General features: G+C 68.2%; 50 protein-coding genes and 1 tRNA gene (1 of these 51 running past the window's edge). 18 read left to right on the top strand and 33 right to left on the bottom strand.

The window, feature by feature from the left end; translation table 11 throughout:
• Positions 1-76: 76 nt before the first annotated feature.
• The 5 genes from BLP83_RS11845 to BLP83_RS11865 all read left to right on the top strand — a co-directional run bounded on the left by BLP83_RS11845 (position 77) and on the right by BLP83_RS11865 (position 5,556).
• Complete coding sequence (locus BLP83_RS11845; protein WP_091242987.1) at positions 77-610, top strand: hypothetical protein; 534 nt, start codon at positions 77-79, stop codon at positions 608-610.
• Entirely contained in the window at positions 603-1,013 is a 411-nt protein-coding gene (locus BLP83_RS11850) for a hypothetical protein (RefSeq protein ID WP_091242990.1), read from the top strand. The genes BLP83_RS11845 and BLP83_RS11850 overlap by 8 nt, the downstream gene beginning before the upstream one ends.
• Before the next feature lie 10 nt (positions 1,014-1,023).
• Positions 1,024-3,018, top strand: coding sequence for a head maturation protease, ClpP-related (locus BLP83_RS11855; protein WP_091242992.1), 1,995 nt, complete (start codon positions 1,024-1,026; stop codon positions 3,016-3,018).
• A gap of 263 nt (positions 3,019-3,281) precedes the next feature.
• On the top strand, positions 3,282-3,551 hold the full coding sequence (locus BLP83_RS11860) for a hypothetical protein (protein WP_091242994.1): 270 nt from the start codon (positions 3,282-3,284) through the stop codon (positions 3,549-3,551).
• 829 nt (positions 3,552-4,380) lie between these two features.
• On the top strand, positions 4,381-5,556 hold the full coding sequence (locus BLP83_RS11865; RefSeq protein WP_091242997.1) for a S8 family peptidase: 1,176 nt from the start codon (positions 4,381-4,383) through the stop codon (positions 5,554-5,556).
• Between the two features lie 162 nt (positions 5,557-5,718).
• On the opposite strand, the gene BLP83_RS11870 is transcribed toward BLP83_RS11865, so the two are convergent.
• The 6 genes from BLP83_RS11870 to ccoN form a co-directional block, all read right to left on the bottom strand.
• Positions 5,719-7,272 carry a 4Fe-4S dicluster domain-containing protein gene (locus BLP83_RS11870; protein WP_091243000.1) on the bottom strand — a complete coding sequence of 518 codons (1,554 nt, stop codon included), beginning with the start codon at positions 7,270-7,272 and terminating at the stop codon, positions 5,719-5,721.
• A gap of 7 nt (positions 7,273-7,279) precedes the next feature.
• Entirely contained in the window at positions 7,280-7,573 is a 294-nt protein-coding gene (locus BLP83_RS11875) for a hypothetical protein (RefSeq protein ID WP_091243003.1), read from the bottom strand.
• 149 nt (positions 7,574-7,722) lie between these two features.
• Complete coding sequence (gene ccoP, locus BLP83_RS11880; protein ID WP_091243006.1) at positions 7,723-8,637, bottom strand: cytochrome-c oxidase, cbb3-type subunit III; 915 nt, start codon at positions 8,635-8,637, stop codon at positions 7,723-7,725.
• The gene (locus tag BLP83_RS11885; protein WP_091243008.1) at positions 8,634-8,816 is read right to left on the bottom strand and encodes a cbb3-type cytochrome oxidase subunit 3; all 183 of its coding nucleotides are present in this window, start codon (positions 8,814-8,816) and stop codon (positions 8,634-8,636) included. Before BLP83_RS11885 ends, ccoP begins: the two co-directional genes overlap by 4 nt.
• A complete protein-coding gene (gene ccoO, locus BLP83_RS11890) occupies positions 8,813-9,460 on the bottom strand; it encodes a cytochrome-c oxidase, cbb3-type subunit II (RefSeq protein WP_091243011.1) in 648 nt (215 codons plus the stop codon). Before ccoO ends, BLP83_RS11885 begins: the two co-directional genes overlap by 4 nt.
• Positions 9,461-9,472: 12 nt before the next feature.
• Positions 9,473-10,921: a cytochrome-c oxidase, cbb3-type subunit I gene (ccoN, locus tag BLP83_RS11895; protein ID WP_342670447.1), complete on the bottom strand. Its 1,449-nt coding sequence runs from the start codon at positions 10,919-10,921 to the stop codon at positions 9,473-9,475.
• A gap of 159 nt (positions 10,922-11,080) precedes the next feature.
• On the opposite strand from ccoN, the gene queG reads away from it, so the two are divergent.
• Positions 11,081-12,175: a tRNA epoxyqueuosine(34) reductase QueG gene (gene queG, locus BLP83_RS11900; protein ID WP_091243014.1), complete on the top strand. Its 1,095-nt coding sequence runs from the start codon at positions 11,081-11,083 to the stop codon at positions 12,173-12,175.
• A 59-nt stretch (positions 12,176-12,234) separates the two neighbouring features.
• Here queG and pgi read toward each other — a convergent pair whose 3' ends face one another.
• The 5 genes from pgi to pcnB form a co-directional block, all read right to left on the bottom strand.
• Positions 12,235-13,740: a glucose-6-phosphate isomerase gene (gene pgi, locus BLP83_RS11905; RefSeq protein WP_091243017.1), complete on the bottom strand. Its 1,506-nt coding sequence runs from the start codon at positions 13,738-13,740 to the stop codon at positions 12,235-12,237.
• A gap of 466 nt (positions 13,741-14,206) precedes the next feature.
• Positions 14,207-15,064, bottom strand: a complete 858-nt coding sequence (gene panC / locus BLP83_RS11910; RefSeq protein WP_091243020.1) for a pantoate--beta-alanine ligase — start codon at positions 15,062-15,064, stop codon at positions 14,207-14,209.
• Positions 15,061-15,888, bottom strand: coding sequence for a 3-methyl-2-oxobutanoate hydroxymethyltransferase (panB, locus tag BLP83_RS11915; RefSeq protein WP_091243021.1), 828 nt, complete (start codon positions 15,886-15,888; stop codon positions 15,061-15,063). The genes panC and panB overlap by 4 nt, the downstream gene beginning before the upstream one ends.
• An 82-nt stretch (positions 15,889-15,970) precedes the next feature.
• The gene (gene folK, locus BLP83_RS11920; protein ID WP_091243298.1) at positions 15,971-16,465 is read right to left on the bottom strand and encodes a 2-amino-4-hydroxy-6-hydroxymethyldihydropteridine diphosphokinase; all 495 of its coding nucleotides are present in this window, start codon (positions 16,463-16,465) and stop codon (positions 15,971-15,973) included.
• Positions 16,466-16,483: 18 nt separating this feature from the next.
• Complete coding sequence (gene pcnB, locus BLP83_RS11925) at positions 16,484-17,782, bottom strand: polynucleotide adenylyltransferase PcnB (RefSeq protein WP_091243024.1); 1,299 nt, start codon at positions 17,780-17,782, stop codon at positions 16,484-16,486.
• Positions 17,783-17,937: 155 nt separating this feature from the next.
• Here pcnB and BLP83_RS11930 point away from each other — a divergent pair.
• Positions 17,938-18,013 (top strand) — tRNA-Glu (locus tag BLP83_RS11930).
• Positions 18,014-18,083: 70 nt separating this feature from the next.
• Positions 18,084-18,407, top strand: a complete 324-nt coding sequence (gene fdxA / locus BLP83_RS11935) for a ferredoxin FdxA (protein ID WP_091243025.1) — start codon at positions 18,084-18,086, stop codon at positions 18,405-18,407.
• A 105-nt stretch (positions 18,408-18,512) separates the two neighbouring features.
• Here fdxA and BLP83_RS11940 read toward each other — a convergent pair whose 3' ends face one another.
• Positions 18,513-18,977: a hypothetical protein gene (locus BLP83_RS11940; RefSeq protein WP_143006662.1), complete on the bottom strand. Its 465-nt coding sequence runs from the start codon at positions 18,975-18,977 to the stop codon at positions 18,513-18,515.
• Positions 18,977-19,924 carry a 4-hydroxy-tetrahydrodipicolinate synthase gene (gene dapA, locus BLP83_RS11945; RefSeq protein ID WP_091243031.1) on the bottom strand — a complete coding sequence of 316 codons (948 nt, stop codon included), beginning with the start codon at positions 19,922-19,924 and terminating at the stop codon, positions 18,977-18,979. The genes BLP83_RS11940 and dapA overlap by 1 nt, the downstream gene beginning before the upstream one ends.
• Before the next feature lie 190 nt (positions 19,925-20,114).
• On the opposite strand from dapA, the gene BLP83_RS11950 reads away from it, so the two are divergent.
• The 3 genes from BLP83_RS11950 (at position 20,115) to BLP83_RS11960 (ending at position 22,678) form a co-directional block, all read left to right on the top strand.
• Complete coding sequence (locus BLP83_RS11950; RefSeq protein WP_091243033.1) at positions 20,115-20,699, top strand: glycine cleavage system transcriptional repressor; 585 nt, start codon at positions 20,115-20,117, stop codon at positions 20,697-20,699.
• 2 nt (positions 20,700-20,701) lie between these two features.
• On the top strand, positions 20,702-21,169 hold the full coding sequence (locus tag BLP83_RS11955) for a peroxiredoxin (protein WP_091243036.1): 468 nt from the start codon (positions 20,702-20,704) through the stop codon (positions 21,167-21,169).
• A gap of 111 nt (positions 21,170-21,280) precedes the next feature.
• A complete protein-coding gene (locus BLP83_RS11960) occupies positions 21,281-22,678 on the top strand; it encodes a PhoH family protein (protein WP_091243301.1) in 1,398 nt (465 codons plus the stop codon).
• 365 nt (positions 22,679-23,043) lie between these two features.
• On the opposite strand, the gene murD is transcribed toward BLP83_RS11960, so the two are convergent.
• Genes murD through BLP83_RS11975 form a run of 3 tightly spaced genes read right to left on the bottom strand, consistent with a single transcriptional unit; the run spans position 23,044 to position 28,463 of the window.
• A complete protein-coding gene (gene murD, locus BLP83_RS11965) occupies positions 23,044-24,498 on the bottom strand; it encodes a UDP-N-acetylmuramoyl-L-alanine--D-glutamate ligase (protein WP_091243038.1) in 1,455 nt (484 codons plus the stop codon).
• On the bottom strand, positions 24,479-25,840 hold the full coding sequence (murL, locus tag BLP83_RS11970) for a UDP-N-acetyl-alpha-D-muramoyl-L-alanyl-L-glutamate epimerase (RefSeq protein WP_091243041.1): 1,362 nt from the start codon (positions 25,838-25,840) through the stop codon (positions 24,479-24,481). The genes murD and murL overlap by 20 nt, the downstream gene beginning before the upstream one ends.
• Positions 25,833-28,463, bottom strand: a complete 2,631-nt coding sequence (locus tag BLP83_RS11975) for a bifunctional aspartate kinase/diaminopimelate decarboxylase (RefSeq protein ID WP_245680032.1) — start codon at positions 28,461-28,463, stop codon at positions 25,833-25,835. Before BLP83_RS11975 ends, murL begins: the two co-directional genes overlap by 8 nt.
• 233 nt (positions 28,464-28,696) lie before the next feature.
• On the opposite strand from BLP83_RS11975, the gene BLP83_RS11980 reads away from it, so the two are divergent.
• From BLP83_RS11980 to BLP83_RS11990, 3 genes are all read left to right on the top strand, one after another.
• Positions 28,697-29,560 (top strand): PhzF family phenazine biosynthesis protein, encoded by an 864-nt coding sequence (locus BLP83_RS11980; protein ID WP_091243045.1) that lies wholly within the window; start codon positions 28,697-28,699, stop codon positions 29,558-29,560.
• A gap of 154 nt (positions 29,561-29,714) precedes the next feature.
• Entirely contained in the window at positions 29,715-30,341 is a 627-nt protein-coding gene (upp, locus tag BLP83_RS11985; RefSeq protein WP_091243048.1) for a uracil phosphoribosyltransferase, read from the top strand.
• A 69-nt stretch (positions 30,342-30,410) separates the two neighbouring features.
• Entirely contained in the window at positions 30,411-32,573 is a 2,163-nt protein-coding gene (locus tag BLP83_RS11990; protein ID WP_091243049.1) for a putative bifunctional diguanylate cyclase/phosphodiesterase, read from the top strand.
• 240 nt (positions 32,574-32,813) lie between these two features.
• Here the strand turns inward: BLP83_RS11990 and lspA are convergent, their stop codons facing one another.
• The 13 genes from lspA to murJ form a co-directional block, all read right to left on the bottom strand.
• Positions 32,814-33,320 carry a signal peptidase II gene (lspA, locus tag BLP83_RS11995; protein ID WP_091243052.1) on the bottom strand — a complete coding sequence of 169 codons (507 nt, stop codon included), beginning with the start codon at positions 33,318-33,320 and terminating at the stop codon, positions 32,814-32,816.
• Positions 33,320-36,148, bottom strand: coding sequence for an isoleucine--tRNA ligase (ileS, locus tag BLP83_RS12000; protein WP_218121249.1), 2,829 nt, complete (start codon positions 36,146-36,148; stop codon positions 33,320-33,322). Before ileS ends, lspA begins: the two co-directional genes overlap by 1 nt.
• Positions 36,149-36,204: 56 nt before the next feature.
• Positions 36,205-37,182, bottom strand: coding sequence for a bifunctional riboflavin kinase/FAD synthetase (locus tag BLP83_RS12005; RefSeq protein ID WP_091243304.1), 978 nt, complete (start codon positions 37,180-37,182; stop codon positions 36,205-36,207).
• Between the two features lie 419 nt (positions 37,183-37,601).
• A complete protein-coding gene (locus BLP83_RS18725; protein WP_176764168.1) occupies positions 37,602-37,754 on the bottom strand; it encodes a hypothetical protein in 153 nt (50 codons plus the stop codon).
• 250 nt (positions 37,755-38,004) lie between these two features.
• Complete coding sequence (locus BLP83_RS12010) at positions 38,005-38,982, bottom strand: AAA family ATPase (RefSeq protein ID WP_091243056.1); 978 nt, start codon at positions 38,980-38,982, stop codon at positions 38,005-38,007.
• Positions 38,983-38,985: 3 nt separating this feature from the next.
• The gene (locus BLP83_RS12015; protein ID WP_143006663.1) at positions 38,986-39,288 is read right to left on the bottom strand and encodes a hypothetical protein; all 303 of its coding nucleotides are present in this window, start codon (positions 39,286-39,288) and stop codon (positions 38,986-38,988) included.
• Positions 39,289-39,308: 20 nt separating this feature from the next.
• Positions 39,309-41,258, bottom strand: a complete 1,950-nt coding sequence (locus BLP83_RS12020) for a transposase domain-containing protein (RefSeq protein ID WP_143006664.1) — start codon at positions 41,256-41,258, stop codon at positions 39,309-39,311.
• A gap of 417 nt (positions 41,259-41,675) precedes the next feature.
• Positions 41,676-41,957 (bottom strand): hypothetical protein, encoded by a 282-nt coding sequence (locus BLP83_RS12030; RefSeq protein ID WP_091243065.1) that lies wholly within the window; start codon positions 41,955-41,957, stop codon positions 41,676-41,678.
• Positions 41,954-42,157, bottom strand: a complete 204-nt coding sequence (locus BLP83_RS12035; protein WP_091243067.1) for a hypothetical protein — start codon at positions 42,155-42,157, stop codon at positions 41,954-41,956. Before BLP83_RS12035 ends, BLP83_RS12030 begins: the two co-directional genes overlap by 4 nt.
• A 446-nt stretch (positions 42,158-42,603) precedes the next feature.
• Entirely contained in the window at positions 42,604-43,269 is a 666-nt protein-coding gene (locus BLP83_RS12040; protein WP_091243070.1) for a hypothetical protein, read from the bottom strand.
• Positions 43,266-43,580 (bottom strand): Mor transcription activator family protein, encoded by a 315-nt coding sequence (locus tag BLP83_RS12045; protein WP_176764169.1) that lies wholly within the window; start codon positions 43,578-43,580, stop codon positions 43,266-43,268. Before BLP83_RS12045 ends, BLP83_RS12040 begins: the two co-directional genes overlap by 4 nt.
• A gap of 189 nt (positions 43,581-43,769) precedes the next feature.
• Entirely contained in the window at positions 43,770-44,165 is a 396-nt protein-coding gene (locus tag BLP83_RS12050; protein WP_091243076.1) for a hypothetical protein, read from the bottom strand.
• Positions 44,166-44,751: 586 nt separating this feature from the next.
• Positions 44,752-46,359 carry a murein biosynthesis integral membrane protein MurJ gene (murJ, locus tag BLP83_RS12055; RefSeq protein WP_091243078.1) on the bottom strand — a complete coding sequence of 536 codons (1,608 nt, stop codon included), beginning with the start codon at positions 46,357-46,359 and terminating at the stop codon, positions 44,752-44,754.
• Between the two features lie 397 nt (positions 46,360-46,756).
• On the opposite strand from murJ, the gene rpsT reads away from it, so the two are divergent.
• On the top strand, positions 46,757-47,020 hold the full coding sequence (rpsT, locus tag BLP83_RS12060; RefSeq protein WP_091243082.1) for a 30S ribosomal protein S20: 264 nt from the start codon (positions 46,757-46,759) through the stop codon (positions 47,018-47,020).
• Positions 47,021-47,648: 628 nt separating this feature from the next.
• Here rpsT and pyrF read toward each other — a convergent pair.
• The 4 genes from pyrF to BLP83_RS12080 form a co-directional block, all read right to left on the bottom strand.
• Positions 47,649-48,359 (bottom strand): orotidine-5'-phosphate decarboxylase, encoded by a 711-nt coding sequence (gene pyrF / locus BLP83_RS12065; RefSeq protein WP_091243085.1) that lies wholly within the window; start codon positions 48,357-48,359, stop codon positions 47,649-47,651.
• Between the two features lie 253 nt (positions 48,360-48,612).
• Positions 48,613-50,595 carry a UvrD-helicase domain-containing protein gene (locus tag BLP83_RS12070; protein WP_091243087.1) on the bottom strand — a complete coding sequence of 661 codons (1,983 nt, stop codon included), beginning with the start codon at positions 50,593-50,595 and terminating at the stop codon, positions 48,613-48,615.
• A gap of 100 nt (positions 50,596-50,695) precedes the next feature.
• On the bottom strand, positions 50,696-53,176 hold the full coding sequence (locus BLP83_RS12075) for an Ig-like domain-containing protein (RefSeq protein ID WP_091243089.1): 2,481 nt from the start codon (positions 53,174-53,176) through the stop codon (positions 50,696-50,698).
• Positions 53,173-53,742, bottom strand: a complete 570-nt coding sequence (locus BLP83_RS12080; RefSeq protein ID WP_143006665.1) for a hypothetical protein — start codon at positions 53,740-53,742, stop codon at positions 53,173-53,175. Before BLP83_RS12080 ends, BLP83_RS12075 begins: the two co-directional genes overlap by 4 nt.
• A gap of 149 nt (positions 53,743-53,891) precedes the next feature.
• On the opposite strand from BLP83_RS12080, the gene BLP83_RS12085 reads away from it, so the two are divergent.
• The 3 genes from BLP83_RS12085 to BLP83_RS12095 all read left to right on the top strand — a co-directional run.
• Complete coding sequence (locus BLP83_RS12085; protein WP_091243094.1) at positions 53,892-54,512, top strand: thymidine kinase; 621 nt, start codon at positions 53,892-53,894, stop codon at positions 54,510-54,512.
• A 76-nt stretch (positions 54,513-54,588) separates the two neighbouring features.
• Positions 54,589-56,205, top strand: a complete 1,617-nt coding sequence (locus BLP83_RS12090; protein WP_143006666.1) for an ExeA family protein — start codon at positions 54,589-54,591, stop codon at positions 56,203-56,205.
• A gap of 10 nt (positions 56,206-56,215) precedes the next feature.
• On the top strand, positions 56,216-57,071 hold the 5' portion of the coding sequence (locus BLP83_RS12095; protein WP_176764170.1) for a general secretion pathway protein GspB. It continues 41 nt past the right edge of the window; only the first 856 of its 897 coding nucleotides appear in the window; it begins with the start codon at positions 56,216-56,218; the stop codon falls past the right edge of the window.

The raw sequence follows: 57,071 nt of genomic DNA on the forward strand, positions 1-57,071 counted from the left end.
TGCGGGTTGCATGGCCGCATTCCCGCGCTAGTCATGGGGTGCGGCATGGGGCTGTGTGCGGTGCGAGGGGGGTTGTATGCCCCTGAGTTCTGGCTTCCTGGCTGGCTTCGACCTGGGCAAGCCGGCGCCGAGTCAAGCCGACTTCGGCCTGCTGGTCGGCCTGTCGCAGCAGCACGTCTCGCGTCTGATCGCTGCTGGTGTGCTGGTCGAGGGCGCATCGCTGCGCGAGTGGGTCCGCGCCTACACGCAGCGTCTCCGCGACACCGCCGCAGACCGCGCGCGCCAATCCTCGCCCGAGCTGCAGCGCGAGCGCCTGGGCCTGTTGCGCGCCCGCGCCGAAGGCCTGCGCATGCGAAACGCCGAGCGCATGGCCGAGCTCGCGCCGGTTGCGGTGATGGATGCGCTACTGGTCAAGACCGGCGCGCGCATCGCCCCAATCCTTGGCGCGATCCCGCCAGCGCTACGCGCGCAGCTGCCGGTGCTGCAATCTGAATCGGCCTGCTATGCGGCCATCGAAGCGACGGTCGCCAAGGCTGTCGGCGCGGTGCGGGGCATGCGCCTGGCGGACGAAGGCGACGGCGTCGACGACGGCGAGGCGGCCGATGATTGAAGCGCCGGCCTCGCAGGTCCTGGCGCGCGCTCGGGCGCTGCAGCAAGCGGGCCGGCCGTGGCCGCCGGACCTGCAGGCATCCATTCTGTGCCTCGCCGAAGACGCCCTGCCAAGCGTCGCGGTTCGCCTGGCTCGCGATGCGCATCTGCGCTCGGCGGGTGCGGTGGTCGGCGGTGGCCTGTTCGCTCGGGTGCAGGCGATCCAATCGGAAGAGCCCCTGATTCTCCGCGCCTGGCCGCGGCTGCTGGTGACGCCGCCGCCAGCCGGCTCCCTGCAGCGGCACACGTTCGAGGCCATGCAGTGCAGCCGGCTGCGGCGCTTGCCCGGGCGCCGGCAGCTGCTGCGCATACTCGCGAGCGCTGGTGACATGGACGCGCGTGCAATGTCACCAGGCGGGGGCTGACTCTGCGGGCATGCCCAAGCCCCGCACCCTCGCTCTACTCCCCACCGCCAACGGCGCCGAACTGCGGATCATCGGCGATATCGGTGGGCCCGACTGGTCCTCGCCTACCAATGCCGATGAGGCTGCGATTCTTGATCAGCTCGCGGCAATGGCTGGTATCAGCGAGATCCACGTCACCATCAACAGCTACGGGGGCAGCGTCTCCGCGGGCCTCGCGATCTACAACGCGCTGAAGGCGCATCCTGCGCGCATCGTCGTGACCGTCACGGGTGTGGCTGCGAGCATCGCGAGTCTGGTTGCAATGGCAGCCGACGAAGTGCGCATGTACGAAGCCAGCCTGATCATGGTCCACGGCCCGTGGTTCTCCAACTCGGGCGGCAATGCCGCGCAGCTGCGTGCCGCAGCGGATGAGCTGGAGGCGCACGCGAAGGTGATGGCGGTGGCCTACGCGGAAAAGTCCGGCCGCAGCGAGGAAGAGATTCTGCCGATGCTGATGGACGGCACGGATCACTTCTTTACCGCCAAGGAGGCGGTGGCCTTTGGCTTGGCTGATCAGATCATCGGCGGCTCTGCCGAGATCCCCGAAGTGCCTGCCGGCGCTCCCCCCGAGAACCTGGCCGCGCGCGTCGCTGCGGCCTTCAACCGCATTCGAGGTGCAACCATGCCCAACCCGAACCCCGCCGCCTCGCGTGCGGCTCCCGCTGTCCCTGCTGGCGATCCGATGGCCGCTCTGATCCAGCGCAACGGCATGCTGCGCGGCGTCTTCGCCGGCTTCCGCGACATGGACGGCGTGGCTCGGCTGGAGGCCGACTTGCTGGCCGACCCGACCGTCAGCCTGGAGCATGCGCAGGCGCGTTTGCTGGCGCATGTCGGTCAAGGTGCTAGCCCCGTGCAGGGCACGGCCTACTCGGCCTCGCAGCCGCGCGCCGGTGATGACTTCAACGAAGCCGCCGCCGATGCGCTGCTGCTGCGCTCTGGCCTGTCCCTGCGCAAGCCGCATGCGGCCGCGCGTGACCTGGTGGGCATGTCGATCGGCGACATCGCAAACACCGTGCTCAGTCGCGCCGGCAAGACCGTTCACCGCTACAACATGGCCGAAGCGATCCGCGCCGCCATGACCACGAGCGACTTCACCCGCATTCTGGCCAACAGCGCCACCAAGGCCCTGCGCAACGGCTACGAGATCGAGCCGCAGTCCCACGTCGCGTGGGTGCTCCCGACCACGGTGCCCGACTTCAAGACGCAGCACCGCCCGATCATCGGCAGCGCCCCGGAGCTTCGCGCCGTGGCTGAAGGTGCCGAGTACGAGTTCGGCGCGATGGATGAGGATCAGGCCGAGTACGCGGTGAGCAAGTGGGGCCGCAGCATCCGCCTGACCTTCGAGGCTGTCCGCAATGACGACCTCGGCGCCTTCGCGCGTGCGCAGCAGGCCATGGGGCAGGCCGCCAAGCGGCGCGAGGCCGATGAAGTCTATGCGCTGTTGCTCGCGAACTCCGGCGCCGGCCAGACGATGCAGGACACGAAGACGCTATTCCACGCGGACCACGGCAACCTGACCGCCGCGGCCAGCGACCTGGACGTGAATGCGCTCGGCGCGGCCCGCACGCTGCTGCGCAAGCAGACCGCGCTCGGCGGTGGCCTGCTGAACCTGCAGCCGCGCTTCCTGCTGGTACCGGCCGAGCTGGAGTCGATCGCCGAAATGCTGCTGGCCGCCAGCTCCCGCCACATGCAGCAGAGCGGCGCGGTGGAGGCCGGCACGCCGAATTGGCTGAGCAGCCTGCAGCTGGTGGTGGAACCGCGCCTCGGCGCCGGTGCGGCCTACGTCATGGCTGCGCCGCCGCAGATCGATACTTTCGAGCTCGCCATGCTCGACGGTGACAACGGCCCTGTCGTGATTGAAGAGCCGCTGACCAACTCCGACGACCTGCAGTACCGCGTGCGCCATGTGTTCGGCGGGCGCTTCCTGGACTGGCGTGGCGTGGTCAAGATCCCGATCAGCGGGTAAGGAACCCGCCGCTGCAGTGCTACGCATGGTCCTGCAGCGGTCTACCGGCGACGGCGAGAGCCAAGGGCCGGGCGTGCGGAGGTGGTCTGGTAGCTGCTGATGTGCGTAGAGGGCCCCGCCGTGAGGTGGGGCCTTCGCCTTTCTGGCGATACGGCGCGCGGCGTGGCAGGCTCGGCGCGTGGATCGGTGGGCGTCACGAAATCCCGTGAGGCCCTGTCTGCCCCCCTCTGCAGATTCGCAGAGGCCCCCACCTGGAGCCGCCCATGCGTCGCGCCCTGATTCTCTCCCTCGCGTTGCTGCTGCCTGCGCTGGCCAGCGCCAGCCCGTCGCACTCCGAGCGCTGCGGCCAGTCCGTCATCACCGTGGGTGCGCCCATGACGAAGCTGCGCGCGTGCGGCACGCCCTGGCGCATCGTGACCCTGGTCAATGAGCACGGCGCGGCCGTCGCCGAGCGCTGGGAGTTCGAGCGCGATACCGGCCTGGCGCTGTTCACCGTGCAGGGCGGGCGCGTGGTGCGTATCGAGCGGGTGTGAGCCGTTCACCCTCTTGGGTGAGCAAATGCCCCCCGTGCTGGGGATGTGTCAGGCTTCGGTGGTTTTCCACTTTTGAGGGGGAAACCTGGCCTTGTGGCGGTGGGTCGAGCGCATGCCGCAGCGCCGTCGATTGGGGGCATTCTTGGGGGCATCGCCTCGGGGAATCATCGCGACAAGCCAAGCAAAGAAACGCTTTCCGAGATCCTTGTGGTAGCGTCCTTGGCCACCATGATTCACAAAGAACCCCGCCGAAAGCGGGGTTTTTTCTTGCGCGGTCCTCCACCGCCGACCGGCTTCGCGCCGTATCGCGGATGCCCCCGGGAAGTCAGCGCGCTCAACCGCTGGTGCCGACAGGCGGAACCCGAAGCGCGCGTTGCTTTCCTTGGCTCTGCCCAGGCCGCCCGAACCACGAGCGCGATGGCCCGTCTGGCCGCGCTCGACACTGCGGGATGCCGGTGCCCCAGAGGCCGAGGATCGCGTAGCTCGGCAGGCGTCTCGTGAAACCCGAGTTGCCTTGGGCGGAACATATGGGTTCATTCGGTGGCGGCATGGGAGGGTGATCGATGTGCGGTCGCCCTGCCCTACCCTGCGCGCGCCCAACTTTCCCTCTGCTGCTCAGGGCCTTGCAGCGCGCCAGCGGTTGACGCAGCGCAGTCAGACCGGCCCATTGCAGAACATTGACAGACTTCCCAACGGGTGCGAAAAACCGGCCGGGCAGGAGGGCCATCGGGGGATGGCCAGGTCAGCGCGACAGCGCGTGAAGACTCCTGCCCCACCACCGCGTCAACTCCGGGGCCGATCGGCTCCATCACTCAACGGGGAAGTTCAGATGAAGATGAAACTCGCAGTGCTCTGCTCGATGATTGCTGCCTCGCTTCCGGCCGCGGCCACCGAACTCAAGCGCGCCGAAGCGCCGATCAAGGGGCAGTACATCGTCGTGCTGAAGGATTCGGCCTTCGAAACCAGCACCACCACCCGCGGTGCGCCAAGCGCGAGCGCGCTGAGCATGGCCGCCGACATGGCGGTGTCGCACAAGCTGGAAGTGGACCGCGTCTACGAGCACGCCATCAAGGGGTTCGTGGTGAGGAATGCCAGCGAGAAGCAGGTCGAGCAGCTGCTCTGGGATGACCGCGTGGCCTTCGTCGAAGAAGACGGCATGGTCTATCTCGACGCCACCCAGACCGGCGCTACCTGGGGCCTGGACCGCATCGACCAGCGCAACCGGCCGCTGAACGGCACTTACATCTACAACACCACCGCCACCAACGTGCGCGCCTACATCATCGACAGCGGCGTACTGGCCTCGCACAGCCAGTTCGGTGGACGTGTCAGCGGTGGTGCCAGCTACATCAACGACGGCCGTGGCACCAGCGATTGCAACGGCCACGGCACCCATGTCGCCGGCACGGTGGCGGGTTCGGTGCACGGCGTCGCCAAGGGCGCGCGCATCGTCCCGGTGCGTGTCTTCGGCTGCTCGGGCGGCAGTTCCAACTCGACGATCATCGCCGGCATCGACTGGGTGCGCGCCAACCACGTCAAGCCCGCGGTGGCCAACATGAGCCTGGGCGGCGGCGCCTCCAGCGCGACCGACACCGCCACCAACAACCTGATCAATGCTGGCGTCACCGTGGTGGTCGCGGCGGGCAACAGCAACGCCAATGCCTGCAACTACTCGCCGGCGCGCGTGGCCAACGCGATCACGGTCGGCTCGACCACCAGCACGGACGCGCGCTCCTCGTTCTCGAACTTCGGCACCTGCGTCAATATCTTCGCGCCCGGAAGCAGCATCACCTCGGCCTGGTACACCAGCAACTCGGCGACCAACACCATCAGCGGCACCTCGATGGCGTCGCCGCACGTGGCTGGCGTCGCTGCGCTCTACCTGGCCGGCGCGCCCTCGGCGACTCCTGCAACGGTGCGCAACTACATCTACAACCGCGCTACCACCAACGTGCTGACCGGCATCGGCTCAGGCTCGCCGAACCGCATGCTCTACTCGCAGTGACACCCTGTCAGATCTGACAGGCGCGAAGTGCTGCGGGCTGCTGCAGAATTCGCCCCGCAGCCTTGTGGCTGTTGACGCAGCAACCGATGGGTAGTTTTTTGTGGCGGCGACCTTGTGGTCGCCGCCTTTTTTTTTGCGAGACTCGATCGGCCCCGTGCCGCCTTACTGCGCGGGGCCGAAGAAGCGCGTGGTGTGCTGCAGTCGCAAGTTCGGGTCATCGAGACTCTCGATCTCGAGCACCACATCGCGCTTGCCGCGAACGACGCCCTCGGCTGCACGCAGGGTGAAAGCCAGGTTGACCACTTCTTCCGGCCCCGTGGCGATCTCGAATGGAGCCTCCACCAGCACGATGTCCACGCCCTGCACGGTCACCCGGTAGCGCTGGGCCTGGGCCTGCTTGTTGATCAGCTTGAGCGTATACGCATTCTCGATGCTGCCGTCGCCGGCGACCCGGTATAGAGCATTGCGATCGCGCAGCACGTCGACGTTCAGCGCCTGCCGATGGGTCACGCCCCACAGCCAGCCGGCGAAGATGGCCGTCAGCAGCAGGCCATAGACGATCACGCGAGGGCGAAGCACGCGGGTGGGTTTGTTGTCGACCGCATTCTGCGTGGTGTAGCGGATCAGGCCGCGCGGGTAGCCGACCTTGTCCATCACCTCGTCGCAGGCGTCGATGCAGGCGCCGCAGGCGATGCACTCGTACTGCAGGCCATTGCGGATGTCGATGCCAGTGGGGCACACCTGCACGCAGATCGTGCAGTCGATGCAGTCGCCGAGGTCCTCGGGCGAGTTGACCGTGGGCGCAGCGCTGGTATCGAGCGCATCCACCGCCAGCGCGGTGGTGGCACGCGCCTGCACCTTGGATTCGCCGCGCATGGCGGCGTGCGCCGCGGCGATCACCGCGGCGGTCGCGGCGCGCATGTCGAGCAGGCCACGGGCACGCTCCAGCACGCTTGGCAAGCCGCGCTTGCGGGCGCCGCGGGGCTCTCCGCGCATCGGGTCGTAGCTGATGATCAGGGTGTTGCGGTCGAACATCGCGCTCTGGAAGCGCGCATAGGGGCACATGTACTTGCACACCTGCTCGCGCAGCACGCCGGCATTGCCCCAGGTCGCCAGCGAGTAGAACAGGACCCAGAAGGTCTCCCACGCCCCCCACTGCAGCGAGAACAGGCGCGCGCCGAGGTCGGTGATCGGAGTGAAGAAACCGACGAAGGTGAAACCGGTCCAGAGCGCGAAGATCAGCCAGACCGCGTGCTTGCCGCCCTTGCGCAGCGCCTTGTCGCGAGTCCAGGGCGAAGCATCGAGCTTCATCCGCTTGGCACGGTCGCCCTCGAAGAAGCGCTCGATCCAGACAAAGACTTCGGTCCATACCGTCTGCGGGCAGGCGTAGCCACACCAGAGCCGCCCCGCCAGGGCCGTGAAAAAGAACAGCGACAAACCCGCGAGGATCAGCAGCAGGGCGAGGAAAATGAAGTCCTGCGGCCAGAAATTGAGCCCGAACACGTAGAACTTGCGAGCGGGCAGGTCGAACAGCACCGCCTGGCGACCGTCCCAGCGCAGCCAGGGAAAGACGTAGTAGATGCCGAGCAGCATCCAGACCGCCGCCACTCGCAGCCGGGTATAGCGGCCGTGGGTCTCGCGCGGATAGACCTTGTCCTCGGACTTGTAGAGGGCATTGCCGCCCTCGGTGAGCACGGCGGGAATTTCTTTGGCCATGGCGTCTTCAGTCCTCCTTGGGCAGGGGACGGTTGAACCGGCTTGCGGGGCGCAGCAGGATCCAGGTGAACAGGCTGGAACTGGCGGTGCAGGCCCAGAACATGAAGAAGCCCAGGGTATAGCCCAGCTCGCGCTGGACCTCCCAGTCGGGGAAGGTCATGTCGCGCAGGGCCAGCGGATCGACGAAGGCGAAGAACACCATGGTGGCGACGCCGGCGGCGAAGAAACTCGGCCAGAGGATGGCGCCAAGGCGCTGGGCCATGGGACGCGGGGGGTGATCGAACGGGTCTGGGGGGCTCATGTGCCGGTTCCGGTGAGGGCGGAAGGAATGGCCGCGAGGATTCCACGATCGAGCGCCTGCGCGCCCCCGGTTGGATCAATTTCAGCGCAGGAAACACAAGGCCCGGGATATGCCCGGGCCTTGCGGTGAAGCCTTGATCGGCGGCGTTCTCAGCGTTCGCTGAGTTGTTGACCCTGCGCCTGGCTGAGCGAGTAGACATAAGCGGCCACCAGCCTCGCCCGGTCATTGCCGATGATCGGACCGTGCGGGGGCATCATGCCGTTGCGCCCCTTGACGATGCCCTCGCGCAGGGTGGCGAGGTCGCTGCCGTACAGCCAGGCGTCGTCGGTGAGGTTCGGCGCGCCCAGCATCTCGTTGCCCTTGCCCTCGATGCCGTGGCAGGCCGCACAGACGCCCTCGAAGCGGGCCTTGCCGGCAGCAGCCAGTGCAGGGTCAACCTTCATACCCGACAGACTCTGCACGTACACGGCGGTCTCGGTGATGGCCTGGTCGGAGCCAAGCACCGCGCCGAAGGCCGGCATCGCGGCCTGGCGCCCGTTGAGCACCGTGGTGAGGATGGCTTCAGGACTGCCGCCCCAGTTCCACGCGGTGTCGGTCAGGTTGGGGAAGCCCCGGCTGCCGCGCGCGTCCGAGCCATGGCACATGGCGCAGTTGTTGGCGAACACAGACTGTCCCAACGACAGCGCCTTCGGATCGCTGGCCAGCTGCGGGATCGGCACGTCGGCGAACTGCGCGAAAAGCGGCGCCAAGCGGGCCTCCGACTCGGCTTTATCGGCGTCGTGCTGGCCGGCGCTGCTCCAGCCGCCGACGCCGGCAAACGCACCGACTCCCGGGTAGTACACGAGGTAGCCGACGGTGAAGACGATGGTGATGTAGAAGAGGTTGATCCACCACTTCGGCATCGGCTTGTTGTACTCGGTCAGGTCACCGTCCCAGATGTGGCTGGTGTCCTCGGGCTTGGCGTCGCCGGGACGCGAACGGCCGGTGTAGTAGATCAGAAGCACGCAGCCAACCAGGTTGATGACCACCAGGGCTGCGATGTACCAGGTCCAGAAGGCGCTCATGGTGCGTTCTCGCTTGTGCGTTGTGCGTTGCCGTGCGGTGCCGGGCCGTCCTCAAGTGGCAGCCGGGCGGCGGCGTCGAATTCGGCCTTGCGCTTGCCGCTGTAGGCCCAGATCACGCCGACGATGAAAGTGACGAACAGGAAGGCCGTCAGCAGGCCCGAGAAGGTGCCCTGACTCATGGCGCACCCGCCTGCTGCGCCACGGCCGCACCCGGACGCGGGGCATGCTTGCCCAGGCCCTGCAGGTAGGCGACGACGGCATCGAGTTCGGTCTTGCCGGCCACGGCGGCCGTGGCACCCTCGATCTCTTCGTCGGTGTAGGGGTCGCCGATGGTCTGCAGCGTGCGCATGTGCTTGACCAGGGTTTCCGGGTTGACCTCGCGCTCGGCCAGCCACGGATACGCGGGCATGTTCGACTCGGGCACCACGTCACGCGGGTTGATCAGGTGCACGCGATGCCAGTCGTCGCTGTAGCGCCCGCCGACGCGGGCCAGGTCAGGCCCCGTGCGCTTGCTGCCCCACTGGAAGGGCCGGTCATAGACCGACTCGCCCGCCAGCGAGTAGTGGCCATAGCGCTCGGTTTCGAAGCGCAGGGTGCGGATCATCTGCGAGTGGCAGTTGTAGCAGCCCTCGCGGATGTAGACATCGCGGCCGGCCAACTCCAGCGCGGGATAGGGCTTGACGCCCGGCAGCGGCTCGACCGCTTCGGCCTGGAACATCAGCGGGATGATCTGCGACAGGCCTCCGAAGGAGATCGCGACCGCGATCAGGATGCCCATCAGGCCGACGTTCTTCTCGACTTTCTCGTGGAAATTGTTGCTCATGTTCGGTCGACCTCAGGCGTGGGCCGGTTCGGCGGCGGGAGGCAGCACGGGGGCGTCTTCCACCTGCTTGGCGAGCTGGTAGGTCTTCCAGACGTTGTAGGCCATGATCAGCATGCCGCTGAGCACCAGCACGCCACCCAGCAGGCGGATCAGGTAGTAGGGATAGGTGGCCGCCAGCGACTCCACGAAGGTGTAGGTCAGGGTGCCGTCCTCGTTGGTGGCGCGCCACATCAGGCCCTGCATCACGCCGGCGATCCACATCGAAGCGATGTAGAACACCACGCCGATGGTGTGCACCCAGAAGTGGGTGTCGATCAGCTTGACCGAGTACATCGAGGTCAGGCCAAGCAGGCGCGGCAGCAGCGCGTACAGCGAGCCGACCGTGATCATCGCCACCCAACCCAGCGCGCCGGAATGCACGTGGCCGATCGTCCAGTCGGTGTAGTGGCTCAGGGAGTTGACCGTCTTGATCGACATCATCGGGCCCTCGAAGGTGCTCATGCCGTAGAACGACAGGGCGACGATGAGGAACTTGATGATCGGATCGGTGCGCAGCTTATGCCAGGCGCCCGAGAGGGTCATGATGCCGTTGATCATGCCGCCCCAGGACGGCGCCAGCAGCACCAGCGAAAACACCATGCCGAGGCTCTGTGCCCAGTCGGGCAACGCCGTGTACTGCAGGTGGTGCGGGCCGGCCCACATGTAGATGGCGATCAGGGCCCAGAAGTGCACGATCGACAGCCGGTAGGAGAACACCGGGCGGCCGGCCTGCTTGGGAATGAAGTAGTACATCATTCCGAGGAAGGCGGCGGTCAGGAAGAAGCCGACGGCGTTGTGGCCGTACCACCATTGGGTCATGGCATCGACCGAGCCGGAGAGAATCCCGTAGGACTTGATCCCGGTCGACGGCAGGGCCAGGTTGTTGCCGATGTGCAGCACCGCGATGGTGATGATGTAGGCGGCGAAGAACCAGTTCGCCACGTAGATGTGCTTGACCTTGCGGGTGGCGATCGTGCCGAAGAACACGATGCCGTAGGCCACCCAGATCACCGTGATCAGCCAGTCGATCGGCCATTCGAGCTCGGCGTACTCCTTGCCCTGGGTGATGCCCAGCGGCAGGGTGATGGCGGCGAGCACGATGACCAGCTGCCAGCCCCAGAAGGTGAAGGCGGCGAGCTTCTCGGCGAACAGGCGCACGTGGCAGGTGCGCTGCACGATGTAGTAGCTGGTCGCGAACAGCGCCGAACCGCCGAAGGCGAAGATCACCGCATTGGTGTGCAGCGGGCGCAGCCGTCCGTAAGACAGCCACTCGATGCCGGCCGTGAGATCCGGCCAGTAGAGCTGGGCAGCGATGATCACGCCCACCAGCATGCCCACGATGCCCCAGAGCACGGTCACCACCGCGAACTGGCGCACCACCTTGTCGTTGTAGTACGCGGATTTGTCTATCGCCATCGCCATGGGGGCGGTCCCCTTGATTGAGTCGGGCCGAAGTGTGGCGGTGCGACATTCGGTCGCGGTTGATCAGAGTCAACTGCCGATGAAGGGCTTGGAGCAGGCGCTGCGAGGCCTTTGCAAGCGCCTGATCTGGCTGCGTTTGGCACCTCTATACTCACGCACATGAAAGCGCCCATCGACGAAGCCGAAGGCAGCGCAGCACCCGCCCTGCCCGAGCGCGAGGAGCTCGAGCGCTGGGCGCGCGCGCTGGGCTTCGCGGCGATTGGGGTGAGCGGCATCGATCTCGGCGAGGACGAGGCCCACCTGCTGGATTGGCTGGCACAAGGCTGCCATGGCGAGATGGACTACATGCAGCGCCACGGCACCGTGCGCTCGCGGCCCGAGGCGCTGGTGCCCGGCACTCTGCGGGTGATCTCGGTGCGCATGGACTACCTGCCCGAGGGCCAGGCCGAGGCCGAAGCCGTGCTGGCCGATCCGCAGCGGGCCTATGTCTCGCGCTACGCACTGGGCCGCGATTACCACAAATTGATGCGTGCGCGCCTGCAGAAGCTGGCCGACCGCGTGACCGAGGCCATCGGCCCCTTCGGCTACCGCGTGTTCACCGATTCGGCGCCGGTGCTGGAGAAAGCCTTGGCGCGCAATGCGGGCTTGGGCTGGATCGGCAAGCACAGCAATCTGATCGACTCGAAGTCAGGTTCGTGGTTCTTCCTCGGCGAGATCCTCACCGACCTGCCGCTGCCGATCGACGCGCCGGCCAGCAACCACTGCGGCACCTGCACGCGCTGTCTTGCCGCCTGCCCGACCGCGGCCATCGTTGCGCCCTACCGGGTCGATGCGCGGCGCTGCATCTCCTATCTCACCATCGAGCTGCACGGGCCGATTCCCGAGGAGTTCCGCGCGGCGATGGGCAATCGCATCTACGGCTGCGACGACTGCCAGCTGGCCTGCCCCTGGAACAAGTTCGCGAAGCTCAGCGCCGAACCCGACTTCCGCGCGCGCCATGCGCTGGACTCCAGCAGCCTGGTCGAGCTGTTCGGCTGGAGCGAAGAGGAATTCCTGCGCAAGACCGAAGGCTCGGCGATCCGCCGGATCGGCCATGAACGCTGGCTGCGCAACATCGCGGTCGCCCTGGGCAATGCCCCGCCCTCGCCGACGGTGCGCGAGGCGCTGGCGAGGCAGCAGCAGCACCCCTCGGCCCTGGTGCGCGAACACGTTGCCTGGGCACTGCAGCGGCAGGAGGCTGCGCTGCGCGGCTGAAAGCACGCGGCACGCTCGGGCGCTTGCATCAAGCCCGTGCAGACGCGTTGTGAAGCCCCTCAGCCCGCCGAGCGGATCCGCTGCAGGAGCGCCTGGGTGAGTGCATCACCCGCCGCCTGCTCACCCGTCAGCGCCGGCAGCAGCTGGTTGGCGAGCTGCTTGCCCAGCTCCACGCCCCACTGGTCGAAGGCATTGATGCCCCACAGCACCGACTGCAGGTAGACCGAGTGCTCGTAGAGCGCCAGCAGCGCGCCAAGGCTGTGGGCATCCAGGCGCTGCAGCAGGATCAAGCTGCTCGGGCGGCCGCCGGGATAGTGGCGGTGCGGATCCTCGCTGTTCTGTCCGCGCGCCAGGGCCTCGCACTGGGCCAGCAGGTTCGACAGCAGGGCGCGATGATTGTCCTCGAAGCCGTGGTCGGGCTTCAGCACGCCAATGAAATCCGATGGCACGATCTGGGTGCCCTGATGCAGGGCCTGGAAGAAGGAATGCTGGCTGTTGGTGCCCACGCCGCCCCAGACCACCGGCACGCTGTCGAGCCCCAGTTCGGAGCCATCCAGCCGCACCCGCTTGCCGAGACTCTCCATCACCAGCTGCTGCAGGAAATCCGGCAGCAGGGCGAGACGCTGGTCGTAGGGCAGCACGGCCTGCGTGGCGAGGCCGAGGCCGCTCCGGTTCCAGACCGCCAGCAGGGCATGCAGCGCCGGCAGGTTGGCTTCGAGCGGAGCCTCCAGCGCATGCGCGTCCATCGCTGCCGCACCCTCGCGGAGATCATCGAAACCGGCGCGGCCGAGCGCCAGGCGGATCGACCAGCCAACCGCCGACCACAGCGAGTAGCGGCCGCCCACCCAGTCCCACATCGGCAGCACGCGCTCGGCGGCCACCCCGAATTCGGCCGCGCGCGCGAGGTTGGCCGTCACAGCGTACAGCCGCGCGTCATCGCGCAGCCAAGCCCGCAGCAGCTGCCCGTTGAGCAGGGTTTCCTGGGTGCCGAAGCTCTTCGACACCAGCACCACCGCGGTACGCGAGGGGTCCAGCGAGGGCAGCAGGCGGGCCGCCGCATGCCCGTCGACATTGGCCAGAAAATGCACGCGGAAACGCGAGCGGGCCTCGGCCGAAAGCGCGTCGACCACCAAGCGCGGGCCCAGGTCGGAGCCACCAATGCCGACACTGATGACATCGGTGACGGAACTGCCCTCCAAGGTCGCGCTCAGCCGCTCCATGCGCTCCAGCGTGGCCTGGACCTCACCGCGAGCGGCCTTGGCGGTAGCCTCGTCGACCAGATCCGAGCGCAGCGCGGTGTGCAGCGCCGGCCGGTCCTCGGTGGGGTTGACGATCGAGCCTGCGAACAGGTGGCGAAGCCGCTCTTTCAGGTCCAGCCGGCGGGCCTCGGCCAGCAGGGCGTCCAGCCCGGCGCGGTCGAGGCGCTGGCGAGCATAGTGCAGCTCGATTCCTGCCCCCATGGCCCGCATCCGCTCAGCGCGCTCCGGCTCGCGCGCCAATGCCTCCAGTGAAGCCTCGTGGAGACGGGCGGCATGGGCAGACAGCACGTTCGGATCGATGGCCATGGACGCGGTTCAGGAAAAGATCTGAGGCGCGAAGCCTAGCAGTCGCCGAGAAACCCTGACCTCACGCGCGGCCGAGGCTCTCCTGTGCCTGCAGCGTCGATCAGCGCCGGGGCCGTCTTCACGGATCGAATCCCGCTGCGGACTCAGTGCCGTGACGCGCAAGATGTTGTCTACGCGCAACACTCGACGCGAGGAACGGGTCCAGGACTGCAGAATCCAGTCGACGCCGGCATCGGGACAAAAAAAACCCCCGCGGGATGCCCTGCGAGGGTGGAAACGGAGTGACGATTACCTAGCGATACGCCCTGCTGCTCCTTGGAGGCCAGCGCCTGTCAGTCGCGGCTGTCTTTGGAGACGGGTTCAGAGGCTACGCCTGTCGAAGAAAAAAAACAACACCCCCGATGTTTTTTTACAACTTCAACGACGGCAGCGCGCCAGGCACGGATCGCGCTGGCGCCCTCCTCGCTCAGTCGAGGCTAAACTCAAGATTGTCGATCAGCCGGGTCGAGCCAAGCCGGGCGGCGACCAGGGCCACCCAGGCGCCGCGGGCCCGTACGGCCGGCGCCGCCAGCCGATCCGGGCGGCGCAACGCAAGGTAGTCGACCTTGAAGCCTTCGGCCGCCAGCCGCTCCGCGCCCCAAGCCTCGACCGCTGCAACCGCCTCGCCCGCAAGCAGGCGCACGCGCACCTCGCACAGGGTCGCGTAGATGAGCGCCGCGCGACGCCGCTCTTCGGGCTGGAGGTACTGGTTGCGTGAACTCATGGCGAGACCATCGGGCTCGCGCACGGTCTCACCGGCCTCGATGCGGATCGGGAAGGCGAGGTCGGCCACCAGATGACGGATCACCGCGAGCTGCTGGAAGTCCTTGCGGCCGAATACTGCGAGATCCGGTTGGACCTGATTGAACAGACGGGCGACCACGGTGGCGACGCCAGCGAAATGGCCGGGGCGGAAGGCGCCACACAGCACATCCGACAGCTCGGGTACCTCGACGCGGACCGTGCGCTCGATACCCAGCGGGTACATGGCCTCCACCGAAGGCAGGAACAGCAGGTCGCAGCCGGCCGCGTCCAGCGCAGACGCATCCGCTTCTAGCGTGCGCGGATAGCGGCCATAGTCCTCGTTGGGGCCGAACTGGGTCGGGTTGACGAAGATGCTGCAGACCACGCGCTCGGCCTGCTCGCGCGCCTGCGCGATCAGGGCCAGATGGCCGCGATGCAGGTTGCCCATGGTCGGCACGAAGCCCACGCGCAGGCCTTGCCGGCGCCAGTCGGCAATGCGTTGACGCAAGGCGCCGACGTCTTCGACACGCTCAAGACTCATTGGAAACAGTGCTCCGGTGCCGGGAAGCTGCCGCTGCGCACGGCCTCCGCGTAGGCGAGGAAGGCTGCCTCGACGGTGCCGGCGCCCGCCAGAAAATCCTTGACGAAGCGCGGTCGACGCCCAGGCGTCACGCCGAGCAGATCATGCATGACCAGCACCTGGCCATCGCAGTCCGGCCCCGCGCCGATGCCGATGGTGGGGATCGCGATATCGCGGGTGATCTCGGCCGCAAGGCCAGCTGGCACGCATTCGAGCACCAGCAGCTCGGCACCGGCCTCGGTGACGCGACGTGCGTCTTCGCGCAGGCGCTGGGCGGCCTCGGCATCGCGGCCCTGGACGCGATAGCCGCCAAGCTTGAGCACCGACTGCGGCGTCAGCCCAAGATGGGCGCACACCGGAATATCGCGAGCGCTCAGGAACTCAATGCTGTCGAGCACATGCCCCGCCCCCTCCAGCTTGACGATGGCGGCCTGCCCCTCGGCCTGCAGACGGGCCGCCGAATCCAGCGCGCGCTGCGGCGTGGCATAGCTCTGGTAAGGCAGGTCGGCCATCAGCACGGCGCGGCGCAGCCCGCGGGACACGGCCGCCGAGTGGTAGACCATCTGGTCGACGGTCACCGGCAGGGTGCTGGCGTGGCCCTGCACGACCATGCCCAGCGAGTCGCCGACCAGCACCAGATCGATGCCGGCGGCATCCATGGCGGTGGCAAAGCTGCTGTCGTAGGCGGTCAGGCAAACGATGCGCTGGCCCTGCGCCTTCATGCGGCGGAAGCTCGGTACCGCCAGTGGAGCCGCGGTGAGCGCCCCGGGTTCGGAGCTGTACATGGTTCGGCCTCGCAGACAACGGGCCGCCATGCTACCGGAGCTCGCCGCGCCAGGGATCGTCCAGTTCAGGAGGCGGTCGCGACTATCCGTCCGCGGGAAGTCGCACGATACCCTCGCCCGGCAGCGCCTCGGCGATCTCTGCCGCCCTGCCCCACGCCCCCAGCACCAGATCGGGCGCGATCTCCGCCAGCGGCCACATCACGAAAGCGCGCTCATGCATGCGCGGATGGGGCAGCACCAGGCGCGGGCTATCGACCACTTTGTCGCCCCACATCAACAGATCGAGATCAATGACCCTGGGGCCGTAGCGCCGCGTACGCACCCGGCCCATCAGCAGCTCAATGCCAAGCAGGGCCTCAAGCAGGGCCGAAGGTTCGAGCCGGGTCTCGAGCCACGCGACCGCGTTGATGAACTCGGGTTGGTCGGTGTCGCCCCAGGGCGGCGTGCGGTAGAGGCTGGAGCTTCGCAGAACGCGTGTGCCCGGCAAGCCCGACAGCGCCCTCAAGGCGATGCCAATCTGCCGCTCTGGCAGATCAAGGTTGCTGCCGAGCCCAACGAAGGCGCGATCGGTGGACACCACGCGACCGCGGCCGCTTCAGCTGCGGCGACCGCCGCGACGGCGGCGGCGCGGACCGCGGCCCGCCGTTGCGACCTGTTCCAGGCGCTCGGTGAGGCCGGCGTCATCGAGATCGAGCGTGTCCTTCCACCAATCGCGCTCGGCGGACAGCTCGGGCACCACGGCCGCGCGCAGCTCGAGGAAATCGTAGGCCGCCTTGAAACGCGGATGCTGGCGCAGCCGGAATACGCGCTTGCGCTGGCGCAGCGGAAAGCGCGACTGCAGGAACCAGATCTCGTGCATGGGCACGCTGAAGCGGCGCGGGATGGCGATTCTCTCGGTCTGGCGCAGGGTGACGCGGTCGGCGGCGCGCTGCTCGGCAACGGCCAGCTCGTGGCCTTCCTCCAGCAGTCTTGCCAGTTCCTGCGCATAGGCCGGCCACAGCAGCGCGGCGAACAGGAAGGCCGGCGTGACCGGCTTGTCCTCGCGCACGCGCGCATCGGTATTGCGCAGGCCTTCCAGCATCAGCGCACGGCACTGGCCGCTGCCATCGGCAGCAAGCGCCGCCGCGGTGTCGGGGAACAGCGCCGGCAACAGGCCGGTCCGCTCCAGGCCAAGCAGGCTTTCCACGCCGTGGCCGGACATCAGCATCTTCAGCGACTCATCAAACAGGCGCGCGCTGGAGGCATCGGCCAGCAGGTGCGCCATGCGCGGGATCGGTGCCGCGGCTTCCGGCGCGATTTCGAAACCGAGCTTGGCGGCAAGCCGTACCGCCCGCAGCATGCGCACGGGGTCTTCTGTGTAGCGCGCCTCGGGGTCACCGATCAGGCGCAGGCGGCGCGCCATGACGTCCTCGTAGCCACCAACGAAATCGCGCACCGAGAAATCCTCGATGGCGTAGTACAGGGCGTTGGCGGTGAAGTCGCGGCGCACCGCATCGTCCTCGATGCTGCCGTAGACGTTGTCGCGGACCAGCACGCCGTTGTCCACCTCGCGATCACCGGAGCCGTCATCGGCGCTGGCGCGGAAGGTGGCGACCTCGATGATCTCCTGCCCGTACACCACGTGCGCCAAGCGGAAACGTCGACCGATCAGGCGACAGTTGCGGAACAGGCCACGCACTTCCTCGGGCGTGGCGTTGGTGGCCACGTCGAAATCCTTGGGGGCGCCACCGATCAGAAGATCACGCACCGCACCGCCGACAAGGTAGGCACCGAAGCCGGCTTCATGCAGGCGATAGAGCACGCGCAGCGCATTGGGGCTGATCTGCTTGCGGGAGATGCAGTGCTCGGCGCGGGGAATGATGCGGAGTTCGCTGACTTGTGGATGCACAGGGATTCGAGGCTGTGGATGCGGCTGACGCTCGCAGCGCCGGCGGATCGACGGAAGGCGCGACCGCTTCGTTCGAAGGGCGCGGGATGTCGCCGCCGCGAACCATTGTCAGCGTCGGCAAGCCTGCTATACTAGCGGTTCGACTAGAGGCTGAACACCACGCTCCCTTCGTCTAGCGGCCCAGGACGTCGCCCTCTCAAGGCGAAAACACGAGTTCGAACCTCGTAGGGAGCGCCACCTCTTCCCGTCGCGCTGGCAGCGCCAGCCCTTCTCCCCCGGCTCTCACGCCACTACGCCCCCGGTTTCCATGGCATTCGTCGTCACCGAGAATTGCATCAAGTGCAAATTCACCGATTGCGTCGAGGTCTGCCCGGTGGACTGCTTCCACGAAGGCCCGAACTTCCTGGTGATCGATCCGGACGAGTGCATCGACTGCACCCTCTGTGAGCCCGAATGCCCAGCCAATGCGATTTTCCCGGCAGAGGATGTGCCGGGCGGTCAGGAGCACTTCACTGCCCTGAATGCCGAGCTGGCCAAGGCCTGGCCAGTGATCACCGTGCGCAAGGAGCCGCCGGCCGACGCGGAAAGCTGGAACGGCAAGGCTGACAAGCTGAAGCTGCTCGAGCGCTGAGGCTTGCTTGGGCTCCGACCCAGGCTGGAGCTCTATGCAGAACTTCGGAGCGAAGAAGGGCGACCCTGGGGTCGCCCTTCTTGTTTACCCGCCCCGGGGAGGCGCTCAAAGCAGGCGCTGGCGCAGCTGCCCGAGCAGGCCGGTGGCCGCCGCGCTCGTCGCCTCGCGCCCATCGGCCGACACCGCCGACACGCGACTCTGGCCGCCTTCTTCACCCACACGCACCAGAAAGCTCTCGCCCTGGAAGCCGACGTTGTAGGCGCCCGCCACTTCGGCGCGCTCGCCGATGCTCACGCCGTCGATGCGCTCAAGGGCGACGCCGACGCGCCGCCAAACCGAGGCCTTGGAATCGGCGACCTGGAAGGCCGCGGAGCGGGCCGCCAGCTCGGGCACGCGCATGGCCTGGGTAGTGTTTGGCAGGGTGAGGTCCGGCGGCACTTCCAGCGGACGGTTCTCGGGGCTCTCGGCATACGGGCTGCTGCCGCGCAGCCACTTGCAGCCCGACGTTCCCAGCACGCAGGCGATCAGGGCCAGCGAGGCGAGCAGGCGCAGCGGGGATTGGGTCGGCATCATCGGGTCTCTCCCTGGAAATTCGGATCCTTCGCCAGCTCGGTGGAGGCGGCGAACTCGGTGGTGCTCAGCTCCGGAAGCAGGGCTTCCATGGCCGGGCGGTTGTCGGCAGCCAGCGCCGTCAGCGGCAGCCGCGGGTATTCGGAACCGAGACCCTTGCCAGCCAGCAGGGCCTTCAGCGGAATCGGGTTGGGCTCGCAGCCCAGGAAAGCGAACAGCGGGGCCAGCTTGGCCTCCAGCGCGGCAACCGCCTCGGCACGCCCGGCGCGAGCGAGGTCGCACAGCCGCCGCATGGCCGCCGGCACCACGTTCGAAGCCACTGAGATGACGCCGTCGGCGCCGGCCAGCATGGCGCGACCGCAGGTGGGATCGTCCCCGCTCAGCACGCTGAAGCCCTCGCCACGCAGCGGCAGCAGGGACTCCATGCGCTCCTGCTCGGCGCGCGCTTCCTTGATGCCAATGATGCGCGGGTGCTGGGCCAGCCGGGCGACCGTGGCCGGCAGCAGGTCGCAAGCAGTGCGCGCCGGCACGTTGTAGAGAATCACCGGCAGGTCGCCGTTCTCGGCCACCGCGAGGTAGTGGGCGTACAGGCCCTCCTGCGTGGGCCGCACATACGGCGGGGTCACCACGAGCGCAGCCCGCGCACCGGCACCGGCGGCCAGCCGGGTCTGCGCAATGGTCTTGCGCGTATTTGACTGGCCGGTGCCGGCGATGACCGTCATCGGACCCGCGAGCTTGAGCGCGCACTCGATCAGCTGCTGCAGTTCGGAGTCGTCGAGCGCACTGCCCTCGCCGGTCGAGCCGGCGACGACGATGCCCTCGGTGCCGCCGACCCGCTGGGCTTCCACCAGCCGGTTCCAGGCGTCGAGATCGATCGCCCCCTCGTGGGCCGCACTGGGCGCGGCGAAGGGCGTGGCAAGCGCGGTGAGACAACCGGTGATGCGCAAGGTGGGCCTCGTGGCGGCGCGGGCGGAGTGCGCCCGACAGTCGAAAGAAGAAACCGCGAGCGTCAAGACTCCGCGGTGCAGCCCGCGATGGTACTGGCCGCGTCGAGCCAGCGACAAGCAGCCTCGGGCAGAGGTCACCGCGTGTTCATGTCGCCCCATGGGCTGCGGCAGGCGTTAAGCTTGCGGCTGCATGCCACTTTCATCGGACACCGCCTTGAGCGACCCCGCACCCCGCCCGCAGACCAACGAGAATTACCTGCTGATCAACGCCTTCGCCGTGCATCCGGAGTCACCGCTGCTGCCCGTTTCCCGGCGTATCGCCGACAGCGGCTGCAACCTGGTGGACGCGCGGCTCTCCACGGTGGGTCGCGATGTGTCGGTGGTGGCGCTGGCGGTGGGCTCATGGGACGCCGTGGCCAAGCTCGAATCCTCGCTGGCCCGCCTGGAGCGCGAGGAGGGCTTGCGACTCGTGTGGTACCGCACCGCACCGAAACCGCTGCAGAGCAACCTGCTGCCCTACATCGTCGAGGTCGTGGCTGCCGACAAGCCCGGCATCCTGTTCCAGCTGGCGGATTTCTTCGACCGCCAGGGCATCACCATCGAGACCCTTCACAGCACGCGCTACCGCGCGATGCAGACGGGAGCCGACATGTTCTCGGCCCAGGTCACCATCGGCATTCCCGCCAACATGCACATCGCCGCCCTGCGCGACGACTTCCTCGAGTTCTGCGACCATCTGAACCTGGACGCGATCATGGACCCTATGAAGTTCTGAGCATGAGCAAAGCCCTGACCCTGCCCGCCCTGAAGGTCGCCCTCGGCTCTGGCGAGACGCTTGATCTGGCCACCCTCAAGGGCCGATTCGTCGTTGTCTACGCGTACCCGAAGGACAGCACGCCCGGCTGCACCCGCGAGGGCCAGGACTTCCGCGATCTGCACCCGCAGTTCGTAGCGCTGGGCGCCGAAGTGTTCGGGCTGTCGCGCGACTCGGTCGCCTCGCACGCGCGCTTCGCCGAGAAGCAGGGCTTTCCCTTCGCCCTGATCAGCGATCCCGACGAAATCCTGTGCCGGGCGCTCGACGTGATCCAGGAAAAGAGCCTGTACGGCCGCAAGTTCATGGGCATCGAGCGCAGCACCTTCCTGTTCGGGCCTGACGGCGCTTTGATGCAGACCTGGCGCAAGGTCAAGGTGCCCGGCCATGCGCAGGCCGTGCTCGACGCACTGAAGGCCGCCGCGCATGGCTGAAGGCCACGCACGCAGCCACGACATCCCCGATACCGAGCGGCCCGCTTCGCCCTGCGACGCGGGCCGTTTCGTTTGCCACCGCAGCACTGCCAGAGGAATGACTTCCCGATGATGAGCCAAGGCAAGCGGATCTACGTGCTGGACACCAACGTGCTGATGCACGACCCGACCGCGCTGTTCAAGTTCGCCGAACACGACATCTACCTGCCGATGGTGGTGCTGGAGGAGCTCGACCACGGCAAGAAGGGCACCACCGAAGTCGCGCGCAACGCCCGCCAAGTCAGCCGCTTCATCAACGAACTCATCGAAGCCAGCGGCAGCAGCAACATCCAGGCGGGCCTGAAGCTCGAGCGCCCGGCCTCGCTGAACCTGCGCGCGCAGCCGGCGATCGGCCGCCTGCTGTTCCAGATCGAGGCCACCGGCACGCAGAAGCGCGAAGGCGCACCCCTGCCCGACAACCAGATCCTCGCCTCGATCCTGAAGCTGCGCGAGCAGCAGGCGGGCACGGAAGTCGTGCTGGTGTCGAAGGACATCAACCTGCGGATCAAGGCCAGCATCTTCGGTATCCCCGCCGAGGACTACGAGAACGATCGCGCGCTCGACGACTTCAGCCTGCTCTACTCCGGCGTGCGCGAGCTCGACGACGGCTTCTGGGATCGCCATGAGAGCGACCTGCGCAGCTGGATCGAACGCGGCCACACCTACTACGAGATCCGCGCCGCCGAAGCCGAGGACTGGCGGCCCAACGAGTTCCTCTGCTTTGACGGCGACGAAGAGGCGGAGCTGCGCGTGGTCGGCCCGCGCGACGACCGGGTGGTGCTGCAGCTCGTCGAGAACTACCGCGCCAGCTCACGCCAGGTCTGGGGCGTCTCGGCGCGCAACCGCGAGCAGAACTTCGCCCTCAATGTGCTGATGGACCCGGAGATCGACTTCGTCACCCTGCTGGGCACGGCCGGCACCGGCAAGACCCTGCTGGCGCTGGCGGCGGGGCTGGCGCAGACGCTGGACCAGCAGCGCTACCGCGAGATCATCATGACCCGCGCCACGGTCAGCGTCGGCGAAGACATCGGCTTCCTGCCCGGCACCGAAGAGGAAAAGATGACGCCCTGGATGGGCGCACTCACCGACAACCTGGAAGTGCTGACCAGCCCGCAGGACGGCGGCGCCTGGGGCCGCGCAGCGACCAATGAGCTGCTGGCCTCACGCATCAAGATCCGCTCGATGAACTTCATGCGCGGCCGCACCTTCCTGAGCCGCTACGTGATCATCGACGAGGCGCAGAACCTCACACCCAAGCAGATGAAGACCCTGCTGACCCGCGCCGGCCCCGGCACCAAGATGGTCTGCCTCGGCAACGTCGAGCAGATCGACACGCCCTACCTCACCGAGACCACCTCGGGCCTGACCTACGCGGTCGACCGCTTCCAGCACTGGCCGCACAGCGCCCACATCACCCTGCGCCGCGGCGAGCGCTCGCGTCTGGCGGACTTCGCGTCCGAGGCGCTGTAGCACGTACCGCCTGCGGACAAGCGGACGCCTCACCCCGAGTGGGACGACGCTTGTTCGCGGCGGCGGATACCATCTCTGGAATCAGGGCACTCAGCCGCCGCTGCCCAGCAACTGCTCAAGGTGACCGCCAACGCCACGTGACCACACCAGATCACACTCGCGACAGCCGTAGAAGCGAACCCCAGAAATGAGCCGCACTTCGCGTTCGAGCTTCAACAGCGGCAGCCCTTCGGGCGCGAAGCCTGCTCCAATGCCATCGGACACAGCAACGCGCCCACTGACGATGCGAAGAGAACCGCAATCAGGACAGGTTTGAGGCGGGCATTCCATGAGAAGACCTTGCTCGGCAGTCGATCACGGAGAGCCTACCGGATACCGAGGCCCTCGATCTGTCCGAGGGCCTCGGCATCGAAACCCGTCAGCGCGGCAAAGCGGCGGCCGCGCTCGGCATAGTCGCGGAACTCGCCGAAGCTCGGTGCGCCGGGGCTGAGCAGCAGCACGCCACGGTCATCGCTGGACGCGCGCGCATCAAGCGCGGCGTCGGCCGCGGCCACTGCAGTGGGCAGATCCGATGCTTCGATCAACTCGAAACCTGAGGACCCGGAAGCGCGCAGCGCCTGCGCGATGCGCGGGCCGTTGGCGCCCATGCAGACGATCACCGCCGGCGCTTCGCTGCGCATCGCGGCAGCGAAATCCGACCAGTCGAGGCCACGGTCGTGGCCGCCGACCAGAATCGCCGCGCGACGCCCGCGGTAGTGCGCCAGCGCCGCGAGGCTGGCATGCGGCGTGGTGCTGATACTGTCGTTGACGTACAGCCGCCCTGCCCGCTCGCCCAGCGGCTGCAGGCGATGCGGCAGCGCGCGGAAGCTGCGCGCGGCCTGCGCCAGCGGCCGCGCATCGATGCCCACGGCCTCGATGGCCGCCAGCGCCGCGCACAGATTGCGGGCGTTGTGTGCGCCGGGCAGCGGGAGGTCTGCCGCATTGAACACGTGTTGATTGCCGCGACAGATCGCACCGCTGGCGGCCTCGAAGTGCCAGCCCTGCGGCGTTCCGAACCAGATCGCATCACCGCGCGCGCCGAAGCGCTGCACGAGGGTTGGATTCTCGGCGTTCAGCACGACCCGCTTCGCGCCCACGCCCTCGATCAGCGCGCACTTGTCGGCGTAGTAGCGCGCCTCGCTGCCATGCCAGTCGAGGTGCTCGGGATAGAGGTTCAACAGCATCGCCACGTCGGGTGCTGCGGCATCGCCGGTCTGGTAGCTCGACAGCTCGATCACGTAGGCCTCGACCGCGGGCGTGACCAGCGCACCGACGCCCACAGCGCTTGAGGCAGACGCCTCAGGCAGCAGCAGCTCCAGCAGCGGCAGGCCGATATTGCCGGCCAGCGCCACGCGGCGGCCGCTGGCGCGCAGGAGATGCGCGACCAGCGCCGTGGTGGTGCTCTTGCCCTTGCTGGCGGTGATGCACAGGGTCGGCGCCTGCGGGTCGCGGACCTGATGCTCGCCAAACCAGAGCGCAGTGCCCGAGGTGAAGCGCACCCCGGCCTGCAGCGCCTCGGCAGCCACGCCGCGATACGGACTGATGCCGGGCGACTTCACGATCCACTCGAAGCGCCGCAGCAACTCCAGCGAAGGCTCGCCCACATGCAGGTCGATCCTGTCGCCGAATTCCGCGCGAGCGACCTCGGCTTCATCGGCGCTGCAGATCAGGGCGAGGCGCTGCGCCTGCAATGCGCCGAGCAAAGCGCGCAACGCCGCCCTGCCCTCGCGCCCATAGCCCCAGACGGCGGTGGCGCGGCCCTCAAGCGCCGAAATGCGCATGCAGGCGATCCATCAACTCCATCGGCACGCCGTGCGGCCCGGCCGGCTGCAGCTGCGCATCCAGCGCCAGCGCCGAGACATCGAGCTGGGGCAGGATCTCCTCGCGGAAGCGCGCGACCAGGGCGTCCTCGCGCCAGGCCGGGCTCTGTGCGAGATGCGCGAAGGCCGCGCGCGACTCGATGGCCTCGCCCACGCATTCGAAGGGCTTGTGGTCACGGTATTCGATCAGCGCGTCGAAACCCGCGGCAAGCTGCGGCTCGTCCAGCAGGTTGCGGCCGAAAATCGACACCAACCGCGGCTTGGGCATGAAGGGTGCAAGCGCCAGGAAGACGAAGTGGCACTTCGGGCAGACCCCGCACCAGCGCTCGGCCGGGCGCTCGCCCAGCAGATGGAAGTTGCGGTTGCAGCTGGAGAAGTGGCGGTCATAGCCCTCGATGCGCGCGAACTGGCGCGCGATGGCGAGCTCCGACCACGGGCGCAGCAGCGAGTAGTAGCCGAGGTCGGCGGCGACCTCATCGCGCAGCAGGGCGGCGAAGTGCTGCTCGAAGTCCCAGCCCTTGCTCCACTGGTGGTTGACCTCGCCGGTGCCCGGGATCTGGCTGCCGTAGCTGGCCGAGCGCTCGTTCGAGAACACCACCTGATCGACGCCCTGCAGCAGGGCCGCCAACACCAGGATCGCCGAGTTGATCGCGGTGACCGGGATGTGGCCGTTGTACGCGCCCTGCCGGTTCAGCTCGAACAGCTCGGGCGCGATCGCACGTTCGATTTTCAGGCCCGGCAGGCCGGTGCGCTCGGCGCAGGCGGCGATCAGCTGCGAGCTGCCGATCCAGCTCACGGTCTGCTCGACGCCCAGCGAACGCAGGCTCTCGATCGAGACCAGTGAATCCTTGCCGCCACCGATCGCCACAAGCGCATGGGGACGCAGGCCCAACGCGGGCGCAGTCGAAGGCGAGGGCCCCGGCACGGGGAAGTTGAGCCGCGCTTCGAGGTCCAGCCCGTTGCGATGGGCGAATTCCCCCAAGCCCAGGCGATAGACCTCGCTCAGCAGGCCGCGGGCCTTCAGCGAGGGCTGGTCGCCTTCGAACACCAGCTGCGGCGGCACCGCCGCCTTGTAGTAGCTGACGCCGGCGATCCAGTGCAGCAGGTCCAGCGCGCGGCCCACGGCCAGCGCGCGCGCGCCGTCGAGTGCGAAGGGCGCACCCGGAATGCGCAGGCGCTCGACCAGCAGCGGGCCATCGTCGAAGCGGTACTCCAGCTCGACGGCGCCGGTCTGCGCATCGAGCCGGCTGGCGACGAAGCGGAAGCTGCGGATCGCGTCGCGATCGAAGGTCCACTCAGTCATCCAGCACATCCTCGCTCGGCAGGGGGCGCAGATTGTAGGTGTTGGCCATCACCGCGCCATAGGCGCCGGCGGTTGCAATCAGCACGACATCGTCTTCGGCGGTCGCATCCGGCAGGCGCCGCCTGCGCCCGAGCACGTCGCTGCTCTCGCAGATCGGTCCGACCACGTCGGCCGGCGCACCGGGCGCCGCATCGAGACGCGAGAGGTTGACGATCTCGTGGTAGGCACCGTACAGGGCCGGGCGCATCAGCGCATTCATGCCGGCAGCGAGGCCGACGCGGCGCACGCCGGACTTCTCGACCACCTGGGTGACGCGGGTCAGCAGCACGCCGGCCTCGGCCACCAGGAAGCGCCCTGGCTCGATCCACAGCGCGTACTGCGGATAGGCCTGTTTGAGTTCGGCCAGCGCCGCGGCATAGCCAGCGAGGTCGAAGTCGGGCGCATCGGGCTCGTAGGGCACGCCAAGGCCGCCGCCGACGTCGATGCTTTCGATGCTGCCGATGCCGTCGGCGATCGCCGCCAGCTGCGCGTAGACCGTGCGCCAGTGGCCGGCGTCAAACACGCCGCTGCCGATGTGCGCGTGCAGGCCGGTGATGCGCGCACCAGCCTCGCGCGCCGCTTCAAGCACCGGCGCCAGCCCGCTGGCCGGCAGACCGAACTTGGCACCCTTGCCGCCCGTGCGCACCTTCTCGTGGTGGCCGCTGCCAAAGCCCGGATCGATGCGCAGCACCAGCTCGGCGCCGCGGAAGATCTCGGGCCAGTGGATCAGCGGATAGGCGCTGTCCACGGTCATGCGCACGCCCAGTTCTCGGGCGCGGGCGTACTCGACGCGCGGCGCGAAGCTGGGCGTGAACAGCACGCGCGCGGGCTCCAGGCCCGGCACCGCGGCGAACACGTGCTCCAGTTCGCCGATCGACACGCATTCCAGCCCGAAGCCCTCCTCGACCAGCAGGCGCAGGATCGCCGGATGCGGATTGGCCTTGATCGCGTAGTAGCGGCGGTCGACGCAGGCGATGGCGGCGAGATCGCGCGCGCGCTGGCGCACGGTCGGCAGGTGGTAGACGTAGCGCGGCGCATCGCCCGCACGCGGTAGCAGCTCGGCCGCGCGCGCGCGCCACCAGGGCGCGCTGCGCCTGGCCTCGGTGCCGCTGAGCTCCAGCCAGCTCGGGCCGAACACCGCGGTCTCGTCGACCGGCATCGCCGTGCTGGCGATCAGCATGCCGTGCAGCTTGGGCAGCATGCCCTCGGCCACGGCCTCGTCGACCACGAAGGTCAGGTTGAGGTCGTTCGAGCTCTGCGAGATCAGGTGCACGCGCTCGCGACCAAACTCGGCAAGCACATCGGAGAGCTTGTGCAGCAGCGAGCGCATGCCGCGGCCGACCAGGGTGATCGCCGCACAAGGCGCGATCACCTTGACCCGGCAGAAGGGTTCGAGGTCGGCGCAGAGCGCATCGAGCACGTTGGAGTTGACCAGGTTCTCGGACGGGTCCAGCGAGACCGTGACGTTGGACTCGGCCGAGCCGATCAGGTCCACCGAGAGGCCGTGCGCGCGGAAGCGCTCGAACACGTCGGCGAGAAAGCCGACCTGCTGCCACATACCGATCGACTCCATCGACACCAGCACGATGCCGCGGCGTGAGGAGATCGCCTTGACGCCGGGCGGCGCGTCGGCGGCCACCGCGTCGATCAGGGTGCCGGGAAAATCCGGCCGCTCGGTGTCGCGCACCCACAGCGGCACGCGGCGCTCGCGGCAGGGCCCGATGCAGCGCGGATGCAGCACCTTGGCGCCGGTGGTGGCGATCTCCTGCGCCTCTTCGTAGTCCAGCCGCGAGAGCAGGCGCGCCTGCGGTACCTGGCGCGGATTCGCACTGAACATGCCGGGCACGTCGGTCCAGATCTCGACGCGAGCGGCCTTCAGCAAGGCGCCGAAATAGGCGGCCGAGGTGTCGGAGCCGCCGCGGCCGAGGATGGCCGTCCGCCCCGCCGAATCGCGGGCGATGAAGCCCTGGGTGATCAAGAGCTCGCCCTGCCGCGCGAAGCGCTCGGCGAAGCCGGGCTCGGGCGCGGTGTGGCAGTTGACCGACAGATGCCGCGACCACGCGCTCTGGTGCGGCAGCTCGATCGCGCGCAGGTGCTCGCGCGCATCCACCCAGGCGATCGGGTGGCCTTGGCTGCGCAGATAGGCCGCGCCCAGCGCACTCGACATCAGCTCGCCCAGGCTCAGCAGCTCGGCCTGCCAGGGGATCTCGGCCGCGGCCGCGCGCGGATCCGCAGCCAGCGCGCGCAGCTCGGCAAAGCGCGCTCCAAGCACGGCTTCAGCATCGAGGCCCAGCTCGGCGGCGAAATCGATGTGGCGCTGAACGATGATCTCGGCGCCCTCGGTCTGCTTCGCTGCATCGCCAGCGGCATCGATGATCGCCTGCAGGGCATTGGTGATGCCCGAGACCGCCGACACCACCACCAGCACCGGCCCACCCTCACTGCGGCGGGCGGCCGCGAGTGTGCCGATGTTGTCCCAGCGGCTGCGTTTCGACACGCTGGTCCCACCGAATTTCAGCACCGACCAGGACGCGGTCGGAGCGGGGGTCGGGCGGGTGGCGGGGTCGGAAACGGAGGCGGACAAGGTCGGGTTCCTCGTGATGGCGTCATGGGTCTGGACCGCGCGGCGGAGGCTCGGAGCCATCCCGCGCGGCGGCGCAGCATGACAAGCGCCGGGGCGGCTCGCCAGCGTGGACAGGGAGATATGGCGCGACCGCATGGCTGTGGCTGTGTTTCGAGCGGCGACATGGCGCCGGAAGTTTGACGCAGCCGCCGCGATCCTGCCCAATCGCAAGCCCGCCACTCAATGCGACCCACATGCGCATCCGCGAGTTCGCCCAGATCGACGTCTTCGCCTGCCGCCCCTTTGGCGGCAATCCGGTGGCTGTAGTGCTCGATGCCGAAGGACTCGACGGCGCCGGCATGCAGCGCATCGCCCACTGGACCAATCTGTCGGAAACGACCTTCGTACTGCCGCCGGAGACCGCAGGCGGGAGCTACCGCGTGCGCATCTTCACCCCGCGCCAGGAGCTGCCCTTCGCCGGCCACCCGAGCATCGGCACCGCGCATGCAGTGCTGGAGGCCGGCCTCGCCACGCCCGATGCCGAGGGCCAGCTGATCCAGGAATGCGCCGCCGGCCGCCTGCCGCTGCGCCTGCGCGGCGAGGGCGCGACGCGCGAGCTCTTCGTGCGCCTGCCCGAATCGCGGATCGCCCCACTCTCGGCGCCCGAGCAGGCACAGCTCGAGGCCGCGTTGGCCGCACCGCTGACGCCTGCGGCCGCGGTCAATGTCGGTCCGGTCTGGATCGTCGCCGGCCTCGCCTCGGGCGAGGCAGTGCGTGCGCTGCAGCCGGATCTGCCGGCGCTGACCCGGCTCAGCCTCGCCACCGGCGCGGTCGGCATCAGCGTCTACGGCCGCGACGGCAGCGGTGAGGCCGACCTGGTGGTACGCAGCTTCGTGCCGGCCGACGGGATTCCCGAAGATCCGGTCTGCGGCAGCGGCAACGGTGCCATCGGCGCCTACCTGCAGGCCCGTAACGCCCTGCCCGCACCCAGCTACACCAGCAGCCAGGGCCGGGAATGTGGCCACGACGGCCGGGTCCGCGTCGAGGTCGATGACGAAGGACGGCTGTGGATCGGCGGCCAGGCCCACACCTGCATCCGCGGACACATCGAGGCCTGAGGACATGTGAGAACCATTCGCCGGCCGCGGCCGCCGCTGCACGCCCTCGCTGCAGCTTCCGGATTTCTTCCCTCGCCCTGAGCCGCGGGCCACGCTTGCCTCGGGCGCGCGGATCGGGTGGGATGCCGCGCATTCCCTGCGCACGAGAGCCGCCATGCCCGTCATCGAAGTCCGCCACCCCCTGATCCAGCACAAGCTTGGCCTGATGCGCGAGGCGCACATCAGCACCCGCGAGTTCCGCGCGCTGGCCGGCGAGGTCGCCTCGCTGCTGACCTACGAGGCCACCAAGGACCTGGAAACAGAGGACGAAGTGATCGAGTGCTGGTCCGGGCAAGTGACGGTGCAGCGCATCAAGGGCAAGAAGATCACCATCGTGCCGATTCTGCGCGCAGGTCTGGGCATGCTGCCCGGCGTTCTGGAGCTGATCCCGGCGGCGCGGGTCAGCGTGGTCGGCATCGCCCGCGACGAGGACAGCCTGCGCCCCGTCACCTATTACGAGAAGCTGTCGGGCCACATGGATGAGCGCACCGCGCTGATCGTCGACCCCATGCTGGCCACCGGCGGCACCCTGATCGCGACCATCCAACTGCTGAAGGAGGCCGGCTGCAGGCGCATCAAGGGCCTGTTTCTGGTGGCGGCACCCGAGGGCCTGCAGCGGCTGGCCGATACGCATCCAGACGTCGAATTGTACGTCGCCTCGATCGATGACAGGCTCAATGCGCAGGGCTACATCCTGCCCGGACTGGGCGATGCCGGCGACAAGATCTTCGGCACCAAGTGAACCCGCCGCTCTTGGCAGGCCACTTGCTTGAGCCTTGGCATCGCCGCCCCTTTGACACGGCAGGAGCCCATGCGCGGCAAGCAGCAGACACAGGCGACCGGAGCCGGCCCCGCGCTCGACGCAGGGCCTGACGGGCAGGCGTTCCAGGCGCTCGTCGAGAGCCTGCCCCTCGCCCTGTACCGGCTGGATCGCAGCGGCGCGCTGACCTATGCCAACCCCTTCATGCTGGCGCTGCTCGGACGCGATCTCGAATCCGCCCGCGGTCTGCGTGCGGCCGATGTGTACCCGCCGGATCTCGCAGCCGCCTATGCGGCAGATGATCGCCGCGTGCTCGATGACGGCGAGACGGTCACTCGCATCGAGGACCACCGGGTGCCCAGCAGCGGCGACTTGCGTCAGGTCTGGGTCAGCAAGCTACCCGTGCGCGACAGCAGCGGGCAGATCGTCGGCCTGCAGGGTGTCTTCACCGATCTCACCGAGGAAATGCAGGGCCTCGAGGAATTCCGGCTCGCCGCGGCGGTGCTGGAGTCCGCCCAGCAGGCGGTGATGATCACCGACCTTGCAGGCCGCATCCTGCGGGTGAACCCGGCCTTCGAGCGGATCACCGGCTATGACGCCGACGAAGCGATCGGGCAGACACCCCGACTGCTGGCTTCGGGCCAGCAGGGCCAGCCCTTCTACGAGCGCCTGTGGGCGGCCCTGCACGAAGCCGGACACTGGCAGGGCGAACTGGTCAACCGCCGCCGCGACGGTACGCTCTACACCCAGCAGATGACCGTCTCCACGGTACGCGATCCCCAAGGTCGGCCCAGCCACTACGTGGCGATGTTCCTCGACGTCAGCGAAGCCAAGTCGGCGGCCCAGCAGATCCAGCACCTCGCCCACCACGACGCGCTGACCGGCCTGCCCAACCGCCTGTTGCTGCGCGACCGCCTGCAGCAGGCGCTGGCGCAGTCGCGCCGCCATGGTCAATGCGTGGCGGTGCTGTTCATCGACCTCGACCATTTCAAGCACGTCAATGACGCGCATGGCCATCACGTGGGCGATCAGCTGCTGCAGCAGGCGGCGCGCCGCATAGGACTGGCCCTGCGCGGCAGCGACACGGTTTCGCGCCAGGGCGGCGACGAGTTCATCGCCCTGCTGCCCGATCTGAAGGATCCGCAGGAGGCCACGCCGGTCTGCCGTGCACTGCTGCGCGCATTGTCGACCCCCTTCGAGATCGAGGGCCACAGCCTGCATCTGTCGGCCAGCATCGGCGTCGCCAGCAGCCCGACCGACAGCGAGGACATCGACACTCTGCTGCGCTGCGCCGACATGGCGATGTACGAAGCCAAGAACGCCGGCCGCAACCGTGCCCAGTTCTTCCGCAGCGAGCTGGAAGAGCGAGCGCGCCGGCAGGCCCGGCTGGAAGCCGAGCTGCGTACGGCACTGCGAGAGCGCCAGCTGTTCGTCGAGCTGCAGCCGCAGATCGATCTGGCCAGCCACAACATCACCTGCATCGAAGCGCTGGTGCGCTGGCAGCATCCTGAGCGCGGTCCGGTCGGACCGCTCGAGTTCATTCCCTTCGCCGAGGAAAGCCACCTGATCGTCGCGGTGGGGATCGAGGTGATCCGTCTGGCCTGCGAGGCCCGCGCGGCGCTGCGCGAGGACCTCGACGACAGTGTGCCGATCGCCATCAACGTCTCGGCCCTGCAGCTGGCCGACCCCGGATTTCTCGACCACTTCAACTCGGAGGTGGATCGCCACGCGCTCAGTGGCCATCAGATCGAGCTGGAAATCACCGAGCGTGCCTTGGTCGCCGACATCGACACCACCCGCGAGCTGCTGCAGCAGCTGCGCGTGCTCGGCGTCAAGGTCGCCATCGACGACTTCGGCACGGGCTATTCCAACCTCGCCCTGCTGCATCGTCTGCCGCTGTCGAGGCTGAAGATCGACCGCAGCTTCATCACCGACATCGACAGCCGGCGCAGCGCGCAGGAAATCTGTCGCGCGGTTTGCGCGCTCGCCAGCAGCCTGGAACTCAAGGTCGTGGCCGAGGGCGTCGAGTCCTCGCCACAGCTGGAGCTGATCCAGGGCCTGGGCTGCGACGCCGGCCAGGGCTATGTGTTCGCGAGACCCATGCGCCTGCCCGAGCTGCGGCGCTGGCTGAAGGCGCACCCGCATGGCGCGGGCGGCTTCGGTCGCGGCCCGGGGCAGGAATCAGGCGTCGGTGGACCAAGGCCCACCTCATGATCCGCCACCCAGCCCAGTGAGATGTAGGTTGGGCCAAGCGCAGCGCGACTAAGCGCTTTGGAGGTTGGGCCAAGCGCAGCGCGGCCCAACGGCGCATGCCCGACCCCCGATGCGAGCTTGCTGCTCGCAGTGTCGGGACGCGCCGACGGCTTGTCCCAACCTACACAGATCCGGCGCTTTCGTAGCTCGGGCCAAGCCCGGCGCGGCCGAGGGTGCTTGCTTTGATCTCGGGAGAGCTCCCTACTTCCCCGCTTCGCGCGCGCCGAAGCCCGAAATGGCGATCAGCACCGCCCCGACCACGATCGCCGAGTCGGCGATATTGAAGGCCGGCCAGTGGTGGACGTCGTAGTAGACGTCGATGAAGTCGACCACGTAGCCGAAGCGCAGGCGATCGATCAGGTTGCCGATCGCCCCGCCGATCACCAGCGCAAACGGAAGCGCCTGCTTCCAGTCCGCGCGCGGCAGACGCGACAGCCAGAAGGCCAGCAGGCTGCTGATCACCACCGCCAGCCCGCTGAACACCCACTTCTGCCAGCCGCCGGCATTGCCGAGGAAGCTGAAGGCGGCGCCGTAGTTGTAGAGCAGGGTCCAGTTGAGGACGCCGTCGATCACCGGCACCGGCCGGTTGTACTCGAGCGCGCCCAGCGCGAGCGCCTTGGTCCACTGGTCGAGTGCGATGACCACGATCGACAGCGCAAGCCAGATCAGGGCGTTGTCGCGCAGCGCCGGCTTCGTGGCTGCGCTCATCAGAAGAACCGCCTCTGCTCGCCAGCCCCGTCCACGTTCTCGACGCAGCGGCCGCACAGCTCGGGGTGTTCTGCATTCGCACCGACATCCTCGCGGTAGTGCCAGCAGCGCACGCACTTCGCCGCCGCGCTGGGCAGGGCTTCCACGTGCACGTCCATCCCCTCGACCTTGGCGATCTCGCCGCCGATCGCCGGCTCGGCCGAGGCTGGCACCAGGCTGAGCTCTGAGGTGATGAACAGGAAGCGCAGCTCGTCCTGCAGATCGCCCAGCTTGGCGCCCAGGCCCTTCGCGGTGTCGATGTGCACGGCCGCGCGCGCCTGCAGCGAGGCGCCCAGCTTGCCGGCCTTGCGCATCGGCTCCAGCAGGGCCGCCATCGCGGTGCGGATCTTCAGCAGCGCTTCGAAATCGTCCGCGTTCAAGGCCGCGTCGACCGGCAGCGGCGCCAGCCCCTCGTGCCAGGTCTCGAACAGCACCGACTCGCCGCGCGTCCCCGGCATGGCCTGCCAGATCTCCTCGGCGGTGAAGCTCAGGATCGGCGCGATCCAGCGGACCATCGCTTCGAGGATGTGGAACATCGCGGTCTGCGCCGAGCGGCGGCCGCGGCTGTCCTCCTGCATGGTGTAGAGACGGTCCTTGGTGACATCCAGATAGACCGCGCCCAGCTCGTTGATGCAGAACTGCTGCACGGCCTGGACGATGTCGAGGAACTCGTAGTCGTCGTAGGCGCGCAGGATCCGCTGCTGGAGCTTGTGCGCCGCCGCCACCGCCCAGCGGTCCAGCAGCATCAGCTGATCCAGGGGCAGCAGGTCGCGGGTCGGCTCGAAGCCGTCCAGATTTCCGAGCAGGAAGCGCGCGGTGTTGCGGATGCGGCGGTAGGCGTCGGTGGTGCGCTTCAAGATCTCGTCGCTGACCGACATCTCGTTGCGGTAGTCGGTCGACGCCACCCACAGGCGCAGCACGTCGGCGCCCAGCGTGTCCATCACCTTCTGCGGGGCGACCACGTTGCCCAGCGACTTCGACATCTTGCGACCCTGCGCATCGACGGTGAAGCCGTGCGTCAGCACATGGTGATAGGGGGCCTTCGCGTACATGCCGGCCGAGGTCAGCAGCGAGGAGTGGAACCAGCCGCGGTGCTGGTCCGAGCCCTCGAGATACATGACGCGGTAGTCATCGACGCCCTTGGCCGACAGCTCCTCGCGCGCTTCGACCACGCAGTGGTGGGTGACGCCGGAGTCGAACCAGACATCGAGGATGTCGGTGACGCGGTCGTACTGATCCGCCTCGGCGCCGATCAGCTCGGCCGCATCGAGGTCATACCAGACGTCCACGCCGCCTTCCTGCACGCGGTCGGCCACGCGCCGCAGGATCGACACGCTGTCCGGATGGATCTCGCCCGTCAGCTTGTGCACAAACAGCGCGATCGGCACGCCCCAGGTGCGCTGGCGGCTGATGCACCAGTCGGGGCGGTTCTCGATCATGCCGTGGATGCGTTCCTGGCCCCATTCCGGCACCCAGCGCACCTTCGGGATGGCATCGAGGGCGGCGCGGCGCAGGCCGTTGGCGTCCATGCTGATGAACCACTGCGGGGTGGCGCGGAAAGCCACCGGCGTCTTGTGGCGCCAGCAGTGCGGATAGCTGTGCAGCAGCTCGCCCACGGCCAGCAGCACGCCGCGCTCGCGCAGGGCCTCGATGATCGGCGCGTTCGCCTTCCAGATGAACTGGCCTTCGACCAGCGGCGTGCCCGGCAGGAACACGCCGTTGCCGCCGACCGGGTTGATCTCGGCCGCACTGTACTGCTCGGTGATGCCGTACTTGGCGCAGACCGCGAAGTCTTCCTGGCCATGGCCGGGCGCGGTGTGCACTGCACCCGTACCGGCGTCGGTGGTGACGTGCTCGCCCAGCAGCACGGGCACCTCGCGCGTGGCGATGAAGGGATGCCTGAGCTTGAACCCCTCCAGCGCCGCGCCCTTGGCGCGTCCGAGCACAAGGGGCTCAGCAAGCCCATAGCGCTTGGCGACATCGCCCAGCAGGGCTTCGGCGACGACCACCCGGACCGGCGCATGGCCCTCACCCGCGGCCTCGATGAGCACGTAGTCGAGCTCGGCACCGAGGCTCACCGCCAGGCTGGCCGGCAGGGTCCAGGGCGTGGTGGTCCAGATCGGGATCGCGATCGGCGCGCCGTCCGTTCCGACGCCGAACACCGACGCAATCGCCGCCTGGTCGACTGCGACGTAGGCCACGTCGATCATCGGCGAGGTCTTGTCGGCGTATTCGATCTCGGCCTCGGCCAGCGCCGAGCCGCAGTCGAAGCACCAGTGCACCGGCTTGGCGCCACGCGAGAGATGGCCGTTCTCGACGATCTTCGCCAGCGCGCGAAGCATGTCGGCTTCGAAGCTGAAGTCCATCGTGCGGTAGGGGTTCTCCCAGTCGCCCAGCACGCCGAGGCGCTTGAAGTCGCGGCGCTGCAGTTCGATCTGCTCGGCGGCAAACTCGCGGCACTTGGCGCGGAAGGTGCGTGCGTCGACCTTCTGACCGACCTTGCCCACCTGCTTCTCCACCGCCAGCTCGATCGGCAGGCCGTGGCAGTCCCACCCCGGCACATACGGCGCGTCATAGCCGGAGAGCAGCTTCGACTTGACCACCATGTCCTTCAGGATCTTGTTCACCGCATGCCCGATGTGGATCGAGCCATTCGCATAGGGCGGGCCGTCATGCAGCACGAAGCGCTTGCTGCGGCCGCGGGTCTTCTCGCGGATCTGCGGGTAGCGACCGGCAGCCTCCCACGCGGCAAGCATCTCGGGCTCGCGCTTGGGCAGGTCGCCGCGCATGGCGAAGGCGGTTTCCGGCAGGTGGATGGTGGGCTTGTAGTCTTTCGGTTCCGAACTCACGCCGGGCTCCAGCTTGCAGGACGGCCGATCGCGGCCGCGGGGACAGAGGACAGGATCTCGCGCGCCCGGGCCGCATCGCGGTCCATCTGCACGATCAGGGCGGGGAGATCCGGGAAATTCAGCTCGTCGCGCAGTTTGGCGACGAACTCGATCGACAGGCGGCGTCCGTAGAGGTCGCCACTGAAGTCGAATATGTGGGTTTCGAGCAGCGGCTCCCTGCCCTGCACCACCGGCCGCGTGCCGAGGCTGGCCACGCCAGCCAGCGGCGCTGCGTCGATGCCGTGCGCACGTACCGCGTAGACGCCCCACAGCGCGGGCAGGCAGCGGCCGAAGCGCTGGTTGGCGGTGGGATAGCCCAGCGTGCGCCCGAGCTGCTGGCCGCGCACCACGCGGCCGGAGATGGCATAGGGCCGACCCAGCAGGCTGGACGTCAGCTCCAGCGCGCCGGCCGACAGCGCATCGCGAATGCGCGAGCTGGACACGCGCTCGCCGTCGACGCAGGTGACGATGTCCAGCGAGCGCGCGACGAAACCGAGCTCCGCACCCATTCGCTTCAGCAGCTCGACGTCGCCGGCGCGGCCGCGGCCGAAGCGGAAATCCGGGCCGACCCAGACCTCACGCGCGTTCAGGCGCTTGACCAGCACCTCGCGCACGAAATCCTCGGCGCTCATCGACGCCAGCGCCGCATTGAAGCGCAGCAAGCCAACGGCATCGCAGCCCAGCGCGGCCAGGCCTTCGAAGCGCGAGCGCGGCAGCTGCAGACGTGCAGGCGGGTTGCCGCGGGCGAAATGCTCGCGCGGCAGCGGCTCGAAGCTGAGCGCCACCGCATCGAGGCCGGACGCGCGCGCGCGCGCCACCACCTCGCCCAACAGGGCGCGGTGGCCGAGGTGCAGTCCATCAAAGGCACCGACGCAGACGATGCTGCCGCGCGGCGCGATGCAGGGCCCGAGCGGGTCGCGGAATAGGCGGGTCATGGGGGGCGGAGTATAGCGGCGCGCCATGGGCGCGCCGCCGGGATTCGGGATTGGGGATTCGGGATTCGCTGGTGCGGCTGCGGTGGGCTTGGGCTTTCGCCCTGTGGAAACCCGCTGCGAGCGACTCGATTGCCGGGTACCCAGTCGCACCGAATCAGGCCCCTCTCCCCCTGAGGGAGAGGGGGTGGGGGAGAGGGGGAGGAAACCTTGCAGGAATGTTCACCACTCTCCCCCTGTAGGCGGACAATGAATCTGCACCCTCGGGACAATGAATCTGCACCCTTGCTTGTGGATAACTTCGGGGTGGGGCGCGGCCTGAACGGCTCTGAAACAGAGTGCTTTATCTGCGCTTGAAGCGGCCCGGAAGATACCTTCAACCGCTGCAATTGCGCAGAAAGGCGCCGCTGCCTGCGGGGGTGTCAGCGCAGAAAAGCCCTACCGAAGACCAGGGCGACGCCACCCACCAGCGCCAGCGAGCCCCCTGCCAAGATGGCCGGACCGGGCTGGCCTGCAAGCGTCAACACCAGCGCCGTCAGGGTGACGACAAGGGCTAGGGTTTTGAATGCAGCCATGACCTTCCCCATACGTCCTGAACGTTTCTGGGTATGAGCCAGACGGTGCGTGCCATGGCCCGCCGAATGGTAGCGCAAAGCCATGCAAGGGCGATGGCTGCGGCGCGTCCAACCCCCTACGTCCTCGACGGCTTCGGGGTATGAGCCCGACGGGAGAATGCCCGCGCCACGGCCAGGAGCGATAGTAGCAGCCCCAGCAAAGCACAAGCCGCCCAATGGGCGGCCTGTGCGCCTGCCTGAGGGCTGCGCCTCAGACAGCACCACCCAAGTCCTGCCAAGCCGCATGAAGGTGCGAAAAGGCCACGGGTGCGCCCTGTTGCGCAGCAACGGTTGCGGCGCCGCGCAGGCCCTTGGTGAGCGTGCGTAGCCCGCCGGGCTGGCTGGCAATCGTAGCTGCGAGTTGTCGCGCCTTGCTGTCCTCGATTCCCCAGGCTTCCGCCAGCGCGTCGGCGTCTTCCAGGGTCGGCCGTGCGAGGTGCAGCCGCTTGCCGATCCGACCGCGCAAACGGTCGAACATGGCGGCCCGGTGTCCGCTCGTCATACGGGAAAAGACAAACTCGTTACCGACCAGAGCGAGCCCAACATCTGTGGCATCGAAGATCGCGCGGATTTGGTCCAGTGCCGACGCGCCAAGATGCTGCGCCTCATCAATGATGAGAAGCCCGGCCGTGCCTCGCAGACGCTCCACAATCGAACGATGTAGCTTCGCGGCGCCACCGCTTGTGACACCGGCGCCCACGGCCTGCGCGATCTCTTCAAGGGCGGGCACCACGCCAGCGGTTGCAGGCGTCATAGTGACGGCGAACGCGCTCGCTGAACGCTCGACATAGTGGCGAATCGCAAGAGTCTTGCCCAGCCCGGAAGCCCCATAGATGACAGAGAAGTCGTTAGCGAAGTGGGCGAAGCGAAGCGCCGAGAGAATCCGCTTTGCGCTGGGTGTTTCGACAAAGGCCGGCGCCTTGGGCGCGTGCTTCGCCGCTGCTTCACGCATCGCGCGAGACTCGACCCACTTCGCCAACTGCGACTCAAGCGCCGAATTGTCACCGGGGTAAGTGCCGGCGAGCCACTGGCTAAGCCGCGTTGTGCTCACGCTCGATTCGCGCGCGATCTTGGATTGGGTGAGGCTACCGCCCTCGATCAAGCCGCGAACGATCGCGCGCAGATCGGCGGGCTCTGGAACGGTTGGCGCTGTGGCGGGTAGTTTCAGGATTCGTGCGGTGGTTTCCATCTATCATTTCTCCGGCTGCGGTGAGTGCTGCGGCTGTTTCGCCCCGCGTCGGCGGCCACCGGCGCGGGGCTTCTTCTTTGCGGTGTTGTCCACGACAAGCCGAATGCCGGCCGGCCCTTGCTTTGGCTCGGCTGCGCGCTGCGCTGGCGGGTCAAGAAACACGGCGCTACCGGATTCGATGTAGAGGCGCAGCGCGGCGGCGGCGCCGCGTCTGAACTCCGGCGTGTATTCCTTGAAGAAGTCGCCGGCTTCTATCCGGCGAACCGTCTCGCCCATGACATTCACGAACACCCGAACGGCGTCCACGTTGGGGTTATGTCGGGTTCTCATTGGTCACCTGTCGGGGTGGTGAAAAGCCATGGCGCTCGGCGCCGCGCCTCTGATTCATAGGAATCCGCTAGCAGCTCGGTAACTTCATCGGAAGTCGCGCGCGGTAGCGGCGCGGCCGCGAGCGCGGGCGTCTGGCGGGCGATGCCGGATGCGCGCGGACGAAGCCGCGTTGGTCCCTTGGACTCGGGCAGCGCGGGCGGTTGGGGCTGGCACTCGCCGTAAAGCTCGCGCCGTTCCAACTCCGACGCGACCCCGAGCGCTTCGGCCGCGCGTTTCGTCGCCTTCATATGCTGATTCTTGAACCGTGCGTGATCGCGCGCGGCTTCGGTGTCATTGAAGGCGCGCGAGGCCATGTGCAGGGCGTCGCACAGATAGCGCCCTTGCGTCGTGTAGACGCTCACGTCGGCGCGCAAGTCTTGCGGGTCATAGAACACCATCACCTGCTGCCCGATAAGTTCGGCAGTCGCGTTTGACCAGTATCGGTTCGACCCGAGGTCGCTGCGCCCTGCCTTGATGGTGATGCTGCCGTCTCGGGAAACGGTTCGCGTCTCGAACGAACGCAGAAAGAGCGACCGCGCAGCCTCGGGCAGCTGCTGCGGCGGGCAGCGAATCACGCCGGCCGCCCATTCGGCATCAAAGCTGCCGGCCGCGATGCCGCGTCCACGGCGCCCCGTGCGGGCGTTATGGCGTGCGACCTCTTCGCGAACCACTTCAGACAGCTCGCCAGCTTCTACCGCAGTCGCCATGCTGAAGCCGCGCCCATTGATTCGCGGATGGCAAGCGATAGCTTCATGCAGCCCGCCGACGCCAAACGCCCGTTCAATTGGCTTTGCGCCGGGGTTCCCGAAGACCTTGTCGGGATTTGTGAAGTGCACTTCCGCGCCGAAAACCATGGAAAGCAGGCCGGGCGCGTCGCCCTCGCGCGCCTTGAAACGATGGCGGTTCATGGCACCGCCGGTCATCAGCTTATTTGCCGCGACTCGCGTGTTATCCAGGTACACATGACGCGGCGCGCAAACGCCCGCCAGCGCGTGCGTCGCAAGCCTGAACATGTCCGTGTTTTCGCTCTCTGCCAGTTCCCAAGCGAGAATCCGGCGCGAGCGCACGTCCTGCCAAACCCACAGCGTGGCGGTGTTGATCGGCTTTCGCCCCTTGAACGAAACCCACAGGCGATCAAGCTTCAAACCATCGCCGTTGACGGCTTCGCCGACCTCGAAACAAGAAGCGTCGCGAACCAGCGACGGCAGCAGACGCGCGGCCGCTTGGTCCCCCGCACGCTTCATCACCTGAACGCTGTGGGAGACTTCGGAGTCCATTCGCCGAACGAACGTCTTTGCACTCGGCAACACCAGCCGCTTGCGCTTGGCAATCTCCGCTGTTCGCCTGTAGCTGTCCGCGTGCGTCGGCGCAGCGCGCGTGAGGTAGTGCCCCGCGTAGAAGTCCCACAGCTCATCAGGGATTTCAACACGTTCGCGCCCGGCTGCCCTGCCCGGCAGCAGCGCCGGCAGCCAGCGCGCGCGCGCGAGGCCCTCGCAGGCTTTGGCCCAGCGTTTCAACGAATCGACCGATGCGCCCGGCACGCCCTGGCGCTGCAACTCCGCTGCGACGACGCGGCGGGCGTCGGTCAAGCTCCGGCCTTCGGAAAGCAAGCGCTCAACCCACAACAACGCCGCATGGCGCTTTCCGGCTTCCTCTTTGGCCTTGGGGGTCGCCTGCTGGAACCGCGCAAGTTCCGCTGCATGGTCGGGGTCGGGGCACGTGTCGGGCACCGTTGATCGCCCCTCGCGCTCGGCCCAAAGCAGAACGCGGGCCTGCACCCAATCGGGCAAGTCTCCCAGGCGATAGCAGTGGCGCGATGCATGCTCGGGGTCCGACTGCGCGGGCCAGCCTTCCGCTTCGGACCTGCGCCGCAGGTGCCGTGCAGTCCAGCCCAGCGCCTTCGCCAAGTCGGAGACCTTATAAGTAGTGTCAGGGGCGGCCACGGGCTGACATCCTCTGCGGCCGCAGGCGCGCAGGCGCGCTCAGGCCGCACCCTGTGCCGCACCCTGTGCTGGTGATGCTGTCCATGGACGCGCGGAAGTGCGCTCCCGGCGACGCCAGGAGGCCGGTCGCCTCCGCGCGCCGCTGAGTGGCACCAGATGCGGACCCGCACCCCTGCATGCGCCTGACGGGCGCAACACTGTTCCGGAACGCGCATAGGTGCCTTACCGACGAAGCCAGTAGGACGACGGAACCAGAGCGCCGGAGAGCGCGCCGCAGGCGGCTACCCCCGCCGAGGGCACAGAAAAGCGCCACGAGGGCGTTTATAAACGCTCGCAGGGCCGCCAGCGGCGACGCCGCGCGATGCTGGGGAGTGCACAGCATCACGCACCCCCTTTCAGCCGCACGGATTCGGCTATTTCAAGCAGGCTTTCAGCCTCGCCGAGGAGTTGAGCCAGGACGGCGGCGAAAGCAGGGAGCGCATCCTCCCCTGCATCCTTGATCGAAGCACCCGCAAGTGCGGCTGAAAGCTCACGAGCGCGAAACACGCGCACGGCTGCCTCTTCGCGCAACTGCTGCGCGTCGTCAGTAGCGACGTGGAACAGGGGCACACCAGCTGCCTGCGACTGAGAGGCGAACGGAACCAGCGTCGGCGCGCGCTTCATGCGAGAACTTCCGCGCGCAGCGTCTCGGCGATAGCGCGCAGCTCCAGCGCGAGGGTCTCCGAGTCGTAAACGCATCGCCCTTCAAGCGCGGCGGCGGCGTGATCCAGCAGGCCGGGCCAGTCGGCGCGCGGGGCCTCGATGGGCAACAAGAGGTGTGCAGGCAGGGCCGCGAGCGCGGCGGCAGCGTGGTTGCAGTTCATGGCGGTATCCTCAGGGTATCGAGTGACCGCCGCCCCGCTTCCAAACGGGGTGGCGGACGGTACGCGGTTGGAAGACCGGCCTGAGGACCGGCGAGCCTTGCGGCTCCCGCGCACCGCCCGCCGTAGAACTGACAGGCATGCACGCCCGCCGGGATGCGGGCGAAGAAAAAGCGCCGGCATCGGGCGATGGGCGCTTGTGCGCCTCAGGACTCGGGCTTCCAAACCCGGCTGCCGATTTGGCGGCAGCGGGTCGAGAATGCGGCGGCATGAAGGTGCTGTCAAGTCGCGCTGAATATGTGTTGCGTCACCCAAGTTAGAGCTACCGATGAAACGCGGCATGCACAACGTGCGAGGACTCAGGCCGCAACTGCCGGGGTTGTTTGCGTCTCGCTTTGCGTCCCTCGCAAGAGCGGCGCGGGACACTCGCCGGCTTGTCCCGTGTTGGTTCATCGGATCGGCCACGGCGCGCCGCGCTCGGCCTCAATGTCGCGACGGATGCGCGCTTCCAAGCGATCCACCACAGGCGGCGCAGGCCGATCCGCCGGCGGCGTCTCTAGGACAAAGGCAGCCTTGCGTAGTGCACTCGCCAAGCGCGAGGCGGACGCACGCACCTGCGGGTGCGATCCCAAGCGCTCAACCGCGTTGGCCAACTGTCGCGCCTCCAGAGGGCTGAGGGTCAGCCGCAGCGACACATCGCCGTCTGCAAGCGCATCCCGGCCGGCCGAAAGAAAGCAGATTCCGCCCTCGCCGAAGCGATGCTCATTGCGGACTGCATCCATGGAAAGGCTGTCATTGATTTCCGCCAGCGTGAGGACGCCCGGGCCATACTGCTGGCCTACCGCTCCGCTAGCATTGCCTGGCTTCAGCACGCGCGAAAGCTGGACCTTCCAACCACAGATTTCAGTGAATCGCGCTGCTCGGCGGTCGATGTAGTCGAACACGAACCGGATAGCGTCTTCGCGATTGACCGGCGCATTCAGCAGCGCGTCGCGCTCTTCTTCGAGCTGCGAGCGCTCGGCGCGCAGCTCGCCGCGCCGGGCATGGAGGGTCGCGACATACGCGCGCACCTGTCCAGCGATGTTGCGGATTTCTTCGGGGGCGACGGTGTTCATTCGGTGTTTCCTTCGGTTTGTGGCTTGCGGAGCGCTTCGCGTCCTCGCTTGGCGCACTCGTAGACGTAAATGGCAGTGATTCCGTACTCGCGGGCGAGTGCCCTTGCGTTGTCGCGGGTTAGCCGTTGCGCGATGTCGATGTCTCGGAAGTGCCGCTTCACTGCGAGGCCGCGCGGCAGGTAGAACGCTCTCCCGCCGAACACATCGGCAAGCCCGAGCATCACCGCGCGGGCCAGTTCCTCCGCGCGCTGGTCAGGCTCTCCGCGCTTGCGCAGTGCGTGCGCCGCAACGTCGGCGGCTTCGCTCAGCACGTCCGGCCAGCCGACGCGGGACGGTGGGGCGGTGCCCGCATCCTTGCTGTCTGGCTCTTGGGGGGTCTGCATGTTGGGGCGCCACAAGCGGCAGCGGCCGCGTTGGGCAACAGAGTGCAGAGGGGCAGTTGGTGCCCGCCAACGCGACCGAAGCGTTTGGTGGCGTTTGCGCCAAGGTGGATGAATGTGCTAAGGCGCCTCGCGGCCTTTCCTGATCCAGCCTTCAAGTGTTCTGTCATCTACTCCAGGGTCGAGCCCCACACGGATGAACAGCTCCGCCAGCAGCCTGGCGGCGGCGGCGGGGGTGGCGGCTTCGCCCGCCGCTTGTCCCGCGAGAGTCGCCCAGACTCTGCACATGCGCTTGATCTCTCGGGCGTTGGCTGCTGCGCCGGGTTTCGCCTCGCGCTCTTCGCGCTGTGCCTCCAGCTCTTCGATTTGCAGCTGTGTCGCTCGCCGCCTAAGCGCCGCATCAATCTGTTCAGAGAGGCCAAGGAAGAGGGGCGCGGTCGCCTTCGCCCACGCCGGTTCATCCGCCGATGGCTCTGCCGCCTGTTCGCTTGCGGGCCGTTCGTGTTCGCTGTGCACGCGCTCTGCCTTCCGTGCCTCTCCAGGGCTGCACCCAAGCGCGGGGAGAGCTGCCGCGCTTGTCGCCCCGTCGGGCTATGGGTGCCCGGCCATCGCTACACGATGTCGCGAAAGCGCGCAAGCCCGCCCCATCGGTAGACGGCAGAGCGGGCGGAAGCGCGGGCGCGCCCTGCGTTGCGGGAGCTGCAACAAGATTGCGTGAGCCGCAATATTTGTCCGGTTCTCATGTCCGGCTTTCCGCGTTGGCGGGGAGCCTTCAAAGGGCGATGAAACCGGCGTAAGCGCTTGATTGAACCGCCTTAAACGCTGCCACCGCCGCGCACACTGTCAGGGCCGCCCCGTTGCGGGTGCGCGTTCCCCGCGCCTCTGGCCGTGCGCGCCTCTCGGGCGCCTTACTGGCCCTTCGTGTTGCCTGCAAAGCCGCGCCCCGCCTAGCTTTCCGCGCGTTTCACTTCGTTTCGGTTCGTTTCGGCAGATTTCGGCAAATCGGGTGCAATCTTTCTGTCCCAAGGGTGCAAGATCACTGTCCCCGCACATCTCCCCCGCCCCTCTCCCACAAGGGGAGAGGGGAGATCTGCCTCAAGCTTCAATCTCGCGCTTCCCTCAAGTCTCGGGGCCGGAAGCCCAAAGCCAGCATCACCAGGCCGAAGACTGCCGCACCGCCGCCGACCAGCACGGCCAGGCGCCAGCTGCGGCCCTGCCAGCCGTAGAGGCCGAACTCTGGCCACAGCTGCAGGCCGGCCCAGAGCGCTGCCGCCATCGCCGTGCAGGCGAGGCCCAGGCGAATCAGGTGGCGCGCCCAGCCGGGCTGGGCGCGATAGACGCCCTGTCGCCGCAGCACCCAGGCCAGCAGCAGCAGGTTCAGCCAGCCTGAGGCCACGCTGGCCGCGGACAGGGCGAGATGCAGGCCCGGCAGCGCGGCCAGCTTCTCGAAGACGCTCAAGCCGGGCGCGAACTCGGCGGCGCGCCACCACAGCAGCGTGCCAAGGAAGGCGAGGTTGAAGCCCATGTTGGCGATCATCGCAACGATGCCGATCTTGACCGGGGTGGCGGTGTCCTGGCGGGCATAGAAAGCGGGCGCGACGACCTTGATCAGCACGAAGGCCGGCAGGCCGAAGCTCACCGTCATCAGTGACAGCGCCACCATCTGCGTATCGAAGGCGGTGAAGGCACCGTACTGCAGCAGGGTGGCGAGAATGGGCTCGGCCAGCAGCAGCAGGCCGAGCATGGCCGGCAGCGCGATCAGCAGCGCCATGCGCAGGCCCCAGTCCAGCGCCCGCGAGAACCCGGCGGGGTCTGTATCGACATGGTGGCGCGACAGCGCCGGCAGGATCACCGTGCCCAAAGCCACGCCGAAAATGCCGAGCGGGAACTCCAGCAGGCGGTCGGTCTGCGCCAGCCAGGTCTGCGAGCCGGCGATCAGGAACGCCGCAATCACCGTATCCAGCAGCAGGTTGACCTGGGCCACCGAGCTGCCGAACAGGGTCGGCACCATCAGCTTCAGGATCCGCCGCACGCCGGCATGCGCGCCGCCCCAAGCCGGCCAGACCAGCAGATCGAGCCGGCGCAGGGCCGGAAACTGCACCAGCAGCTGGACCACGCCAGCGACCAGGATGGCGATGGCCAGCGCCATCACCGGCACCTCCAGCAGCGGTGCCAGCCACCAGGCGGCGGCGATCATGCAGAGGTTGAGAATCATCGGCGTCGCCGCCGGCAGGGCGAAGCGACCGTAGGCATTCAGCGCGCCGCCGGCCAGCGCGGTCAGCGAGACGAACAGCAGGAAGGGAAAAGTCACCCGCAGCAGGTCGGCGATCAGGTCGACCTTGCCGGCCTCGGCGCTGGTGGCCGGCGCGAACAGACGCGCGATTTCCGGCGCGAACAGCATGCCCAGCGCAGTCACCACCAGCAGCACGGCACCGAGCGTGCCGGCGGTGCGCGCGATCAGCTCACGCAGCTCGGCCTGCTCGCGGGTCTGCTTGTACTCGGTGAACACCGGCACGAAGGCCAGCGAGAACGAGCCCTCGGCGAACAGCCGGCGGAAGAAGTTGGGAATGCGAAAGGCGATCCAGAACGCATCGGTCGCCGCGTTGGCACCAAAGGTCTGGGCGATGACCATCTCGCGCACCAGCCCCAGGATCCGCGACAGAAAGGTCGGGCCGCTGAAGGAGGCAAGCGAACGGAGGAGGTTGGGCATTTTCTTCGGCTGCGCCGGCGCGGCGGCGTTGCCGCCGCCGCGCGGGATTCGGGATTCGGGATTGGGGATTCGTAGAGCGGGCAACATCGGTCGCGGCAAGAAGCGGGCGTTGAACCCTGATCCGTGCGTGCGGTGCGAAAGGCTACCCCAGCCGAGTGCTTGCGCCACATGCTCGGCCAGCGGACGCTTTATCGCGGCGGCAAGCGAAGTCCGGCGCCGCGAGCCCTCCTTGACCTGCACGACCTTCGGTCGAATCCCGAATCCCCAATCCCGAATCCCAGCTGTCCAATCCGAATCCCATCCAGCCGCAACGCGGCCCGGATTGACGCGCCCCCGCCTCCCCCGCATACTTGCGCGTCTTGTCCCGCCCTTACCGCTACGCCTCGAGGAGTTTCCCTTGGCCAATATCAAGTCCGCTAAGAAGCGCGCGAAGCAGTCCGAAGTTCGCCGCGCCCGCAATGCCAGCGCCCGCTCAATGGTGCGCACCACGATCAAGAAGGTCATCAAGGCGATCGACACCGGCGCCGCCGATGCCGCCCGCGCCGCCTTGGCCGCCGCCGAGCCGGTGCTCGACCGCTACGCCGCTCGCGGTCTGATCCACAAGAACAAAGCTGCCCGCCACAAGAGCCGCCTCACGGCGCGCATCAAGGCGATGGCGTAAGTATCGAGCCGCGCAGCGGTTCGGGACAGCAAAAGCCGGCCCTCGGGCCGGCTTTTTTGTGGCCCGCGATTCGACCGCGGAGTTTGGAAAGCTCAGAACAAGAACGGGAGCCCCCCTGGGACTCCCGTCAAGCCGGATCGAAGCCGGCATTTTCTTGTTGTCGGCAGCCCTGTTCGCGGCTGCTCGGCTAGGGCGCTCGCTGCGGCGGTGAACCGTCAGTGGCGGCGGCAAGCCTAGAGCAGGCCGAGTGCTGATGCAATACCTGAAGTAGGTCATGCATCACACTGAGTAGAAAGACTTTCCTGAGTCCACTCCGGTGCTCACCAAGGGCTCACCGCCCCTCTCCGCGTGCGCGAGAGGGGCCGGGGGAGAGGGTGCAAGCCGGCGCACGCTCACCCTGCTCCGCGGGAACTTGAGTCGTGACGAACGGGCGGGCCTTGCACCGGGCCGCCCAACCGGCGGATCACACCGACCAGGCAGCCCCTAGCCACGTGTCCAAAAACGCCCTTCCGGGGAGTGTTCCAAGTTGGCGGTCCGGCGCAGGTCCGCACCGCCTCACGACACATCAATCGCTTACGCGGTTGCTTTGTCGCTCTGGCCATCCCTGGCCGGGCTGGCAGCCCGTTTTTCAACCGCCTGCCAGCGCCGCCTCGATCTCATCGACGATCGCATCCGCTGCCAGCCGCGGATCCGCCGCCTGCCGGATCGGCCGCCCCACCACGATGTAGTCGGCGCCCTCCGCGAACGCCTGAGCCACGCCGACCGTGCGCTTCTGGTCGTCGCCGGCCGGGCCGCCAGGACGGATGCCCGGGCACACGATCAGGAAGTCCGAGCCGCGCGCGGCGCGCAGCATGCCGGCCTCCTGGCCCGAGGCGATCACCCCGTGGCAGCCGGCCGCCTGCGCCAGCGCCGAGCGCGCCAGCACCTGCTCGGCGGGGCTGCGAGTGATGCCGTCGGACGCGAGATCCGCCGCATCCATCGAGGTCAGCACGGTCACCGCGAGGATCTTCATCGCGCCAGCGGCTTCTGCCGCGGCGCGCATCATCGCCGGCTGCTGGCCGTGGATGGTGCAAAAGTCCACCGGCCAGCGCGACAGGCCGCGCACGGCATGCCCAACCGTGGCCGGCACATCGTGGAATTTCAGATCGACAAAGATGCGCTTGCCGGCGTCCGCGAGCTTCTCCAGCACCCGGAAGTAATCGCCCGAGCTCAGCAGCTCCATGCCGATCTTGTAGAAGGCCACGCTGTCACCCAGGCGCTCGATCCAGGCATCGGCCTCGGCGGCGGTGGAGACATCAAGCGCGAAGATCAGGCGCTGGCGCGCGGGGACGTGGCTCATGGCGGACTCGGACAGCGGGGGCCTGCGCATTCTAGTGCCGGGGCGTGCGCATTCCAGTTCTGTCGTCGGGCCGCAGTGCTTGGGGTGCGCTCATGCCGCCCATGAGGCAGCCACGAAATCCGCGATGCTTGGGTGCGCCTGCGGCTTACGCCAACCCAAGAGGCTCGGTAGGTTGGGCCAAGCGCAGCGCGGCCCGACGCCGCGGACTCGACGCACACGGAACGGATCGGGTGTGCCAAAAGCCAGCCGAAACTCAGTCGTTGAACAAAGCGGCCAGCTTGGCCAGACTCGCCGCCGCCACGTCCTCACGGCGCTCGGCGTCCTTTTCGGCATCGCGTCCGACCCAGTGCAGCTCGGCGGCGGGGATCTCGGTGAGGAAGCGGCTGGGCTCGTTCTTCGTCACCTCGCCGAAGCGCTTGGCGCGCTTGGGATAGGACAGGTGCAGCAGCTCCTTGGCGCGGGTGATGCCGACGTACATCAGGCGGCGCTCCTCCTCGACCTTGCCCTCGTCGAGGCTGGCGTCGTGCGGCAGCGAGCCCTCGTGCACGCCGACGATGAACACGTAGCGGAACTCCAGGCCCTTGCTGCCGTGCAGGCTCATGAGGCGCACGCTCTCGCCCGGATCATCGCGATCCGCATGACTCAGCAGGGCCAGCTGGGCGGCCAGTTCACCCGGCCCACCGCCGCCGCGCGCGGCCTCCAGCCAGCCGGCCAGCTCTTCCAGGTTGCCGCGTCGACGCTGGAACAGACTGTCGTCTCTGGAGGTCGCGCGCACTTCGGCGAGCAGGCCGGAATCCTCGATCAGCTTGCGGCACAGGTCGGCGGCCGGCAGCGCGTTGGAGAGCTGCCGAAAGCGGCGGATCAGCTGCACAAAGCCATCCAGCGCCGCCGCAGGCCGCGCCGGCAGCACCTTCAGCACATCGTTGCGCTCGGCGGCCTTGAGCAGGCTCTCGTGACGCTGCCCGGCGAGCTCGCCGAGCTTGGCCAGGGTGGTGCTGCCGATCTCGCGCTTGGGCGAGGTCACCGCACGCAGGAAGGCGGCATCGTCGTCGGGGTTCGCCACCAGGCGCAGCCAGGCCAGGGTGTCCTTGACCTCGCCGCGATCCAGGAAAGCGGTGCCACCCGCCAGGTGATACGGGATGCGCAGCAGCTGCAAGGCCTTCTCCAGCGGCCGCGACTGGTGGTTGCCGCGGAACAGCACGGCGAAATCGCTCCAGGGCGCGCGGTGCTTCTCGGCCAGATGCGAGATCTCGGCGGCCACGCGCTCGGCCTCGTGCTCGTCGTCGCGACACTCGAACACGCGGATCGGCTCACCCTCGCGGTGCTCGCTCCACAGCGCCTTCAGGTGCTCGTGCGGGTTGTTGGCGATCAGCGCATTCGCCGCGCGCAGGATGCGCTTGGCGCAGCGGTAGTTCTGCTCCAGCTTGATCAGGCGCAGGTTCGGGTAGTCGACGCTGAGCTGGTTCAGGTTCTCCGGGTTGGCGCCGCGCCAGGCGTAGATCGACTGGTCGTCGTCGCCCACGCAGGTGAACATGCCGCGCGGCCCGGCCAGCAGCTTGACCATCTGGTACTGCGCCGGGTTGCTGTCCTGGTACTCGTCGACCAGCAGGTAGCGCAGACGCTCGCGCCAGGTTCGCTGCAGGTCCTCGCTGCCGGCCAGCAGGGCCACCGGCAGGCGGATCAGATCGTCGAAGTCGAGCGCATTGAAAGCGCCCAGACGCCGCTGGTACTCGGCGTAGATCTCGGCGGCCTCGCGCTCACGCGGGCTGCGCGCGGCCGCCATCGCCTGCTCGGGGCTGAGCACGTCGTTCTTGGCGCGCGAGATCAGGCCGCGCACGCCGTCGACCACATCAGGCTTGGCGCCCTTGGGCAGCAGTTCCTTGAGCAGCGACGTGCTGTCATCGGAATCGAAGATCGAGAACCCGCGCCGCAGGCCGGCCGCCTCGTGCTCGATCTGCAGGAACTTGAGCCCCATCGAGTGGAAGGTGCAGACGGTCAGCTCCTGCGCCTGCTCGGACTTCATCAGCTTGCCGACGCGCTCGCGCATCTCGCGCGCGGCCTTGTTGGTGAAGGTGATCGCGGCGATCTTGTTGGGCGCCAGATGGTCCTCGCGCACAAGCCGCACGATCTTCTCGGTGATCACCTTGGTCTTGCCCGAGCCGGCGCCGGCCAGCACGAGCAAAGGACCACTGCGATAGGCCACCGCGGCGGCCTGCTGGGGGTTCAATCCGGACATGCGAGGGGATCTGTGGCGAACGGCCGCGCGAGCGGCCTCGGGGTCACCATTCTAGTGTCCGGGTGCGCCGACCGGGTCGCCGAGCCCCGTCGTTCGCGCCTCAGGGCGGCGGGAGCGCGGCCTCGATCGCCTCGAAGCCGCTGCGGAACAGCGCATCGACATCGACGACATGGGGCTGGCTGGCCGCGGCGGGCTCGAAGTCCGCACTGCCGGCATAGCCGAACTGCAGACTGCGCGGCCCCGCCGCGCCCAGGCTGAGCGCACAGCCGCCGCTCTCGACCGGCGCGAAGCAGGTTTCGCCTGGTCCCGCCGTCACCGTGACGGTGCCACCCGGGCTGCCCGCGGCCGGCGCCAGCACCTCCAGCGCCCAGCGCACCTGCAACAGCGAATCGACCGGCGAGACCCGCGGATAGATGTCGACAACGCGCAGCGCGGTGGCGCCGCGCTGCACGCTCTGGCTGCCGCTGGCGCTGCTCGCCTGGAAATTGCCGTTGCCGGCATAGCTGGCCTGCAGGCTGCGCGTGCCGGCACTGCCCGAAACCAGCCGGCAGCGGCCGGCGCCTCCGGCCAGCACGGCCGTGCAGCTGGCCACGCCCTCGCTGACCTGCACGCCACCGTCGGGCGCAACCTGCGGGTTCTCGACGCGCACCGCCACCTCATAGCCCTGTCCCACCCGCACCGGCGAGGGCGTGATCGATTCGATCTGCGTGCTGGTGACAGCGGCATTGACCTGATGCGGAAGGCTCGTGCTCGTCGCGTTGAAGTCCGGCGTCTGCGCATAGCTCAGGTTGAGGCTGCGGCTGCCCGCGCCGAACAGGGTGAGGGTGCAGGCGCCTGCCGCCACGCTGGCACTGCAGCTTTCGCCACCAGGCACCGCCACTACTGTCACCGTGCCGGTCGGCGTCGCTGCGCTTGGCGCCGCCGCGGCAAGGGTGAAGTTCACCGTCACCGGCTGCGCGTGCGAGGACGGCACGGGCTGCACGCTGGCTGTGGCGAAGGCCGTACTGGCCCGGCCGATGACATGGCTGGCGGTGGCGCTGCTGGCGCCGAAATCGCCGGTGGGCAGGTAGGTCGCGGTGAGCGTTCGCGTGCCTGCACTGGTCGACGGCAAGCTGCAGCTCGTGCTGCCTGCGGAGAGGGGTCCCAGGCAGCTGCTGTTGCCGTCGCTGACCTGGACGCTGCCGGTCGGCGTGCCGCTGGCAGCGGTGACGCGGACATTGACCCGGTAGTCCTGCCCGACCACGGTGGCGCTGGGTTGACGCGAAGTGATGCTGGTGCTGGTGGTGACGCGGATCGCGTGGCTGGCGCTGCCCTCGCTGTAGTCGAAGCCGCCGCGGCCGAGATAGCGCGCGGTGAGCGTCCGCGACCCGGCGCTGCTGCCCGGCAGCACGCAGCTGCCCTGCCCGTTCATCGCGCTCGTGAGTTCGACGCTGCAGCTCGCGCCCTGGCCGTCATCGACCTCCACCGTGCCGAAGGGATTGCCGCTGATGCTGATGCCGCTGGCTTCGGACACCCGCAGGTTGACCGTGTAGTTCTGGCCCACCGGGCTCGGGTTCGGCGAAGTCGAACTGATCTGGGTGACCGTATTCGGCCCCGGCGAGAAGTACCAGTTGATCGACGAGTTCATCGCGATCTGCGCCTGGGTGATCCGCCACTGGTCGGGGTTGTTGTTGATCGCCGAAGCACTGACCCCGCAGACCGCGAAGCCGGTGCTGCCGTCGATGCGAATGCGCACATTGCATTCACTGTTCGAGGGGTTGAACAGGCGGCCGACGTAGCGCAGCCGGTAGCGGTAGTCGTCGCTGTTGCCCTGCACGCGGTTCAGGCCGGAACGCGCGAAGCGGATCGTCATCAGGTCGTCGTGGTGCAGGTGGCGCTTGGCCTCGCGCGCCGGGGTGCCCTGCTGCATCACGGCTTCGGAGTTGGCGAAACCCAGCGCTGCCATCACGCTGCGGTCGGCATTGGCGGCGAAGCGATGTCCCGAGGGCAAGAAGCTCAGCTCACGGGCCATCGTCGAGCTGTCGGCAATCGCGTTGAACAGGCCGGGGTTGTTCTGGCCGCGCAGGTACCAGTGCAGATTGACGTCGTCGCCGCGCAGGTCGTCGCGCGAGCCGTGGATGCCGTCACTGCCCGCCGCCTGGTTGAGCACGCCATTCGCCCCCGGCGCCGACTTGCTGCCGTTTGCCTGCGGATCGTTGAACCCCGACTCGCTGGCGTGGTTGACGTGGTTCAGGCCCTGGCAGTGGCCCAACTCGTGCAGCAAGACCGATTCGAAGTCGTAGCCCGAACCGATGTCGGTGGCGTTGTTCAGTGCGAAGTTGTCAGCAGCCAGCGAGCGCCCGCGGTTCCAGGTCTCGATGGCCTTGATGACGGCCGGCTCGGCGCGGGTGGTGAGACTTGAGTTGACGCTGCGGTCAAGGCAGACCGTCAGGTCCTGCAGCTCACCCCCCGTGCCGCTGTAGACCTGCGGGTGGGTGACGGCGTCGGGGTAGTCTTCGGCGAAGATGAAGGCACCCGCCGAAACCGCCGGACTCATCAGCAGACCCAGCAGAGCTGGGGGCAGACCGCGCAGGCGGCTCATCGCGCCACCTCGGCGCCGAGCTCCGGCAGCGCATCGAGCGCCAGCACTTCACCGATGGTCTCCGCCAGCAAGGCCAGCCCCTCCGACTGAGGGTGCAGTTCGGCTTGCTGGAAAATCGATTCAGCCTTCAGCTCAACGGCGTTGGCGGCATCCCCAAGACGCAGCACGTAGCCGGTCGGATGCGAGATGTAGGTGCGGCGCAACTCGCCCTGCGCCTTGCCACGCGCCTGCAGCGCCGATTGGGCCTCGTGCAGCGCTTGCTGCGGATCGATGGCGCGCAGTGCGGGAGCGGACAAGCGCTGGCGCAGGGGCGCGAGATGCGCGGCATCAACGCGGGCGCTGAATTCGCCAGGCGCCCGATGAAAGGGCGGCCGGCGCACCGTGACGCAGCCGTCCGCGTAGACGCGGATCCGATGCAGGCGATCGAAGCCCTCGCCGCGGTCGCTGGTGACGCGCAGTTCGACCTCGAGGGCAGCATCCTCACCGCAGCCGAAAACGGTGTGCGATGTCGAGAGCAACAGCGCCATCACTGCGGCGCGTAGGGCAAAAGCGTGGAGTCGGAGCATGGCGGGGGAGGCGCGGACCTACAGGCCACCAGTGTGCACAATCGCCTGCCGCCCTTGCCTCAAAGGCCCGACAACCGCAGCAGCGGGCTGCCCGGCCGGCGCCGCGCTCGGGCATACTCCCGCCGCTTTCCGTCGGCACGGACCCGATCTTGGCCAAGCTCTACTACTACTACTCGGCGATGAATGCCGGGAAGACCACCACCCTGCTGCAGAGCGCGCACAACTACCACGAGCGCGGCATGCGCACGCGCATCTTCACGCCGCGCCTGGACAACCGCTACGGCGCCGGCGTCGTCGCTTCGCGGATCGGGCTGCAGGCCACCGGCGTGATCTTCGATCGCGAGGATGACCTGCTGCGCATTACCGAGCGCGACATCGCGGAGAACGGCCCGCTGCACTGCGTGCTGGTCGATGAAGCGCAGTTCATGAGCAAGGCCCAGGTCTGGCAGATCACCGAGATCGTCGACCGCCTGAACATCCCGGTGCTGGCCTACGGCCTGCGCACCGACTTCCGCGGCGAGCTGTTCGAAGGCAGCCAGTACCTGCTGGCCTGGTCCGATTCGATCACCGAGATCAAGACCATCTGCCACAGCGGCAAGAAGGCGACCATGGTGGTGCGGGTCGACGAGAACGGCCGCGCGGTGTCGGAAGGTCCCCAGGTCGAGATCGGCGGCAACGAGCGCTACGTGTCGGTCTCGCGCGCGGAGTTCAAGGCGATCATGGAAGGCCGCCACGGCATCGAGCCGCAGCAGCCGCGCCTGCCGCTGTAGCGCCGACGATTTAACGAAGACCTAACCCGCCTCGCCGGCGCACCGCCCTACAGTGCGCCTGCCCACCCAACTCCCCTTGGCCGACAGGATGTACCTGCAGTTCTACGGCCTCGCCGAGCCGCCCTTCTCGATCACGCCCGACCCGCGCTTCGTCTACCTGTCGGAGCGCCACCGGGACGCACTCGCGCACCTGCTCTACGGCATCGGCCAGGGCGGCAGCGGCGGCTTCGTGCAGTTGACAGGCGAGGTCGGCACCGGCAAGACCACGCTGTGCCGCCTGCTGCTGGAGCAGATGCCAGCCGACAGCCGCGTCGCCCTCGTGCTGAACCCGCGGCTGTCGCCGGTCGAACTGGTCGAAACGATCTGCGAGGAGCTGAAGCTCGAGGTCGAGCCCGTCCGCGGCAGCCTGAAGGGCCTGGTCGACCTGCTGAACAGTTACCTGCTGCGCGCCTACGGTGAAGGCCTGCGCGTGGTGCTGATCATCGACGAGGCGCAGAACCTGAGCTTCGAGGCGCTGGAACAGGTGCGCCTGCTGACCAACCTCGAGACCGCCACCCAGAAGCTGCTGCAGATCATCCTGCTGGGCCAGCCCGAGCTGCGCGAAACCCTCGCCCGCGCCGAGCTGCGCCAGCTCACCCAGCGCATCACGGCGCGCTTCCACCTGACTCCGCTGTCGGCGGACGAGACCGAGGACTACCTGCGCCACCGGCTCGTGGTCGCCGGCTGCCCGCGCTTCCCGTTCTCACGGCTGGCGGTGCGACGCATCCACCAGCACGCGGGCGGAGTGCCGCGGCTGATCAATGTCATCGCCGACCGAGCGCTCACCGCCGGCTACGTCGGCGAGCTCAACCAGATCGGCGAGCACGAGGTCGAGCGAGCGGCCCGTGAAGCCCTGGCTTCGCCAGCGCGGCGTGCGCGCCCCTGGCTGCTGACCGCGGGCGCGGTGATCGCGGTGGCGCTGGTGTTCGCGCTGATCTGGCGCAGCCGTGCCCCCGCACCGGCACCCGAGGCCGCAGCGCCAACGGTCGTCGCAGTGGCCCCGTCCACAGCGGCGACGAATGCCTTGATCGACGAAGCGGGCCTGCGCTCGTTGATCGAGGGCAGCGATGGCACCAGCTTCGCCGGCTGGAACCATCTGCTGGCGCTGTGGAACCTGCGGGCCCGCGAGGCCGATGTGCGCACCGCGCAGCGCTGCCCGCTGCAGCTCGGCACCGGCGTCTACTGCCTGCGCGCCGCCGGCAACCTGGCCAAGCTCGAAACCCTGCGCCGGCCGGTGCTGCTGCGCCTGACCTCGGGCGATCGCGAGGCCTGGGCGGTGCTGCTCGGCAGCGGCGAGACACGCGTGCGGCTGCTGCTCGACGGCGAGACCATCGAGGCCCCGCGCGTCCTGTTCGAACGCCTGTGGCTGGGAGAATTCCACGTGGTCTGGCGCGCGCCCGGCTTCGTCGGCGGCACACTGCGGCGCGGCGATGCCGGTGCCGCGGTCGACTGGCTGGCCCAGCGCCTGCTGGAGGCGCGCCATCTCGGCGAGCTCAGCACCGGCCCGCAGCAGTTCGATGCGACCATGGAACAGGCCGTGCGCCGCCTGCAGGCCGCGCATGGCCTGGTGCCCGACGGCATCGTCGGCCCGGAGACTCTGTTTGCTGCCACCACCCACCTGTCAGGTGGGCCGCGCCTGCGGCGCCTGCGCTGAAGGGCTGACCATGTCCCTGATCCTCGAAGCCCTGAAGAAGTCGGAAGCCGAACGCCTGCGCGGGCGCGTGCCGGGCCTGCTCGATCTGCAGCCGCGCGCGCCGCGGCGACGCACGCGAAGCTGGCCGCTGGCGCTGGCTGCCGCGCTGCTGCTGGGAGCTGCTGGTGGTGCTTATCTGTGGCTGCAGCGGACACCGTCCCCCGCCGACCCGCCGACGGCCGGCGTAGCCACATCGGCCGCATACACAAGCGCGGAGTCAGTGCAGACCGCCGCTGCGCGCACCGAATCGGAGAGCCAGACCCCCGGCGATCCCGAGCCAAGGCCGCCCGCCGTGCCGGCCGCAGTTGAACAGGCCAGCGCACCGCCGGCCTCGCGCCTTCCTTCGGACCCCAGTTTCGCCTCGATCGAGCGCGAGGCGAGGCCGCAGCTGGCCGTGGCGCTGCCGGCGCACACACCCACCGCTGCTACGCCTGCGCCTCCAGCCCTCGCGCCTGCACCGCCCGCCCCGGTGCAGCCTGCACCCGCCCCGGCGCAGCTGCCGGCCGATGCCACGGCCGACACCGCGGTGGCCTCCGCGAATCTGGCGACGCTGGCCAACACGCCGCCGGCGGGCGCCATGGACGCGCCTGCTGCGGCACCCATCGAGGTCGCCGCCACGGTGCCGCCAGCCGCCGACACCCCGCCGCTCCTGTCCAGCCTGGGCCACGAAGCACGCGGGCGGCTACCGCCGCTCAAGGTCAGCATGCACGTCTTCGCCGAGGACCCTGCCGCCCGCGTGGTGATCATCGACGGCCGCCGCCTGCGCGAGGGCGATGCCATCGACTCGACCCTGCGGCTCGCCGAAATCCGCCGCGAGGGCAGCGTGC

It is taken from the genome of Aquimonas voraii (assembly GCF_900101825.1).
Taxonomy (GTDB): Bacteria; Pseudomonadota; Gammaproteobacteria; order Xanthomonadales; family Xanthomonadaceae; genus Aquimonas; species Aquimonas voraii.

Bases quoted from the DNA above. Each gene is read 5' to 3' on its own strand.
- murJ (WP_091243078.1), bottom strand. From the start codon at position 46,359: ATGCCCAACCTCCTCCGTTCGCTTGCCTCCTTCAGCGGCCCGACCTTT.
- BLP83_RS11980 (WP_091243045.1), top strand. From the start codon at position 28,697: ATGCGCATCCGCGAGTTCGCCCAGATCGACGTCTTCGCCTGCCGCCCC.
- fdxA (WP_091243025.1), top strand. From the start codon at position 18,084: ATGGCATTCGTCGTCACCGAGAATTGCATCAAGTGCAAATTCACCGAT.
- murL (WP_091243041.1), bottom strand. From the start codon at position 25,840: ATGACTGAGTGGACCTTCGATCGCGACGCGATCCGCAGCTTCCGCTTC.
- pyrF (WP_091243085.1), bottom strand. From the start codon at position 48,359: ATGAGCCACGTCCCCGCGCGCCAGCGCCTGATCTTCGCGCTTGATGTC.
- BLP83_RS11855 (WP_091242992.1), top strand. From the start codon at position 1,024: ATGCCCAAGCCCCGCACCCTCGCTCTACTCCCCACCGCCAACGGCGCC.
- BLP83_RS12030 (WP_091243065.1), bottom strand. From the start codon at position 41,957: ATGAAGCGCGCGCCGACGCTGGTTCCGTTCGCCTCTCAGTCGCAGGCA.
- lspA (WP_091243052.1), bottom strand. From the start codon at position 33,320: ATGAGCGCAGCCACGAAGCCGGCGCTGCGCGACAACGCCCTGATCTGG.
- upp (WP_091243048.1), top strand. From the start codon at position 29,715: ATGCCCGTCATCGAAGTCCGCCACCCCCTGATCCAGCACAAGCTTGGC.
- BLP83_RS11885 (WP_091243008.1), bottom strand. From the start codon at position 8,816: ATGAGTCAGGGCACCTTCTCGGGCCTGCTGACGGCCTTCCTGTTCGTC.
- murD (WP_091243038.1), bottom strand. From the start codon at position 24,498: ATGCGCATTTCGGCGCTTGAGGGCCGCGCCACCGCCGTCTGGGGCTAT.
- ccoP (WP_091243006.1), bottom strand. From the start codon at position 8,637: ATGAGCGCCTTCTGGACCTGGTACATCGCAGCCCTGGTGGTCATCAAC.
- BLP83_RS12005 (WP_091243304.1), bottom strand. From the start codon at position 37,182: ATGACCCGCCTATTCCGCGACCCGCTCGGGCCCTGCATCGCGCCGCGC.
- BLP83_RS12080 (WP_143006665.1), bottom strand. From the start codon at position 53,742: ATGCTCCGACTCCACGCTTTTGCCCTACGCGCCGCAGTGATGGCGCTG.
- BLP83_RS12070 (WP_091243087.1), bottom strand. From the start codon at position 50,595: ATGTCCGGATTGAACCCCCAGCAGGCCGCCGCGGTGGCCTATCGCAGT.
- BLP83_RS11860 (WP_091242994.1), top strand. From the start codon at position 3,282: ATGCGTCGCGCCCTGATTCTCTCCCTCGCGTTGCTGCTGCCTGCGCTG.
- BLP83_RS11955 (WP_091243036.1), top strand. From the start codon at position 20,702: ATGAGCAAAGCCCTGACCCTGCCCGCCCTGAAGGTCGCCCTCGGCTCT.
- BLP83_RS12075 (WP_091243089.1), bottom strand. From the start codon at position 53,176: ATGAGCCGCCTGCGCGGTCTGCCCCCAGCTCTGCTGGGTCTGCTGATG.
- BLP83_RS11865 (WP_091242997.1), top strand. From the start codon at position 4,381: ATGAAGATGAAACTCGCAGTGCTCTGCTCGATGATTGCTGCCTCGCTT.
- BLP83_RS11870 (WP_091243000.1), bottom strand. From the start codon at position 7,272: ATGGCCAAAGAAATTCCCGCCGTGCTCACCGAGGGCGGCAATGCCCTC.
- queG (WP_091243014.1), top strand. From the start codon at position 11,081: ATGAAAGCGCCCATCGACGAAGCCGAAGGCAGCGCAGCACCCGCCCTG.
- ccoO (WP_091243011.1), bottom strand. From the start codon at position 9,460: ATGAGCAACAATTTCCACGAGAAAGTCGAGAAGAACGTCGGCCTGATG.
- BLP83_RS11990 (WP_091243049.1), top strand. From the start codon at position 30,411: ATGCGCGGCAAGCAGCAGACACAGGCGACCGGAGCCGGCCCCGCGCTC.
- BLP83_RS11950 (WP_091243033.1), top strand. From the start codon at position 20,115: ATGCCACTTTCATCGGACACCGCCTTGAGCGACCCCGCACCCCGCCCG.
- BLP83_RS11875 (WP_091243003.1), bottom strand. From the start codon at position 7,573: ATGAGCCCCCCAGACCCGTTCGATCACCCCCCGCGTCCCATGGCCCAG.
- BLP83_RS18725 (WP_176764168.1), bottom strand. From the start codon at position 37,754: ATGGCTGCATTCAAAACCCTAGCCCTTGTCGTCACCCTGACGGCGCTG.
- BLP83_RS12035 (WP_091243067.1), bottom strand. From the start codon at position 42,157: ATGAACTGCAACCACGCTGCCGCCGCGCTCGCGGCCCTGCCTGCACAC.
- ccoN (WP_342670447.1), bottom strand. From the start codon at position 10,921: ATGGCGATGGCGATAGACAAATCCGCGTACTACAACGACAAGGTGGTG.
- panC (WP_091243020.1), bottom strand. From the start codon at position 15,064: ATGAGTCTTGAGCGTGTCGAAGACGTCGGCGCCTTGCGTCAACGCATT.
- BLP83_RS11845 (WP_091242987.1), top strand. From the start codon at position 77: ATGCCCCTGAGTTCTGGCTTCCTGGCTGGCTTCGACCTGGGCAAGCCG.
- BLP83_RS11960 (WP_091243301.1), top strand. From the start codon at position 21,281: ATGAGCCAAGGCAAGCGGATCTACGTGCTGGACACCAACGTGCTGATG.
- BLP83_RS11850 (WP_091242990.1), top strand. From the start codon at position 603: ATGATTGAAGCGCCGGCCTCGCAGGTCCTGGCGCGCGCTCGGGCGCTG.
- BLP83_RS12010 (WP_091243056.1), bottom strand. From the start codon at position 38,982: ATGGAAACCACCGCACGAATCCTGAAACTACCCGCCACAGCGCCAACC.
- panB (WP_091243021.1), bottom strand. From the start codon at position 15,888: ATGTACAGCTCCGAACCCGGGGCGCTCACCGCGGCTCCACTGGCGGTA.
- ileS (WP_218121249.1), bottom strand. From the start codon at position 36,148: ATGCGCGGCGACCTGCCCAAGCGCGAGCCCGAGATGCTTGCCGCGTGG.
- pgi (WP_091243017.1), bottom strand. From the start codon at position 13,740: ATGGCCATCGATCCGAACGTGCTGTCTGCCCATGCCGCCCGTCTCCAC.
- BLP83_RS11940 (WP_143006662.1), bottom strand. From the start codon at position 18,977: ATGCCGACCCAATCCCCGCTGCGCCTGCTCGCCTCGCTGGCCCTGATC.
- BLP83_RS12040 (WP_091243070.1), bottom strand. From the start codon at position 43,269: ATGAACACCGTCGCCCCCGAAGAAATCCGCAACATCGCTGGACAGGTG.